Source organism: Bartonella sp. AA168HLJHH, assembly GCF_042197365.1.
In the GTDB taxonomy this organism is placed as follows: Bacteria; Pseudomonadota; Alphaproteobacteria; order Rhizobiales; family Rhizobiaceae; genus Bartonella.
This window is the reverse complement of record NZ_JBHIRS010000006.1, coordinates 57672-115342: the sequence shown is the minus strand read 5'-3', so window position 1 is coordinate 115342 and position 57671 is coordinate 57672. Positions and strand designations below refer to the sequence as shown.

Here is a 57671-nt window from a genome sequence, read left to right as displayed (position 1 = left end):
CGGTCACCAAATTTGGCGAGCGCAAAATCTAGATCTGTTATTGCAATTAATTATCATCTCACCTTGGAAATGGCAAAAGAACTTTCCATGGTAGAGCGTAATGAAAAAGGAAAACAAGCCCGTCAATATTTTATTGAATGCGAGCGGCGTGCAAAGCAAGTTGTTACACCACAAATCGATTACTCAAGTCCACAAGTAATGTTAGGTGTATTAACTCATCTAAAAAATGAAAATGAGCGTAAAGACATCATCATTGAAGATTTAAAACCAAAAGCAATGGCTCTTGAAAGCTTACAACGCTCTGATGGGCTCTTCAGTCTTACTGAAGCCGCTAAAGTGCTCGAAATGCAACCAAAACAATTCATTCTCTTCCTACAGAAAAAAGGATGGGTGTATCGACGCACTTTCGGGGATCGCTTATTGCCTTATCAGGATAAAATCCAAAAAGGACTAATGGATTGTCCCACCATTACACTTCAAACCGCAAGTGGAATAGAAAAAGTCATTCCTTGCGCAAAAATCACAGCAAAAGGAATTGGTGTGTTGTCTCAAGAGATTAAAAAACAGAACATGCATTAAGGGAAATAAACCATGGAAAAAAAATACGAACTTACTGATGAAACAATTGAGTTTGATAGAAAAACTCTTCACCGTATTCGTGCTTTAAGGGATTTTGATGATGTCAAAAAAGGAGATCTTGGTGGCTTTATTGAAAAGGAATATAACTTAGGTCATGATGGCAATTGCTGGGTCTATGATGATGCCAAGGTGCTTGAAAGCGCTACCATTTTTCATAATGCCAAGATATTTGATGGCGCCTGTATTAGTGGAAATGCTTCAGTTTATTCTGATGCACAAGTTTACAGTCGTGCTGTTGTTTTTGGTAATGCCGAAGTTTCTGGTAGTGCACATGTTTTTGGTGATGCTGTTGTTCGCGACAAATCTCATGTTTACGGTGATGCAGAAGTTTACAATAGCGCACTCATTTATGGTGATGCAAAAGTTTTTGAGAATGCACGAATAAAGAATAGTGCCAATGTTTACGACAATGCTCATGTATATGGGAACGCAATAATTTGTGGTCCTGCTCTCATTTATAACAATGCTAAAGTTTATGGTGATGTCATTATATCATGCTCCAATTTCACGTATGAGGATGATATTAATTATGGAAATGTTGAGATTTTTGGAGATGCAAAAGTTTATGATAGTGCTCGCATTTATGACGCAGTCAAGATCTTTAGAAATGCCGAAATTCGTGGATTAGCTAATATTCGCGGAAACACGAGAATTCCTCAAGACATAAAAATTTAACAACCAACCAGCCTTTTAACACATGCGTGATTCATGCCACGGGAAAACTGTACGCAAATAAAGGAAAAAAACATGACAAATTCTACTTTTTTAAAAGAAATGGCAGGAAAATATGGATTTTCTGCTGAAGAATTTCGAGAAACAATCATAAAAACTTGTATTGGATATAAAAATGCTAATGCCATCTCTGATGCAGAATTTGCCGTTTTTCTTTTTGTTGCCAATACTTATGGACTTAACCCTTTAACAAAAGAAATCTATGCTCTCCCTAAAAAAGGCGGCGGCATCATACCCGTTGTTTCTATCGACGGTTGGATAAAGATCATCAAATCAAATCCTGACTTTGATGGCATGACCTTTCAAGATCAACTCGATAAAGACGGGAATCTCATTGCTATCAAATGTGCTATTCGTCTCAAAGACATTAAAGACCCTATCGAAGTCACCGAATATCTCAAAGAATGCGAACAAGACCACAGTGACCCTTGGAAAAAATACCCCGCACGTATGTTGCGCCATAAAGCCACTATACAATGTGCTCGCTATGCTTTCGGGCTTTCCGGTATTTATGAAGAAGATGAAGCAAAACGTATCAATGAAACAAACCATAACGTACAAACGAAGTTAGTTTCTTATGATGTGCTTACGCAAATCAAACAATTAATAAACATCACTCAAACAGAAGAGGAAAAAGTCCTTGAGTATGGACGAGTCCAAAAGCTTGAAGATCTTCCTGATGAAGTAGCACAAAGGATTTTGGATGTTTTGCAAAAGAGACAGCATGAAAAAGAACAATCTTTCCTACAACAAAAGCAAATAGAGGCGCCTATACAAGATGCCGAATATATTCACGTCCAAGATATAGAATATGCACCACAAGAACAAAGAACGGCGGTGTGAGATGGAACAAAGAACAGCAGAATGGTTTCAAGCGCGCTTGGGTAAAGTCACCGCATCAAACATTTACAACATACTCAATAAAACTACAAAAGGATTGCCTACGAGCAAATATGAAGACTACAAAATCAAACTCATAACAGAGCGCTTAACAGGCGAAACAAGCCCTTATTATGAAACTGAAGATATGAGATGGGGTATTGAACATGAAGAAGATGCCTTGAGAGAATATGGCTTCATTTATGATGCCAATATAACAAAGTGCGGCTTTATCCAACACCCCACAATAGAAATGGCGGGGGCTAGCCCCGATGGTCTCATTGGAGAAGACGGTTTAATCGAAGTCAAATGCCCGAGATCAGTAACACATATGCGCTTTTGTATAGGTGACGAAATCAAACCAGAATATCACGCACAAATGCAATTCCAAATGGCTTGTACAGGACGAAAATGGTGTGATTTCGTAAGCTATGACCCACGTTTTACGGGGGAATTCTTTCACTTACGCATGAAAGTCAAGCGTGTTCTCCGTGATGATCAACAAATTGAACAGATCAATCAAGCTGTTGAAACCTTTTTAGCAGAGATAGAACGAGAGATAAAACAACTCTCAACAAAAGCCGCTTAACCTTATGGGGGTGTTTTGTTCCCCGCATATCTACAAGCACCCCCGCCCTTTCATAACAACTTTTAAGTCATGCGTGATTCACGAAATGGGTAAATTGCGTCTCAATGTAGGAGAAAAGATATGGCGCCTCGTAAAGCTATCATAACGCAAGCAGACATTGCACGAGCTTTAAGAGAAGCAAAAAAGCAAAAATGCGAACTCATAGAAATCAAACCTACCGGTGAACTGCTTATCTATCTGAAAGCAGATATTCCAATACCAAATTCAGTTAGCCACCCAGACAAACTTTTAGATTTGTCAAAGAATGAATATTACGAAACCGCACTCTTTAAGATGTAAAATACCATGCCAAAACCACGTCCTCCTCATCTTGTCAAAGAAGTCACACGTCATGGTAAAATTATATGGTATGTACGTATTGGTCATGGACCACGTATTAGAATCCGCGGAACCTATGGAACGCAAGAGTTTGTTGACAACTACAAAAGCGCACTTGCCGAGTTACAAGGGCTTATACTTCCTAAATCAAAAACTGGTAAGCTAGTCGAAGGTTCATTCGCATGGCTCCTTAAACAGTATTTTAATAGCTCCAATTGGCATAACCTCGCTAAAGCCACAAAGAAACAAAGAGAATACACTCTTATGAAAGTGTGCGATACTATAGGTCACATTTCATACCAAGCAATCGAAAAGAAACATATCATAGCCGGTGTTGAACGGCGCAAAGAAACACCAGCAATGGCTAGAGACTTTCTACAATCCCTAAATGGGCTTTTTAAATGGGCAATTGAACACGGACTTTTGGAAAGCAACCCTACTTTAGGTATCACAAGACCTCCTCTTAAAAATAAAGAGGGCTTTCCCGTTTGGACAGAAGAAGATGTTGAAAAATATTACCAACGCTGGTCACATGGTACCCATGAACGTGTTTGGATTGATGTTCTTTTATATACGGGTCTGCGTCGTGGTGATGCGGTCCGCATTGGCTGGAAAGACGTCAAAGATAATATCATTCACATCAAAACAGAAAAGAGCCAATTTAAAACAGATGTCTTTCTACCTATTTTACCGGAATTAGCCAAAACGCTTGAAGTTGGTCCTATTGGAGAAGAAACATTCATTTGTGGTAAACGCGGGAAAAAATACCCAAAAAAAGCTTCGGAATTACATTTTATAATGCTTGTACCCAAGCAGGTATCAAAAAATCAGCGCATGGCTTAAGAAAATTAGCAGCAACACGCGCAGCTAACTCTGGTGCAACAGTATCACAATTGAAAGCACTCTTTGGCTGGACAAATGACAGTATGGCATCTCTTTATACCAAGAGCGCAGATCGCAAAAAACTCTCCCTTGAATCGATACAAAAGCTCCAAAAAAGTTAGGGATAGAGATAAAAAAACATAATAGAATCAATAAGCACCTAATCCCTTACTACAAATATAACTTTTTGATTTAATTATTATTTGTTACCGTTGCTAGAAATAACAATAAATCAAGGGATATAATTTGTTAATAGGCTTGGCGTTATGTCAAAATATCAGCGATGAGATTGCTTTTTGGTTGTTTTAGAAATGAAATAATGAGCTCAAATATTGATGAATGAAACGGGAGGTTTAAATTGAAAATATTAATTCCAGATGACTATCAAAAAGCCACCCTAACATTACAGTCTATTACAAAATTAATGACATCACATGAAGTGCTGGTTATAAATAATTTAGCTAAAGAATGTGATTTAGAAGATAAGCTCAAAGAGATAGATATTCTTATCTTAATCAGAGAGCGGACTATAGTTGATAGAAATCTTCTCCTGAAACTGCCAAATTTAAAATTAATCTGCCAAACAGGCCCTATAGGTTCACATATTGATATAGAAACTTGTAGAGACTTAGGAATTGAAATATTAGACGGTGGTGGAGATCCAACTTCTGCTGCTGAATTTGCGTGGCTCTTAATTATGTCTGCGCGTAGAAAACTCTGTAAATCTGTATCTGATATGAAAAAAGGACGATGGCAAACAACATTTGGCAACCAAATGAAAGGGGCTACTCTTGGAATATTCGGGTTTGGCCGTATTGGTAAAATGGTTGCTCAATATGCTCAAGCTTTTGGCATGTCCATTTTGGTTTATGGGAGCGAGCGTTCAACGCAAGAAGCAAAAAATTTAGGTTATCATTTTACGCATTCAAAAGATGAATTTTTTACACGTCCTGACGTTATATCCGTCCATTTACGTTTAAGCGATAAAACCAGAGAAATCATAAAATTAGATGATCTATTGAGCATGAAACCTCATGCTATTTTTGTCAACACAGCGCGTTCAGCTTTGGTTGAAAAAGGGGCGATAGAAAAAATACTAAGTTTGGAAAATTCAATTTACTTTGCACTGGATGTTTATGACAGCGAGCCAGTATATGAAAGCAAATTATTGCAATCAGATAGAGTTCTTTGCACACCGCATCTGGGCTATGTGACTGAAGAAAGCTTTGAGAATTATTTTGAAAAAGCTTGCCAAAATATAGCTTCTTTTATAAAGAGCACTTAATGCCGGCTGAGCCAATGTTTGTAAAATTATCTTATATCACTAGCATATCAAATTTGTACGACACATAATAGCTTATTTCCTTAAATTAAGCATATTCCTTAGCTTTCATATTCATACCAATCGTATTGACAGATTTTTATGTAATCAGCATAAAATACCTCATTTATTATTGCAATCATTATTAAAAAAGGCTACTTCATTGGAATGCACTTTAATTGGAGGGGGCATAGTGGGCAATAATAAATTTATAGAAAAAAATTATTATAGATGGATTGTATTACTTGTTGCCACGATCGCTCAAGCATCAGCCTGCTTCTTTGTTCAAGGGATTGGTCCTTTAGCTGAATTTTTTAAGAAGGATTTCTCGCTTAGTGACTCTCAGATAGGTTTACTATCTTCAGCAGCACAGTTCCTACCTATTATTGGATTACTTGTAGCTGGTGAATTACTAGACAAGTTTAACGAGCACTATATTATTGGAGTTGGCGCGATCGGCGTTTCTGTCGCTCTTTTGTTGGAAGCAATCGCAGATAACTATATTTCCCTTTTGGTTTGTTTGCTAATTGTAGGGGGATTTATAGTTCTGCTCAACTCGGTAGTGCTAAATCCGTTTCTTCATGGTTTCCACAATCGCAACGCGGATTTGCAATGGGAATAAGGCAGGCGGGGCTACCATTAGGTAGAGGCATTAGCTGGGTATAGTTATTCCTGCGAGTGCCCTTGTCTATGGCATACAAGGTGCGTTTTTGGTCGGTGCCATCGTTTCTTTTTTAGGGGGATGTATATTTATTATTTTTTATCACGCACCAGCAAAAGTTATCACTATCGTTCCAGAAAGCAAGGCAAAAGTTTCGTTCTATGCAAATGTAAGGTCACGTCTTGCGATGTGGCTGCGCCGCATATGAAGAATAATATTTTTTCAAACGTTTCACTTGTGATCGTTTAATATGTTTTAACCATTTTTATAACGATTTATTTTTATAGAATCTATCACCTGTCTCTAGATAAAAGTGCTTATTTATTTTTTGTTTCACAGGCTTCTGGTGCCTTAGGAAGAATTATTTTAGCAGCGTGGAGTGATCATTGTAGAAAAGGACGATTTTTTCCTGTCTTGTTTTGCATGATTGCAATCGTTTTTGGATTTTTAATATTAATTTTGAGCATGAGTGGATCGATAATTTATTTAACTATTTTATCTGCTTGGTTAGTTTTTGGAGGAATGGGATAGTATGGCCCTTGGGTTGCTTATATTGTAGACTCTTCGCCGAAAGAAAGCGTTGGCTTTTCTCTGGATTTAGGAATGTCTATAAATCAAATCGCAATCATTACTGCTCCACCATTATTTGGATTAATCCAAAATTTTACAGAAACTTATTTACTAACATGGCTGATTTTAATTATTGTTTTTTCACTTTTCTTAATAAGAAAGTAGGGAAATATAATTGGGAGGAAATTATAATGATAAATGAAAATACTTTTGAGTTGAGCAATATCGAAAGAGACAAACTTTGGGAGGCTTTAGACCATGTTATTTATGATCCATACGGGTGGTATTGAATATTCGGTTGAGCTAAAAAATAGCATTTTCGCTGCTACCCCATAGAATATTAACAATTCTTATGAACCAAAAGGTGTCTATTACTCCCAGACCATATCTAATCTTTGAAAATCTTCCAATTGATAGACAAATTAATACGTCACCTAATCCTTATAATTTAGATGAGTCTTGTAAAAGTGGCTATATTAGCGAAAATTTAATTATGATGTTTTCTTTATTGATCGGAGAGCCTTATTCAATTAAGTTTGAAGGCGAACATATAGTAAATAACCTAGTTCCTTTAGAGGATAATAAAAAAGATTATACAGGATTAGGATCTGAAGTTGAATTAGATTTTTATACAGAAAATGCTGCACTAAAATTTATAACGAGTTTAAATTTATCTCCTAAAGGGGATAATTTTATCTGGTGTTCGCAATGGTGTTGATGGCCCGTTAACGAGAATATCTGATACACGTCTAGCTTTAAAACTTTTAAGTGAGGAGGATTTGAGGAGCTTAAGGGATAATTTATATATAATTAATGTTCCCTATAGATGGAGAAAAAATGGGGTAACCTCTACAAGTAAAGTGCCCCTAGTTCAAGGGGACGGTGAATTCCCAGATATCAGCGCTGTTTTTTATCCAGGCATGTTAGAGCCACAGTCAAAAAAGCCAAGAAAGCTTCAGATCATTTTTATGAAGCTATTAAGGCTGTATCTTTTGGAATTGATGTACAACCCATAAGATTATTATACATTGATAACAGAATGGCTCTACACTCTAGAGATAAATTTTATGGATCATTTGATCGTTATGAAAATCCAATGCGGTGGATTCAAAGAGTGTTTGTGTCTGCAGATTTATGGAATCATAGATATGTAGAACAAATAAAAGAAAGAGTATTTGATTTTCAATGCTAATGTCCTGATAATGATATAATGGTGAGTATTATTCTGATTTATATATATATTGACTACATATCTCATATGTATAGATTCCTCCCGCATAATCAGGTGAGGCTACTACCTGATTATAGGCTATGGTGGCCAATTGATTTTCTATGACTGCATTTGCTTTTTGTTATATTTGCCCTTCTTTTCAAGTCGCTAGGGGATTCTCCTATCAAGCCCTTGAAAGAGTGATTTGGAGTAATTTCATAATGCGAAACCAAAACATAGTGACAAACTTTTCTATTGTTTTCACAAATATGACGGTTTGCATGGTTGCACCCTTCAAGCAGTGTGGCTTTTTTTCTTGCACGATGAAATCATTCATATATGAGACAACATAATTAATTTATAACAGATAATTCAATGTATTATCTAAAAAATGCAACGAAATAGCTATTAATGTGAACATATGAATTAAAAAAACAAACATCGCGTACAAATAAATTCAAACATAATTGTGCACACGACTTATAACATTTTTTAGATGAACAAATAATAATACACCCCATGTCTTTAAACAAAGAATGAAAATCATAAAATGAGCTCTAAGGATAATAGGAACTCTCCACAAAGAAGTGACAGAGATGAAGACTCCAAAGACTTCATCATCACCATCCTTCAGCATTTTGTTAACATATTCATTTTATACAAGAATCTTTCCCTCGGAAGAAATAGCATTTGCAATAGCTTCTTCGCTTGCCTCATCGGGTAATAACATCTCATTATGAGCACATCCCGATGGGATCATAGGAAAACAGTTTTCTAAATGATAAACACGACAATCAAAAAGAACAGGCTTATCACAGTCAATCATCTGCTGAATTTTATCATCAAGTTCATCGGGTTTTGAACAATGAATTCCCACGGCTCCATAAGCTTGTGCCAATTTCACAAAGTCAGGCATAGATTCCGTATAAGAATGAGAAAGACGATTACCATGCAGCAATTGCTGCCACTGGCGGACCATTCCCATATACTGATTATTTAAAATGAAAATTTTCACCGGTGTGTCATGCTGAATAGCTGTTGCAAGCTCTTGAATATTCATCTGAATGGAGGCATCACCAGAAATACACACAACAAGCGCATCAGGATGCGCTATTTGAACACCTATAGCAGCAGGTAAACCATATCCCATCGTTCCAAGACCACCAGAAGTCATCCAATGTTTTGGTTCATCAAAATGATAATACTGCGCTGCCCACATCTGATGCTGCCCGACATCCGTTGTAATATAAGCATTCGCATCTTTGGTAAAAGCATACAGCCGTTCAAGAGCATATTGCGGCATAATGACATCTTTTTTCTCCGCATATGCCAATGAATTACGAGCTTTCCAACGGTTAATTTGCGTCCACCACGCCTCACGGACTTCACTGTTAAACGCTGGTTGCTGTATCTTTAAGAGTTGCGTCATATCTCCTAAAACACAAGCCACATCACCAATAATTGGAACTTCTGCTTTTACAATTTTATTGATAGAAGAAGGGTCAATATCAATATGAATAATACGCGCATGAGGTGCAAATGCATCAAGGCGCCCGGTGATACGATCATCAAATCGTGCTCCAACAGCTAACATGACATCACAATCATGCATGGCCATATTAGCCTCATAGGTTCCATGCATTCCAAGCATTCCAAGCCAATTTTTACCGGAAGCAGGATAAGCACCAAGTCCCATTAATGTTGAAGTAATCGGAAAATCCCCCAATTGAACCAAATTACGTAAAAGCTGTATAGCTTTCATCCCCGATGAAATAACACCACCTCCAGAATAAATAATAGGGCGTTTTGCCTCAACTAAAAGAGAAACGGCAGATTCAATAGCCTTAGTATTCCCTTTCAACGATGGAAAAGAATGTAAAGACTCCTGAACTTGAGGTGCTCTATAAAATCCTGAAGCAAATTGAACATCCTTAGGAATATCAATCAAAACCGGCCCAGGACGACCTGATTGAGCAAGAAAAAAAGCTTCATGAATAATAGCCGCAAGATCATTGACATTTTTAACCAGCCAATTACGCTTCGTACAAGGCTTTGTAATTCCAACTGTATCAGCCTCTTGAAAAGCATTTGTTCCAATCACCGTTGTTGACACCTGCCCAGAAAAACAAATAAGAGGTATCGAATCCATAAGAGCATCTTGCAAAGGTGTAACAGCATTCGTTGCCCCTGGACCAGAAGTCACAAGCATAACCCCTACCTTCCCTGTGCTGCGTGCATAGCCTTCAGCTGCATGCCCTGCGGCTTGTTCATGGCGCACCAAAATATGCTGGAGTGTATCTTGGTGATAAAGAACATCAAAAATAGGCAAAACAGCCCCACCAGGATAACCAAAAATATGTTCAACGCCTTGATCTATAAGAGCTTGAACCACTATTTCAGCGCCCGACATTATTTTTCCATCTGCACTCTCTTGCTTTCTTGGATCATTTCTCATTTTTCCCACTCACCTACTTTATAGGACAATAAAAAAGCCCCTAACGGAGCCCATAAAAAAAGCCCCCAAAGGAGCCCATTACACAACACATACTGTATGATTACCCCCATTATTCCAACGTATAAAATATATAAAAAATTCCTTGTAGAGAGATTTCTAATTCCATTGATACCATTCGTCAATAAAAAATTATATTTTCTAAAAAATTTCTTTTTCACGAATTATCTTTTATCTTTCGATAAGTTTCTTTGCAAAGCTCTAACTCTTTTATCAAAAAGTAAGCATCCATTCTTCATCAAATTGATTACGAAACCATGTCATTTGTCTTTTTGCATATCTCCTCGTTTGTATTTTTACCGCTTCAAGAGCATTCTCAAAGCTTCTATATCCATCCAAATAAGCCATAAATTCAGGTATACCAATAGCCTTCATTGCTGGTAAAGAAGGGGAAAGTTTAAGTTTTTTCATAGCCACCACTTCTTCTAAAGCTCCTCTTTCAATCATAGAATCCAAGCGTTTATGAATACGTTCATAAAGCAGAGAACGTGGTGGCATGAGAAGAATTTTTTCGGTCAAATTCGGCGCAATGATAGGTGTTGTTTTTTGTTTCTGCCACCAACTGAGCGTCTTACCGGTTGCATCATAAACTTCCAAAGCACGGACAATACGCTGTCTATCGTGCGAAGAAATTTTTTCAGCAACAACAGCATCAATCTGCAACAACTGGCGATAAAGACTTTCAGGTCCCTCTTTATCAAGCAGCAAACGCCACTTCTGCCGCACAACATCTGGAACATGAGGGATTTCCGAAATCCCCTCTAAAAGAGCACGAAAATAAAGTCCTGTCCCACCAACAAAAATAACTGATCTTAAAGAAAAAGTAGTCAATAGCTTCTCGACATCACACAACCATTGCCCTACCGAATAATTCAAAATAGGACTCACATGACCATAAAGATAATGGGGAACAATCGCGGTATCAGCCTCCCCCGGCCGTGCCGTTAAAATATTTAAAACATCATAAACCTGCATTGAATCAGTATTAATAATGAGAGCATTTTTTTCTTGAGCCATTTGCAAGGCAAGTTCTGACTTCCCACTTGCCGTTGGCCCCGCTATTAATGTAACTGTTCTCTGTGCCATGAATAGCAATTTCTCCCAATCAATAATTTATTACAACATGCAGACACCCCCAAAGCCTTCCTGTATTTTCTCTCCATTATCATAGAGTAAATACTTCAAACAAAAAATACGAACACAAATTCCCCTTAAGACAAAGCCCCTTATGAAACTTATAAAAAAGAAAAAATGGACTTAATAACAACACCAAAGGAATTTCCAAGCATTTTTTGCTATCGTAATTCAATAACAAACCACAGCTATAATAATTCTGTCCGTTAAGGCCATTAAAAATATACTCTTTGTCATCATTTATGAAAATAATACTAAGTTTAATCTATACAATCAAATAGCTTTATTTTTTCCTATAAAAATAGCATGCTAAGCCGGTTTATAATAAGAGCCTCATAAAGCATCATATCAATACCATTTACTTGCGCATCACAAGCAGAGATAAAAATTGACTTAAGAAAGGTGTACCAATATCTCTTATGCAGCATTTCAAAGTCTAGGCTGTTACAATATTGAGAACTGAAAAATACTATGATGACACCAATTTATACTTTGATATTCAACATAAAGATATAATGATTTCCAATAGATTTTATATTGCACACCCCATGCTCTCTATCGTGAAATGAGCTTGAGAAATATTGGACATCACATGGCTGACTTGCAAAATATCCCACACACTAAGGCTGATAAAAAACAAAAAATAATTTTTTAAGGATCAATCCATTAGGAGCGTTACGAACCGTAACTCTCCATCTGGACGTGCTACAATAAAGAGAGCATTTTTGCGTCCAGCTTCACGTAATTTATGAATACGTTTTTTAGCCTCATCAATTGTTGTGATAGAACTCTGATTGATATCAACAATCACTTCACCAACGCGAATACGCTTTTTATCCGCTGCACTATTTTGTGCAACAGATGTCACCACTAGTCCTCGAAGTTTATCTGAAATTGAATAACGATGACGCAAATCCTCTGTCAGTTCAGATAACGTCATTCCCATAAATTGCATTGTCACGTTTTTCGACAAATCTTGATTTTTTTTATCATCAACTTCTTCTGTATCTTCATTTGGATCTGTTTCAATCAAACGTCCAAGCTTAACTTTTACTGTTGCTTCTTGCCCATTGCGTAAAATAGTAACGTCCACCACTTTTCCTTCTGAACTTTCTGCAACTAAACGCGGCAAATCACGTGCATGCTTAATTTTGGAATTACCAAAGGAAAGAATAACATCTCCAGTTTGTAACTGGCTATTATCTACATTATTTTCTTCCGTCTGTTCTATTTTACCAGCCACCAATGCTCCCACAGCATTGTCCAATTTTAAACTTTTTGCAATATCCTCTGTTACCGGCTGAATACGAATAGCCAACCAACCACGCCTTATTTCTCCAAAATCACGCAATTGATTAATAACAGAAAGAGCCATATCCGATGGAATAGCAAATCCAATACCGATAGATCCTCCCGAAGGTGAAACAATTGCTGTATTAATGCCAATGACTTCACCATTTCTATCAAATAACGGCCCACCAGAATTTCCCCGATTAATTGCTGCATCTGTTTGAATAAAATTATCATAGGGACCAGCATTAAGATCACGGTTACGTGCAGAAATAATACCAACCGTCACACTTCCACCAAAACCATAAGGATTACCAATAGCCATAACCCAGTCACCAATACGTGCTTTTTCTGAGTCACCAAAACGCACAGCTTTTAATTTTTTACTTCCTGCATCGACTTGAAGCAACGCCAAATCAGTTTTGCTATCCTTTCCAAGAAGCTTTGCCTTTAGTTTTGTACCATCCGTAAAATTAACTTCAATATCATCAGCATCTACAATAACATGATAGTTTGTAACAATAATCCCTTTTTGCGCATCAATCACAAAACCAGACCCTAAAGAACGCACCTTTTGAAATTGACTATCTTTTTGACCATCCTTGGGTGTAAAAAAATCACTGAAATATTCCTCCAGCAATGAACCTTTTGGGATAACGGGTACCGAGGTGTTTGCATCCTGTTCTGTTCCTTCAACAGTCTGCGCCGTAGAAATATTCACAACTGTTTCCAAAAGCTCAGAAGCTAAATCAGGAATAGAAAGCAATGCCTTGCTTGTCTCGGCTCCCCAAGACAAACTCACTGATCCTGATAGAAACAAAGTCACACAAAAAACAACTCTTGTGATAAAAAACTTTAAAAACGTATTTTTACTCACGACACTTCTATCCATGACATGCCTTTAATCAAAGATGCAAAGAGCCCCACTAAATTTATCTACGTAAAACCAGCACGGCTCGATACTCTCTACCACTTTTACCATAAAAGAAAATGGTCACAGATCATTCTTTTCATGCAAAATCTCGTATCTGCAATCCATTATTTTATCTATTCTCTCCCGATTTTGGATCAGTTTTACTGAAGCCAGTATTCATTGTCGGTAAGAATGCTTTATTTGCCTGCGGCGGATTACGAAAATAGAAAAAGAAATCCTCATTTGGAGAAATCACCATCGGTGTTTTCTCTAAATTCTTGTATTGTTCCATCGCCAACCAAAAATCGTAAAAAGACGGATTAGCCTCCCTCGCATTCAATAAAAGACGAATACTTTCAGCTTGACCTTCACCGCGGGTAATTTCAGCATCACGCTTTGCAGCTGCTACAATTTCTTCATATTCACGATTAGCTTCTGCCACAATACGATCTCGCTCCTGCTGACCACGAGCCCGGATATTTTCCGCAGCAGCTTCACGTTCAGCTGCCATTTGCCGATAGACATCTTCTGAAACAGCATCAGTCAAATCGGTTTTACGAATACGCACATCAACAATGGTAATACCCAACGAGCCTGCATCTACAGAAAATTGCTTCTGTACTTCAGCCATCATCGCGCCTCGTTCATCCGATAAGGCTGCTTTAAATTCTCGCTTACCATAAACAGCACGCAAAGCGTCAATAAACCGTGGTGCAAGGTTTTCACGTGCCGCAATTTGTGGACGCCCAGAAGCAATGCGCTGTAAAAACAACTTAGGATCTGTAATACGGTAAATAAAGAACGCATCCACCTCATAATACGCACCACCACGAACCTGTACAGATTGTGTAGGAACATCGTAACGCAATAACCGATTATCAACAATGATCATCTTATCGATAAAGGGCGCCTTGAAATAGATTCCAGGATTAGATTCTACCTGAACAATTTGTCCAAAACGCTTAATTGCTACTTGTTGACGAGGATAGACGATAAATACGGACATCCACAAAATCATCAAAACAAACACTATAGCACTAAAAACAAACAAAAAGCGAGATTGCTGCATAATTAATCTCCTCCAGAAATACGAGAATCTAAGAGTAACGCAGGACGCGCTGCTGTTGCCTTTACTTTTTCCGATGACTTGCTACGCAACAATTCATTCAAAGGTAAATAAGGCACCGCTGGAGAATTTGCCTGATCAAGAACCAGCTTATTTGGTGAAGAAAGAATCCGCCCCATCGTCTCCATATAGAGACGGTAGCGAGCAGCTTCTGGTGAAATCGCAGCCTCTCGAGCTATCGCCTGAAAACGTTCAGCACGCCCTGTTGCCTCTTCAACCATTTGTGCCTTTTCACCTTTTGCGATTTCCCGTGTGCGTGAAGCTTCACCATTTGCTAAACCAATTTTCGTAAAACGCACACGATTCCCCTCTTCAATCATTCTTCCACGTTCCTGCTCCGCCTGCTGAACAGAATTAAACGCAGCAGCAACCTTTGTCGGAGGAGCAGCTTCACTGATAGAAACACGGCTTATTTCGACACCAAGTTGATATTTATCCACAGTCAACTGGATAATCTTTCTAACGTCATTAGCAACTTCTTCTTTCTTGTCACGTAAAACATCATCAACCGGCCGCGAACCAATGACCTCACGCATTGCACTCTCAGCAACTTGGCGGACAGTTCCCTCTTGATCATTCACATTGAATAAAAACTGACTAGGGTATGAAATCCGATAATAAACGGAAAAATTAACATTAACGATATTTTGATCACTCGAAAGCATTAAACCATCACTTTGTTGCGCCTGACCGGGCTTCCCACCAATCGCGATTGTTTTTTCCGTTAAAGGGACTTTCATATAGGTCTCAATTGGCCAAAAATGAAAATGCAACCCATCACCAATAATGCCTTCTTTAGGGATGCCAAAGCGCAACTCTACCGCTTGTTCATTTTGCTGAACAATATAAATTGACTGGTATAGCCAAAAAAACACAATAAGCAGAAGGAATAAAACAGAAAAACTGCTTCTCCCGAATTGTTTAAACTGATCCTGCCCTTTGCGCAAAATTTCATTAAGATTAGGACCATTTTCGCCACCATTACCGCCACCAGAACCAAAGAGATTCTTAGCTGGTGTTTTTTTGTCACCACTGTTTTTATCGCCACTCCACGGGCCACCACCATTTTGATTTGTCCAGGGCATTATCACCTCTTTAACTGATTACCACTACTCGAACACCAACCATTTGCTTGATCTTATAGGGTGTCTCTTACCTCATTACAATACAACTGATAAACCCTTCCACTTCATATTACAAAAAATTATTTCCGCTCATAAACAACAAAACGTGTCGGATGACTATCTTTATCCCCTTTTGGAATATCTTGTGTTTGCACAATAGTCCACTTTTCTTTATCAAAAACAGGAAAAAAACTATCACCTTCTATAGAAGCTAAAACTTCTGTAAGGAATATTTTATCAGCCATATGCAACCCTTGTTGAAAAATTTCACCACCACCAATAATAAAAATTTCCTCTACATCATTTTGAGAAGCAACATTTGTTGCAAGAGAACAAGCTTGCGATAAAGAGTGAGCAACAACAGCCCCTTCAGCACAAAAGGTACAATCACGAGTAATAACGATATTTGTACGCCCTGGTAAAGGTCTCCCAATAGAATCCCAAGTTTTTCGCCCCATAACAATGGGCTTACCCAATGTCAAAGCTTTAAAGCGTTGCAAATCCGTTGATAAATGCCACGGCATTACACCTTCACGACCGATAACACCATTTTCTGCAACAGCAGCAATTAAACAAATGGAAATCGTCATATTGCTACCGGCGCTTTAATATGGGGTTGTGCTTCATAATTAAGCAACTCAAAATCCTCAAATTGAAAAGAAAAAAGATCTGTTACCGCTGGATTTATGCGCATACATGGCAAAGCATTTGGTATACGAGACAATTGATATTTTGCCTGTTCAAAATGATTAGAATAAAGATGAGCATCTCCCAGAGTATGAATAAAATCGCCTACTTTAAGACCGCTTACTTGCGCAATCATCATCGTTAGCAATGCGTAGGATGCAATATTGAATGGAACACCTAAGAAAATATCCGCCGAACGCTGATAAAGTTGACAAGATAATTTCCCCTCCGCAATGTAAAATTGAAAAAGACAATGACACGGAGGCAACGCCATTTCCTCTATTAATGCAGGATTCCAAGCTGATACAATCAAGCGACGAGAATCTGGCGTTTCCTTAATCATCGTTAAAAGATTGTTAATTTGATCAATATGGCGTCCATCAGGAGCGGGCCAAGAACGCCACTGATAACCATAAACAGGACCAAGATTTCCCTTTTCATCAGCCCACTCGTCCCAAATTGACACACCATGCTCTTTCAACCAAGCGATATTTGTATCGCCTTTAAGAAACCACAAAAGTTCATAAATAATTGAACGTAAGTGTAGTTTCTTTGTTGTCAACAACGGAAATCCTGCTTGTAAATCAAAGCGCATCTGATACCCAAAGATAGATCGCGTTCCAACACCCGTTCGATCTGTCCGATCAATACCCTGATTTAAAACATGAGATAAAAGAGCAAGATATGATTTCATGAGGGTATTATGTCCGATTCTTCTTATTATAGAAAATAAAAACTGTAAAATCCGTACAAACATAATTCAAATCTTTTTCCAAAAACATCTTACACAAGAAATTATCATGATCTAACTAAATTTTTGATGCAAAAGATAAAATACTATAGACAGCTTCTAAAAAAATGACATAAATGAACAAAGATGGATGAACATCAAATAAAGGGATCGACTATGGAAAAACAAGAAGCTTTAAAACCACATGATACAAGAAAACGTATCTGGGCTATCGTGTCCAGTGCATCAGGTAATCTAGTAGAATGGTATGACTTTTATGTTTATTCCTTTACATCTATTTATTTTGCATCACAATTCTTTCCCTCAGATGGCAATGACGTTACGCAACTTTTAAAAGCGGCGGGTGTTTTTGCTATTGGTTTTCTTATGCGCCCAATCGGCGGATGGCTTTTTGGCTTCATTGCCGATCGTTACGGACGCAAACGCTCAATGCTTATCTCTGTTTTTATGATGTGTGGTGGTTCGTTCTTAATCGCCCTACTTCCTACCTATGAAACCATTGGAATGGCAGCAGGAATTCTTTTACTTTTACTCAGAATGCTTCAGGGGCTTTCTGTCGGTGGTGAATATGGTACAACAGCAACTTATATGAGCGAAGTCGCCCTCAAAAATCGCCGGGGATTTTTTAGCTCTTTCCAATATACCACACTGATTGGAGGTCAACTTCTAGCCAGTCTCGTTATATTCATTTTAGCGCTTTATCTCACCGAAGATCAGCTAAAAGCGTGGGGCTGGCGTATTCCATTTGCCATTGGTGGATGCGGCGCAATTGTTGCGATTTATCTACGCCGCACACTCCATGAGACAACGACCAAAGAAAGTCGTTCTAGTGCACAAGCTGGTAGTATTAGGGGACTTCTGAGCAACCACCGAAAAGCTTTCTTTCTGGTTATTGGCTTTACAGCTGGAGGATCGCTCACATTCTACACCTATACGACTTACATGCAGAAATATCTGATCACAACCACTGGCTTTGATAAACATACAGCCACAACAATCATGACAGCTGCACTCTTTGTTTTCATGTTACTCCAACCCCTCTTTGGTGCTCTTGCAGATAAAATTGGAACAAGAACTTCACTCCTTATTTGGAGTGTCTTATCTATTATCTTTACCATTCCTGGACTTAATATGATTGGTAGTACTGATAGTACATGGATTGCTTTATCAGTCATTACTGGAATGCTCTGCATTATGAGCTTTTATACATCTATCTCTGGCATTGTAAAATCAGAAATGTTTCCCGCTTCAGTACGAGCAATAGGAGTTGGGCTCTCTTATGCTATTGCCAACGCACTGTTTGGCGGTTCTGCTGAATATGTCGCGCTTGGATTAAAAGATCTTGGATATGAATCTGTCTTCTATTTTTATATAACCGGCATGATGATTATTGCATTCATTGCTGTTCTCTTAATGCCAGATGCTCGCAAAAAAGGGTATTTACAAGGAGACGATATTCATTAACCTTTAATGTTAACAAACAAGGATTTTAATAAAAAAGCCCAGAGTACTGGGCTTTTTTATATCCTTTCCGATAGAAGTTTAAAGCTCACAATTTTTTATCCCTTCAAACACTCTAAAGAAGCAATGTTCCCTCCTGCACACGCCGCTTATAAAAATAAATGGCTTCATATTATTATGTAATAAATACTTCTTTAGCTTAATTTAATTCACTGAAGATAAAAAACGTTTGATTTATTTTAATATTCCCATGCCCACTCAAAATCGAAGAAAAGTGATTATCTTTCAAGAAATTTTATCAATAATAAAGATTACACTCATGATTTTGTTTAATACGTTCTTAATAGTACCCCCTCATGCAAAACAAATCCTTTCATGAAAAATAGAAAATACCATTTTATTATGAATTCGCACACTTTTTTGAGAAACATTTCTCAATGCACCCAACTCCATTTCACAACGGCACCCGTGAATGACATCACGTAAAAGCCCCGTAAAGTATAAACATGGGCATCACTCTCTTTACACTTAATAAAAGTGCAAGCCGCTATCATTATACTATTGAGGAACTCTTAATATTGTACTCCCCCTTAACACTTAAGATCATTCCTAAAAAGTATTTTAACTGATACACCAACCTAGCATGCAATAGTCAGTAACATCATTTTACGAAACAACATCAAGCATATAAACTAAAGAGTATCATATCTTCATAAACACTCTGCATATGCAAATAATTCACAATCAAACAAAAAATAATATTTCCTTAAGGATAGTAAAAAGCGTATAATTTACGCAATGTAACAACACCATGAGCCCAAAACACCACTGATAGCTCTAGAAAAAATCTTTATGTTTCCCTAAAAAATTATCATGATACAATAGCGTTTTTATAATGCACATCGTAAATAGCTTAAAAAAGAAGAAAAGTTATAAATCTAAAAGGGGAATACTTCATGAATAATCAAACAACTTTAGATCCACATGATACAAGGAAACGTATTTTTGCTATCATATCCAGCGCATCAGGAAATCTGGTAGAATGGTACGACTTTTATGCTTACTCCTTTGCATCGGTTTATTTTGCATCACAATTTTTTCCTGAAGATGAAGATATTGTTACACAACTGTTAAAAACGGCAGGAATCTTTTTTATTGGCTTTCTTATGCGTCCAATTGGAGCATGGCTCTTTGGATACATTGCGGATCGTTATGGACGTAAACGCTCAATGCTTATTTCTGTTTTTATGATGTGTGGTGGCTCTTTTCTCATTGCCATACTTCCCACTTATAAAACCTTGGGAATAACAGCAGCATTTCTTCTCCTTTTAATCCGTATGTTTCAAGGGCTTTCCGTTGGCGGTGAATATGGTACAGCAGCAACGTATATGAGTGAAGTTGCGCCCAAAAATCGTCGTGGTCTCTTTGCTTCTTTTCAATATGCAACAACGATCTCAGGTCAACTTCTGGCAAGTTTTATAATATTTATTTTAGCCATTTACCTTAACGAGGATCAGTTAAAAGCATGGGGATGGCGTATTCCCTTTATCATTGGTGGCTTTGGAGCAATCGTTGCAATTTATCTGCGTAGCTTGCTTCATGAAACAACAACCCTCAAAAGCCGCTCTGAACAACACGCTGGTAGTCTTAAAGAACTTTTTCGTAATCATAAAAAAGCTTTCTTTTTGGTTGTTGGCTTTACAGCTGGTGGATCTCTCACATTTTATACATACACCACTTATATGCAAAAATATCTGATCACAACCACTGGTTTTGATAAACAAACCGCAACAACGATAATGACTGCCGCCCTCTTTGTTTTTGTGCTACTCCAACCCCTTTTTGGTTCCCTAGCCGATAAAATTGGAGCAAGAGCTTCACTCATTAGTTGGGGGGCATTATCCATTATCTGCACCATTCCTGTACTTAAAATGATCGGTAATGCCCATAATCCATGGACAGCACTCTTAATTATTATTGGAATACTCTGTGTTATGAGTTTTTATACGTCCATTGCTGGTATCATAAAAGCAGAATTGTTCCCTGCTTCAATCCGAGCAATTGGTGTTGGATTTGCTTTTGCCATTGGCAACGCACTCTTTGGCGGTTCTGCTGAATATGTAGCGCTTGGATTAAAAAATATGGGATACGAATCTGTTTTCTTTTTTTACATCGTTGGTATGATGGTCATTGCACTCATCTCTATTCTTCTTATGCCCGATATAGATAAAGGAGGATATCTCGATAAAGACAATAGACTTCATTAAACTTATTTTCTGGATAAAAAAGCCCAAGAAATTGGGCTTTTTTTGATTCCCTCTCCACCCTAGTAAAGAACGAAAAGCCCGCCCCGCATTCGTCTTACAAACAACTCAGTTTCTCTTAAATTGTCTATAGTTACTGCCCTCTTTATGTAATTTACTTGATAAGATTCTATGGGCAGCCCTACCCTAAATATTTATCACGATATCTAAAAAACACCTCATACGGAAAACCTTATCTGAGGCTTACCTCACCCTCCTAAATAATGATGTGTTATGATACAATAAGATAATTAAGGACACAAAATCCCCTTTTACATTACTTAAGCTTTTTGAAATATTTTCAGTTTTGGGGCTTTCTGCTCATAAAGACCATCTCTTCTATAATCTTCCGGTATGCCAATAATTGCATTCTTCTCATAAAGTTTAAAGGTATCTTGATCTACTTTTCAATGTCCTCTCCCTTTAAATGCAACGTGATAACTTTTTATTCTATAACACAAGTAAAAATCTTAAAACGAATGACAACATAACTCTAATAAATCATCTTAAAGAGTTTCCCTAAGAAATTGTTATAATACCATTGAATTTTTCTGGAAATCATAAACAATTATGTTTAGAAAATATGAACTATAAATCCAAAAGGGGAACAATTCATGAAAAATGAAACAACTTCAGCATCACAGGATGCAAGAAAACGTGTTTTTGCTATTATAGCAAGCGCATCAGGAAATCTCGTAGAATGGTATGATTTTTACGTGTACTCATTTGCATCAATTTATTTTGCATCACAATTCTTTCCCTCCGATGGTGATACGATTACACCACTGTTAAAAACCGCGGGTGTGTTTTTTATTGGCTTTCTTATGCGCCCTATTGGAGCTTGGTTTTTAGGATTTGTCGCCGATCGTTATGGACGTAAACGCTCGATGCTTATATCCATTTTTATGATGTGTGGTGGCTCTTTTTTCATCGCCATACTTCCCACCTATGAAACCTTAGGAATAACATCAGCAATCCTTTTACTTTTAGCTCGGATGATGCAAGGACTTTCAGCGGGTGGTGAATATGGTACAGCAGCCACTTATATGAGCGAAGTTGCTCTCAAAAAACATCGTGGGCTTTTTGCTTCTTTCCAATCAGCCACCCTTATTACAGGTCAACTTCTTGCCAGCTTCATTATATTTATTCTAGCATCTTATCTCTCTGAAGATCAGTTAAAAGCATGGGGATGGCGTATTCCTTTTGTAATTGGTGGATTCGGGGCAGTGATTGCGATTTATCTGCGTCGTTCTCTCCACGAAACAACCACGAAAGAAAGCCGCTCTCACAAACACTCTGGCAGTCTTAAGGAACTTCTCACCAAGCATACAAAAGCCGTTGTCGTAATTGCATGCTTTGCATCAGGAGGATCACTCACGTTTTACACCTTTACGACTTATATGCAAAAATATCTGATCACAACCACCGGCTTTGATAAACATACCGCAACAACGATTATGACAGCTGTACTATTCATTTTCATCCTATTCCAACCCATAGCTGGTATCATAGCCGATAAAATTGGAACAAAAACTTTACTTATTATTTGGAGTATACTCTCTGCCATCTTTACATTTCCTGGACTCTGGATAATCGGTAATACGCATAGTATATGGGTTGCCTTTTCCGTCATTATTGGCTTGCTCTTCATTATGAGCATGTATACATCCATCTCTGGTGTCGTCAAATCAGCAATGTTTCCCTCTTCAATACGCGCATTAGGCGTTAGCATCTCTCATGCCATTGGCAACGCCTTATTTGGTGGTTCTGCTGAATACGTTGCGCTTGGATTAAAAAAGTACGGTCATGAATCACTCTTTTATTTTTATATAACCGTCGTGATGATCATGGCATTCATTGCTCTTCTCTTTGTCCCGAGTATGCGTAAAGGAGGCTACCTCCAAGAGGATGAAAAACATTAACCCTTTTTATCAACGAAAAAGCCCAAGAAATTGGGCTTTTTTTTATCATTATCACAAATTTAATATTGTTTAAATTTTATGAAGTGCATTAAGGTGCTTAGCAACTAGATAATAAAAAGTCACACGACTTTTTCTACGCTCTCCAGACATCATCTCAGCCACTTTTGAAACAGCCATTTTAGCACTCTTCTCATCGGCTTCTAAAACATCTTGAACCCATTTTTCAACACGTTCTAACTCTTTTGGATCCGATGTAGCAACAAGCGCTGCATCCTGCTTTTTCATCACTAAAGCTAAACGACGGCTAAGTCGTTCTACTGCTGCTTCATCGGGATTTAAATCATATAGTTTAATATCTGCTAGATTATTTGTCATTTTGCATCATCTCCTCTCCAAAAATGAGCGGACTATACTTTACAGCCGCATCATATAGCTCCATAAATAATTAGAGGATTAAAAATATTAACAACCCCCCTTTTCCTAAGACTGTTCTTCATCTATATTTAGAGGGCTGGTTTACCAGCTATGGTAATAAATGGACGGTGAAATAAACCTATTGGACCCGGGGGCGGTACCCGGCGCCTCCACCAAAATATAAAAAATCAAAATTATATTTTGGTGGGGGCGAAATAGGATCGACAAGGGTGTAAAGATCGCTCTTTTACTCGGCATTGTACCACCGTTATCGGGCTAAATGAGTAGTTGCAAATGACAACTATGCGGAAGCACGTCTCGCCGCTTAAGGTGGTGTGAATGTTTCAATTTAAGTCTTAAACCGTCGCAGGTTTAAGCGGGGTTCGGAGGCACCTGGCAACAGAAGCCTTCACTTTTTTAAATGTTGTTGATTGATCTTTCAGACATTATCAGACATTATTTACCATAGAGTTTCGTATTTATTCGATTTATTGAGGTGCATCGTAGAAAAAATCTGCTAATTTAAAATATATTCTGTCACACAATATCAATACGCCCCATTCTGCTACGTGAAATAAAAGGAATAAACTTCGATGGTTAAAGATCAAATCCGTTACGATATTCTCGTTCAGGATGCGCTTCGTGGAGTTATCCGTAAAGTTTTATCGGAAGTTGCCAAAGCAGGTCTTCCGGGAAATCATCATTTTTTTATAACTTTTTTGACAAATGCCCTAGGCGTTAAAATTTCTCCTCGGCTAAAAAATCGCTATCCCGAGCAAATGACAATCGTCTTACAGCATCAATTTAGAGATCTCAGTGTTTCAGAAACAGCTTTCGAAGTAACTCTCTCTTTCAGGGAAATAACCGAAAAGCTCGTGATTCCTTTTACTTCCATTCAGGTCTTTTATGATCCTGTAGCAGCATTTGAAGCAGCATTTGATCTGCCCTCAAATCTGACCTCTGGAGAAAGTGAAAATTCAGAAAATACCTCAACTACGCCTATTACCTTATCAAACAAACAAAAAATAGAAAATACGCTTACAAAAGAACAAAATCTCAGTACAAATAAAGAACCTTCAAATAACGATGCAAAACAAAATCAAAGTGCTGATGTTGTCTCTTTAGATTCCTTTCGGAAAAAATAATTTTTCTCATGACTGAATTGATTAATCTTCGCCAATTTCGAAAACAAAAAAAACGTACAGAAAAATCTCTTTGTGCTGAGCAAAATCGTTATCGTTTTGGACGAACAAAAACTGAAAAAAATTTTGAGCAGCAAAAATCTTTAAAAATGCAAAAATTTCTTGATCAAAATCGTTTGCGAAACGACGAATAAAGGTGGAAAAATGCACGAAAATAATTCTATCGATTGGTCAAAAGTCATTCCACGAAAGATATCTGTTCGCGTTGATGGACACGCAACAAGCGTCTCTTTAGAACCACCATTTTTAGATATTCTAAAAGATATAGCCCGCAAAAAAGGACAATCTTTAGCCTTTATTATTACCGATATTGATAGCAAAAGACCACAACAAGTAAATCTTTCGGCTTCGTTACGCGTTTATGCCCTTCAAAGCGTTCTCACCCAAAGCCTTTAATGGTTGTGCTTATTTTTTTACGTTCTCTTTCTGTCTGTTCAACTGAAACTGTTGTAACTTTTTAAGAGAAGTTTTTTTAATCTAGAACTTCAATAAAAAAAAGACTACAAAAGAGATATAATGAGTAATTTTTCTGATCACATCATACCTTTCTTTGAAGAAGATTCCCCTCCAGACCATGATAAGAAGAGCTCTGGTTTTTTCTCCCATACTCTAAAAGAACAAAAATCATATAACACAGACTATTTAGAACAACTCAATCCAGAACAGCAACAAGCTGTTATGAATACTGAAGGACCTCTTTTAGTTCTTGCAGGTGCTGGTACAGGAAAAACACGCGTTTTAACAACCCGTATTTCTCACATTTTACGCTCTGGACTCGCCTCACCTCAACAAATACTTGCTGTCACTTTCACCAACAAAGCAGCCCGTGAAATGAAAACACGTATTGGTGAACTTATTGGAGAAGTTGTTGAAGGTATGCCTTGGCTTGGAACCTTTCATTCCACTGGAGCTAAAATTTTACGCCGTCACGCAGAGCTTGTTGATTTAAAAAGAAACTTTACAATTCTCGATAGCGATGATGTTCTTCGACTTTTAAAACAACTTATTCAAGCTGAAGGATTAGACGATAAGCGTTGGCCCGCACGAAACCTTGCCATGATGATTGATTCTTGGAAAAATCAAGGACTTTCACCAACACATATCTCAAAAAGTGATGCTCATTCCTTTGGTAACGGCATGGGACGTGAACTTTATCACAGTTATCAAAATCGATTAAAAGATCTTAATGCTTGTGATTTTGGTGACCTTCTACTTCATTCTATCTCTATCTTCCAACATAATCCAGATATTCTTCGCGAATATCATTCTCAATTTCGTTATATTCTTGTCGATGAATATCAAGATACAAATACAGCACAATATCTTTGGCTTCGGCTTTTGGCCCAACATCCTCAAGGTCAACATGTTAATCTTTGTTGTGTTGGCGATGATGATCAATCCATTTATGGATGGCGTGGTGCAAAAGTCGAAAACATATTACGTTTTGAAAAAGATTTTCCTTCTGCTAAAATTATTCGTCTAGAACGCAATTATCGCTCAACATCTCATATTCTTAAAACCGCCTCCCATCTCATTGCTCATAATGAAGAAAGACTGGGAAAAGTCCTTTTTTCTGCTCAAGTAAAGAGTGAGGAAGAAAAGGTAAAAATTCATTCAGCATGGGATTCGGCAGAAGAAGCACGAGCAATCGGAGAAGAAATCGAACGTGCACAACAAACCGGTCATGCATTAAATCATATGGCTATATTGGTACGCGCATCATTTCAAATGCGTGAATTTGAAGATCGCTTTGTAACGCTTGGCCTTAATTATCGCGTCATTGGTGGTCCTCGTTTTTATGAGCGAATGGAAATACGTGATGCCATGGCTTATTTACGCGTTGTTGTCCAACCCACTGATGATTTAGCTTTTGAGCGTGTTATTAATACACCCAAACGCGGCATAGGAGATGCAACCCTGCGCATTCTTTATGAGAGTGCACGTGCACGTGCTGTTCCTCTCTTTTCTGCTGCCGCTGACATCATTGAAACAGATGAATTAAAGCCTAAGGCACGCAGTGCGTTACGAAGCCTCATTGAAAACTTCCGCCGCTGGCAAAATATGCTTCAAGACACTCCTCATAGAGAACTTGCCGAGATCGTCCTTGATGATTCTGGTTATACAACCATGTGGTTAGAAGATCGCTCACCAGAGGCTCCTACAAGACTAGAAAATCTTAAAGAAATGATTCGTTCCATGGAACAATTTGAAAATCTTCAAAGTTTTTTGGAACATGTTGCACTCGTTATGGAAACGGAAAATAATGAAAATATGGATGCAGTCAACATCATGACACTTCATTCAGCCAAAGGACTTGAATTTGAAACAGTTTTTCTTCCAGGTTGGGAAGAAGGACTCTTTCCCCACCAGCGCTCATTAGATGAAGGTGGACGTTCAGGATTAGAAGAAGAACGGCGTCTTGCTTACGTAGGTCTAACAAGAGCAAAAAAACATTTGCATATATGGTTTGTATCGAATCGAAGAATTCATGGACTTTGGCAACCTGCTCTTCCCTCCCGTTTTCTAGATGAATTACCAGCAGAACATATAGAAGTTGTAGAAATGGAAACATCCTATGGTGGTTATGGAAAATCTTCTTTTCAATATCACGATTCTTTTTATAATGACTATGCAACACCAAGACAAAAGCGTGCACAAAAAAACAAGAATATTGAAGGAAAAATTATCACGCAATCAATCTCTCATGTACCATCAGATTTTTCTGTCAATGATCGGATTTTTCACATAAAATTTGGTTATGGTCATATTACAGCAATAGACGATCATAAATTGACAATAATGTTCGAAAAAGCCGGAGAAAAGCGTGTACTAGACAATTTTGTAAACAAAGCTTAATTACAAGCAAACCATGATCCGTTTTTCCAAGAGATCATTTTGTTTTATTCTGACTATCATTTCCATTTACGAACAAAGGCTTCAATGGGCAGATTTTGCATATCAGGCAATGCGTCGTGAATTTTATCAAGTGGCCAATCCCACCAAGCCATATCTAAAAGGTATTCTATCACATGATTGGGAAAACGCATCCGCAATCGCTTAGCAGGCACCCCAACGACAATCGTATAAGGCATAACATCTTTCGTTATAACAGCGTTCGCGCCAATGATAGCGCCATGACCAATTGTCACTCCAGGCATAATAACCGCACCATGTCCAATCCACACATCATGCCCAATAATAACACGTTTTGCACAACGCCTTTCACGAAAACCACTATCTAATGCCATATAACGAAAATATTCGTTTGGACGATAGGTTATTTTATGCGTTGAAACGCGCTCCATAGGATGCTCCAACGCATTCATCCGTACATGAGATGCAATAGAACAAAAACGCCCAATATCGCTATAAATAGCCTCACTATTACGCTCTAAATAAGAAAAATCTCCAACGGTTACATCCCGTAAAATCACCCGCTCATTAATTTCCACATAGCGCCCTAATTTACAACCATGCAGCCGCGCTGTCGTATGGATACGAGGTTCACTTTCATGAAATCGAAGATCTTTCTCAATATTCATACATCTTTCACCAATGTTTTATCAATAGATATGGAAAGACATACCAATCAAGCCAATAAAATCAACCATGAAACAAACATTGCAAAACAAACCTGCCGATGTTACAATTTCTCGATCTATCTAAGAGAGTCAAACTATGAAAAATGTAATACGCATCTTGGGGCTGACAATCATATTTCTTGCAGGTGTTTTTATTTATGATACGCTGACAAATAAGCCTTTAGGTGATAACTTTACTCTCACTGATTCTAATGGAAAAAATATTACTGAGGCTGATGTTCGAAGCAAGCCTTCAATAATTTTTTTCGGCTTCACTATGTGTCCTGAAAGCTGCCCTACCACACTGATGAATCTTGATCGATGGCTTACAGCCCTTGGGCCTGAAGCTGATAAATTAGGTATATGGTTTGTGACTGTTGATCCTGAACGTGACACACCAAAAGTACTCCATGATTATCTCAGTAATTTTAACAATAAAATTGTTGGCATTAGTGGAGATCCTGATAAGGTTCATAAAATGGTCAATTCTTTCAACATCGTTGCTGAAAAAGTTCCTGAAACAGATGGAAACTATACATATAACCATACAGCAGCAATTTTTTTACTTAAAAAAGGTGGAAAATTAGCTGGCGTTATCCGTTATGACACGAAAGAAAGCGATAGCGAATTAAAAGATGAAATCGCCATTGAACGGTTAAAAAAACTCGTCTTAAACTAAAAAAACCGATCAAAAGAAAGAACAGCATGTCGCAACAAATTCGCCTCTATTATACTGCTTCTAAAAATGAAGCAGAACGGTTCTATACCCTTATAGAAACAGCCTTTGACGAAGAAGGTTATCCTCTTGCTCTTACAGAGATAGATGAACAAAATGCTGTATATGAGCTTTCTCTATATGTCGATCAAGACAATCAAGAGAACGCATTAAAACATTTTGCAAGCGTTCTCTCTATAGATTTTGATAAAATTAATATGGAAGTTTTACCCAACATTGATTGGGTACAAAAAAGCCTAGAAGGACTAAAACCTGTGCAAGCTGGTCCTTTTTTCCTTCATGGAAGTCACAACCGAAACGCCATTCCAGCAAATGTTCTCCCTATTGAAATTGAAGCTAATCAAGCTTTTGGCACCGGACATCATGGAACAACAGCCGGTTGTTTAGAAATGATTGCCAAAGTCATGAAACACGAAAATCCAAAAAATGCCCTTGATCTTGGTACTGGGAGCGGTGTACTAGCCATTGGTATAGCAATGCTCAAACCAATTACTGTGCTTGCATCCGATATTGACCCAATTGCTGTTCAAGTTGCACAACACAATATCGAATTCAATGGTGTCAAGGAATATATTACAGCTATTACAGCAACAGATTTTGCCCATGATGCAATTGCATCACGAACCCCTTTTGATCTCATCGTTGCCAATATCCTTGCTAATCCGCTTATTGAACTTGCGCAAGAAGTGGTAAAGGCACTTCAAAAAGGGGGATCACTTATACTCTCTGGAATTCTTGAAGAACAACATGCCCATGTTTTGGAGACTTATATAAAACAAGGAATGAAGCATATCGAAACATACCACCGGCAAGGATGGGTTACGATACATCTGAAATAAAATAAAAGAAAAGGACGTCGTTATGTATCAATCTTTTGAGGCGACAACAAATCCTGCTTATGCAGCAGAACGCATTTCTTGCCTTCGTAAAGAACTCGATCACCTTGGACTCGATGGTTTTCTTGTTCCGCGGTGTGATGAGCATCAAGGAGAGTACGTCCCTCCTCATGCTCAACGCCTTAGCTGGTTAACCGGCTTTACTGGATCAGCTGGGATTGCACTGATTTTAAAAAACAAAGCCATCATATTTACAGATGGGCGATATAAGCTCCAAATTCGCCAACAAACTGATCCTGATATTTTTAATTATGAAGATCTCATAACTTGTCCTCCCTCACAATGGCTTGAAAAAAATGGTCAAAAACTTTCTATTGGCTTTGATCCATGGCTCCACACGATTGCTGCCACCAATGCATTGAGAAATGCATTAGAAATGAAAGCAGGTGGAAAACTTGTAGAAGTTCAACATAATCCCATTGATTTGCTCTGGCATAATCAACCAAAATTACCACAATCTGCCTTATCAATTCACCCTCTCAAATATGCTGGGTGCGATACAGATGAAAAACTCGCTTTGATTTACAAAGATATACAGCAAACTCATGCAAATGCTTTTATTTTTACAGACCCCTCTTCCATTGCATGGACATTCAATATACGGGGCAATGATGTTTCCAACACGCCTTTTTCCCTTTGTTTTGCTCTCATTCCACTTAACGAAACACCAGCTTTATTCATTGACAGCAAAAAACTTGGTGTAGAACAGAAACAATATCTAGAACGTTATGCAAAATTATATGAACCAGAACAGCTTATTCCCAAGATCAAAGAGTATGTTCAAAAAGGGACAGTGTTTGCCTTAGATCCACAGCTAACATGCGAAAAATTACGAACTGTTATTGAAGAAAAAAATAGCTTTTTTATCACACTTACCGATCCTGCTGCTCTACCACGTGCCATTAAAAATGACACAGAACTCAATGGCGCACGCAAAGCGCATCTACGCGATGGTGTTGCCCTAACCCGTTTTTTTTCTTGGTTAGATAAACAAATACCAGGGTCAATAAGTGAAATTTCTGCTGCTCAAAAATTAGAAGAATTTCGCATAAATACAGCAAAAGAAATGGGAGAAAAACTTAAAGATCTTTCTTTTGATACAATTTCAGCAGCAGGAGAAAATGGTGCCATTATTCATTATCGTGTAACAACGCAAACAAATAAACAACTCAAAGCCGGTGAACTTTACCTCGTTGATTCAGGTGGACAATATCGTGATGGCACGACTGATGTCACACGCACCGTAGCAATTGGGAATATTGGAGAAGAAGAAAAACGCTGTTTTACGCTTGTCCTCAAAGGCATGATTGCTCTTTCAACTATCAGATTTCCAAAAGGCACACGAGGGCAAGACCTTGATGCTCTTGCACGCATTGCATTGTGGAAAGCTGGTTTTGATTATGCCCATGGCACCGGTCATGGTGTTGGATCTTATCTTTCTGTCCATGAAGGACCGCAAAATATTTCTCGCAAAGGGTGCCAAGAACTCATCTCCGGTATGATTCTTTCAAACGAGCCAGGCTATTACCGCGAAGGCGCTTTTGGTATCCGTCTTGAAAATTTGATGATTGTGAAACCAGCACAAAAAATTGATGGCGGAGATATAGAAATGCTCTCATTCGAAACACTCACACATTGCCCCATTGATCGACGGTTAATCCTTCCAGAGCTTTTGACACAAGAAGAACGACAATGGCTCAATGATTACCATGCGCGCGTTTATCAGATGAATGCACCTTACTTAAATGAAGAAGATAAAAAATGGGCAAAAGAAGCAACAATGCCCCTTTAAATGAAGCAACCTATAACTTTTACTCTTTCTACAAAACACAGGATTTTCTCTTTTTAAGGGAAAAATATTTATCTGCGTCAGGAAATATGAAAAATATTTCTACAAGATACTTCAAGTTTTTTGCTGGTATGGTAAACGCTAACCTAGGTGAAGCAAGATGAGATACACCTATACGTGGTAATACTTATCTTGGCGATCTCCATCTAGACATTATTATATCCCTATTTCCTTTATATGGAAACTTTCGTTATATTTTGTAATTTTCCGCGTTATATTTCTATTACGTCATTATAATTGGTTTATTACGGCATTTTGGATTAAATTATACATATTTATTTACAATTTTTACCTTGCTTCACAATGATAATTTATAAATTTTACTAATAATAACCTTGTATATTCTTCATCATAATAGTTTAAGTTTAATATTTAAGCTCAACGTTAATTATTTTAAATAACGTAATAAATATTAAAATATATGGCGCTCTGTTTTTGCAAAAAACAGCCACTATTATCCCTCTTTTTGATTTCATCCCCCAAAAAATGTAAGAGAGATAATCATACAAACAGCATACGATCTTCTAGAAAACATCCTCTAAACATTATGTTTCTCAATCAGCTGTAGCCAAGCCTCTTCATCGATAACCTCAACACCTAATTCCTCAGCTTTAGCCAATTTGGAGCCCGCTCCAGGTCCTGCAACAAGAAGATCTGTTTTTTTAGAAAGTGAACCAGATGTTTTAGCCCCCAATCGCTCTGCCAATGCTTTTGCTTCATCACGTGACATATGCGCCAAAGTTCCTGTAAAAACAATGATCTTCTCCGCTATTGGTGAAGAATCTGCTATGATAGGCTCCTCATCAAGAGGAGTTACTTCTTCAAGCAAAACAGATAAAATCTCACGGTTATGCTCTTCTTGATAAAAATCAACAATTGCGCTCCCTACCTGTGGTCCAATTCCTTCGATATTGGTAAGCTCTATCCAAGCCTCATTTCCTTCTTCATTTTCCTTATCACATGGCATAAATGCTTCCATAGCCGCAGTCTCAAAAGCTGTATAATTTTTATAAGCACGTGCAAGGCGGCGTGCATTCACTTCGCCAACATGACGAATCCCCAATGCAAACAAAAAACGGCTCAAAGGAATTTCTCGGCGCGCATTAATGGCATCATACAATTTCCGCACTGAAACAGTACCAAAACCTTCCATATTTTCCAAACGTATCAAAGATTTTTCTTGGCGCCGTTGTAACGTAAAAATATCGGCTGGTGTATGAATACAAAGCGCTTCATCTTGAACATGGAAAAAAAACTCTACCTGTTTTTTACCCAAGCCTTCAATATCAAAAGCATTGCGTGAAACAAAATGACGAATACGTTCAATTGCTTGTGCAGGACAAATAAGCCCCCCTGTACAGCGACGCACGGCTTCTCCCACTTCACGAACAGCATGACTCCCACAAGCTGGGCACAAATGAGGAAAAATAAAAACAGCAGCATCTTTCGGGCGTTTTTCAATGATAACATCAATAACTTGAGGGATCACATCACCAGCACGTTGTACAATCACGCTATCACCTACACGGATATCACGTCCTTCACGAATGGGCTCTCCTTTATGACCAATTCCCTTAATATAATCCTCATTATGCAAACTAGCATTGGTCACCACCACTCCACCAACAGTAATAGGCGTAAGACGTGCAACAGGTGTCAAAGCTCCCGTGCGACCAACTTGAATGTCAATATCTTCCAAAAGCGCTATCGCTTTTTCTGCTGGAAATTTATGGGCGATAGCCCAACGCGGCGAACGAGAAACAAACCCCAAACGCTTTTGGAGCATCAAATCATTAACCTTATAAACAATACCATCAATATCATAGCTTAAAGAATGACGGCATTCTTCGATATCGTGATAATACGAAATAATTTCTTTTACTGTCTTAAAGACTTTTGTTAATGGATTGATAAAAAAGCCATATTCTTTTAGCTTTTTCATCATCTCCATTTGACTTTCTGCCAATATTTCACTCACCTCACCACAAGCATAAGCAAAAAATTGAAGTTTTCTGCTAGCGGTTATCCGTGAATCAAGCTGACGGAGTGAACCAGCCGCCGCATTTCGAGGATTGGCAAAGGTTAACTTGCCCTTCTCTTGTTGGCTGATATTCAGCGCTTGGAAATCTTCCCGCCCCATATAAACTTCACCACGCACCTCAATGATATCAGGAAAATCACCTTGCAAAACTTGTGGGATATCAGCAATTGTTCGGGCATTTGCCGTCACATTTTCACCGACAGTTCCATCCCCACGCGTTGCCGCACGCACAAGCCGCCCCTTTTCGTAGCGTAAAGACAAAGATAAACCATCAATTTTTGGCTCCGCTGTTATTTCCAACACTTGTGTTTCTGGAAGCCGTAAAAAACGACGAATACGCTCAACAAATTCAGTAACATCTTCAGAGCTAAACGCATTATCAAGTGAAAGCATAGGCTGTGCATGAACAGATTTTTCAAATTTTTCAGAAATTGGTGCTCCAATTTTATGTGAAGGAGAATCAATACGTATAAGCTCTGGAAAAAGAGCTTCAATTTCTGCATTACGACGACGTAAAGCATCATATTCTGCATCAGAAATTTCAGGCTGATCATCACGATTATAAAGCACATCATGACGTGCAATCTCTTTTGCCAACCACTCTAATTCACGTTCTGCTTCAACAGCTGTGAGATTTTTATATGCATCTTTGTTCATAAAATCTATTCCACATTACAAGCGCTGCCACAAGGGCCTCCCACGCCTCCTCATCAAGTGAATCTCAATAAATATAAGCTTTCTAGTATTTTTATCGCTGACTAATTACCTTTATGCTAGAAGCTTTTGAGCCGCTGCACGCGCTTCTTCAGTAATCTGTTCTCCAGCCAACATACGGGCAATTTCTTCTGCACGCTCATGTTCTTTCATTTTATGAATCGCAGTAACAAAGCGTCCTTTATCATGACTCTCAATTTTTGAAATAAGAAAATGACCATGCGCTTTCGATGCAACCTGTGGAGCATGCGTAATAGCAAAAACTTGGACATGTTCTGATAAGCGTTGCAACCGATGCCCAATAGCCGCTGCAACAGCCCCCCCAACGCCTGTATCAATTTCATCAAAAATCAGCGTCGGTGCTGATCCTCGATCAGATAAAACAACTTTTAATGCCAGCAAAAAACGAGATAATTCACCGCCAGAAGCCACACTAAGCATCGGCCCAGCACGTGTTCCAGGATTTGTTCGCACCCAATATTCAATACGATCACATCCCTCTGCACTCCGCTTTTCCATATCACTTTGCATTTCAACAATAAATTCAGCCCTCTCTAATTTCAATGCCGGCAACTCAGCCATAACACTTTCAGATAAATGTTTTGCTGTCTCCCGACGCTTTATTGTTAAGGCTTGCGCCAATGTATCATAATTTTTCTTTGCCTGCTCTGCCTCATCTTCAAAACATGTCAATATAGTCTGAGCCTCTTCAAAATCAGCGAGTTCTGCGTCCATTTTATCGCGTAACTGAATCAATTCATCCGCAGAAACTTGATATTTACGAGCAAAACCCCGAAGAGAAAAAAGACGCTCTTCTATCCGTTCCAATTCATCAGGTTCAAAATCTAATGCTCGTATTGCCGTCTCAATACCTTCTTGTGCTGTTGCAAGTGCATGCAATGCCTCATCAATAGATTTCACCACTGGTGCAATAAGTTCTTGCGCCTCAGGAATTTTCCGCTCCAAACGCCTCACCAAATTAGAAAGCACTGGGATTGGTGATTTTTGACCCGTTAAAAGATCATCCGCTTCTTTAATATCTGTCGCTATTTTTTCTAATTTAAGCATATCAGCACGACGAAGAGAAAGAGCTTCCTCTTCACCAACTTTAAAATCAAGCTTTTCAAGCTCTTCTACACACGCACGAAGATAATCAACCTCCCGTACAGCACTCTCTACTTTAAGACGCTGCCGTTGCAAACGCTCCTCAAATTCACGCCATGTGTGATAACACTGACGCAAATTTTCCACTTCATTTTCAAGACCACCAAAGGCATCTAATAATTGGCGATGTGTAGCAACATCAACAAGCGCACGATCATCATGTTGTCCATGGATTTCAACCAGCAAACGGCCAACACTCCGCATCAATGCAACACTAGACGCCTGATCATTGATAAAAACACGGCTACGTCCATCACTTGATTGCACACGTCGTAAAATAATATCACCCTCATCATCAAGACCATTCTCACGAATAAGTTGACGTGCAGGATGTGAAACAGACACATCAAAAACAGCTGTGACCTGCCCGCGGTCAGCCCCATGACGCACAAGCGAAGCATCACCCCGCCCCCCTAGAGCAAGTGATAAAGCATCAAGGAGAATAGACTTCCCCGCACCCGTTTCTCCAGTTAAAACCGTCAACCCCGCTGTAAAATGAATATCGAGCGTTTCGATCAAAACAATATTATGAATCGAAAGCTGTACCAACATAGAGAATCAACGTACCCTCTTCTTGTCACCACCTAAAGCATTTGAGATCCAAGAAGATTTATGCTCACGTGGTGATATTTTATTCTTCTGCAAGAGATTATAAGAAAATTTATACCACTCACTTTTGGGATAATTACGTCCTAAAATAGCTGCTGCCGTCTGTGCTTCCGACGTTAAGCCGAGAGCAAGATTAACCTCAGTCAAGCGGAAAAGTGCTTCTTCAATTTGATTTGTATCAGAATACTCTTCAACCACGGTACGAAACCGTCTACTTGCCGCAAGATAGCGCCGCCCCTCTTCATAATAACGGCCAATCTGCATTTCTTTACCAGCCAGTTGTTCGCGACCAAAACGGATTTTATCCTTAGCATCCTTGACATACTCAGAATTAGGATAACGCTCTATAAGAAGCTGCATAGCAGCAATAGCACGTTTCGTGTCACGTTGATCACGCGTAACATCAGGAATCCGACGGAAAGAAGAAAGACCAATAATATAGTATGCATAAGCCGAATCAGTCGACCCTGGATAAAGAGTAATATAGCGTTGAGCCATACTAATTGAATCATCATACTTTCCGAGTCGATAATTAGTAAAAGCACCCATGACCAAAGATTTACGTCCCCAGTCTGTATAAGCGTACTGTTTTTCAATCTTCAAAAACTTCTTCGATGCATCCCCAAGCCGCCCACTTTCAAGGCTAGCAAGCGCCTGATTATATAAAACATCTGGTGGCTCTATTTTCAAAACATAAGCAGATGGATCAAGGGTATTTTTCTCTTTAAAGAGGCATCCCGCTAACATACAGGTGCTTCCCAAAAGCACCACCCCCAATATCTTGCGTACAATGTTAGATTTTCTATATGTCATATTTCCAATGCACACATGAGATTTTTTCATAGTTTTTCCGGCCTCCACAGAATATCACCTTGTAGCAAAAACAATTTATCAAAGGTTTTATACCATATCACTTTAAAATCCACATAACCAATTTAGCAGTTTAGGTCAATCATCCCCTTAAAAATCAAATAAACGATAAAAAAATCTTGCCAATTTTTTTACTTTTTCTCTAAAAAGCTTTTTTCATAATATGATTCGTCTGCCAAAACAGCCTTCACCAATTGCGCATTAATTCTATGCCCACTACAATAAGAACGAAATAATCCAATAAAAGGTGCCCCAAGCAAAGCAGCATCACCAATCGCATCAAGCATCTTGTGCCGAACACATTCATTCTCCCAATAAGGACCATCGGGATTTAAAATTTTATCATTAAGGTCGATAACAAGAGAATTTTCCAAAGAAGCGCCTCTCGCCTTTCCAGAAAGCCTTAATTCTTCCACGTCTTTGATAAAACCAAAAGTGCGCGCACGTGACAAATCATCCCTAAACCCTCGAGTGGTAAGATCAAAACTGAAATGTTGCTTACCAATAGCAGAAGAAGGAAAAGAGATCGTTATATCAAAACGACGTCCATCGAATGGCAAAAGCTCTGCAACACCATGAGCTCCTTCAACCCGCACCGGCTTTTTTATAATGAAATAAGAACGCAACGCATTTTGCTTTACAATACCAACATCTTCAAAAGCTTGGCAATATAGCCACGCTGAACCATCCAAAATAGGAATCTCATTATGTGATACTTCAATAACAAGATTATCCAAATTATAAGCAGCAATTGCCGCCATCAAATGTTCAATTGTTTCAACCCTTACATCTCCATCTCCAAGTACTGTTGATAATTCAGTTTTTCCTGTTTGCGATGCATGGGCTTGAAATACTTTCTCTGTTCCGTCTAATCCACAACGCTTAAAAACAATACCACACCCAACATCCGCTGGACAAACCTTTACCACTGATAAACAGCCACTATGAACGCCAATCCCCTTAAATGTTACTGCTTTTTTAAGAGTAGACTGATATTTTGGTACTAAATTCATCATATCATTTTATTAAATTGCTTGTACATCTTTTAACAAAATTTATAAAACTATAAAAAATATTCATAGTAAATAATAAAAAAAAACCGCTTATTGTAAGCGGTCTTTTTAAAACAAAGTATTTTATCCAAAAAACAGTAATATATTTTACTGTATAATTTTTGACTGAGCATTAAAGAAATAATAAAATTTCTTACTTTACCTCATTTTTCATCAATTAATTTGCCTGACGACGTAAAAATGCTGGTATTTCCAACTGATCTTCTTCACTTATAAAAGTACGCTGATCTTGTGGTACCTGAGGATGCAGCTCACCAGAACGACGTGGAACATAAACAGAAGCATCTTGAGAAAGCGTCTGAGAATTTTTATTGTAAACATGAGAATCTTTCTGCTGAGACGATCTAACAGCAGGCTCCAGCCTCGCTTCTGGCTCAGCTTCTTCACGATGTGTCAAGCTCTGTTTCAAACGCTGCCAAAGATTACGAGGACCTTGATCAGTCACAAATGTTCTTTGACTTTGTCCATGAGCAACAGGTGGAAAATCCTTTAACTCAGGCATACGCATTGGAGCGCGCGCTTGCATTTGTTGCATTTGTTTTGGTTGCACTGGCTTTTCTTTTTGCTTCACAAGCCCTGTCATCTCATCAAGAACATGCGCTGTTGCCTCCATACTCACAGGAGCCGTCATCGCCTGTTGAGAACCACGGCTTACTTGCATACGAGGCACATTGGATCTCTGTTCCTGAACAGCATTTGAACCATACGCAACAGCATTCGTGGCACTTCGTGTCGTCATTGCTTCTGCAGGTTGTGCAAAAATTTGACTTTTGGGACGGAACTGTTCTCCGGTTGATTTACCCTTCTCTATTTCAAGTGATTCGATCACTTCTACCATTGACTCAGAACGCAGAGGCGATGATTGAACATGAAAAGAACTGTGTGACGTTCCAGGATCGCTCTTGCGTATTGAAGAAGCAGGCCTTTGAATCTGAGGATGAGAGGACTGAACCACATCACTAACTTCACGATCAATACCGGTGGCAACCACAGAAACACGAATAACACCTTCCAATGACTCATCATCAATAGCGCCAAAGATCACATTCGCATCAGCATCTACTTCTTCACGAATACGATTAGCAGCTTCATCAACCTCAAAGAGAGTCATATCACGACCACCCGTAATAGAAATCAATAAACCACGCGCCCCACGCATAGAGGTATCATCCAACAATGGATTTGCAATAGCAGCTTCAGCCGCAGCCAAAGCACGCCCATCACCAGATGCCTCACCCGTTCCCATCATGGCTCGACCCATTTCGTGCATAACAGAACGAACATCAGCAAAATCAAGGTTAATCAAACCCTCTTTAATCATCAAATCCGTAATGGAAGCAACACCAGAATAAAGCACTTGGTCAGCCATAGCAAAAGCATCAGCAAACGTTGTCTTATCATTTGCAATACGGAAAAGATTTTGATTGGGAATAACAATCAATGTATCGACAGACTTTTGTAATTCTTCAATACCTGCCTCTGCCGTTTTCATACGACGTGCGCCTTCAAACTGAAACGGCTTTGTCACAACACCAACAGTCAAAATACCTTTTTCACGCGCTGCGCGAGCAACAACGGGAGCAGCCCCTGTTCCAGTTCCTCCCCCCATACCAGCAGTAATGAAAACCATATGAGAGTCTGCAAGATGATCAATAATTTCATCAATACATTCCTCCGCCGCCGCTTGTCCAACTTCAGGCAAAGCCCCAGCACCCAAACCTTCTGTCACAGCTGCCCCAAGTTGGATAACACGTTCAGCCTTTGACATAGCCAAAGCCTGTGCATCCGTATTTGCAACAACAAAGTCAACTCCCTGAAGACCAGCATTTATCATATTATTCACGGCATTCCCGCCACCACCTCCAACACCAAAAACGGTAATGCGTGGCTTCAATTCCGCGATATCTGGCCGATGCAGATTAATCGTCATTTTCTTTTCCTTCTCATAAGACACCGCAAGCCAAAGCGATGAAATTTATCCAACTAGACTTAACTAAAAACTCTCACGCAACCACTGACCAACACGCTGAAAATATCCACGCGTGCCCATCGATAAATGATTTCCTGCCGCCTGCATTGTTTTTTCTTCAAAACCCACCAATTGCGGATAAATTAACAACCCAACAGCAGATGTAAACGCCGCCCCTTTTGCAAGAGAAGGAAGCCTCGAAATACCTAAAGGCCGCCCGATACGAACATTTCTTCCTAATATAGTACGTGCCATTTCTGGCAATCCTGTTAACTGGCTTGCTCCCCCAGTCAAAATAACACGTTTACCAATGATGTGACCAAAACCAGAACGATTTAAACAATCACGGACCATTTCTAAAATTTCTTCAACACGCGCACGAATGATACGCCCAAGAACCGCGCGAGGATATTGAGTTTCACGCTGTTCACTCCCAATTTCTGCTACATTAATCATTTGCCGCTCATCAGCACTTGTTAAAAGTGCTGAACCATAAACAACTTTTAAACGTTCCGCCTCTGTTAAAGACATAGAAAATCCGCGCGCAACATCAAGAGTGACATGATGCCCCCCAACAGCAAGAGCATCTGCATGAATAAATTTCCCCTCAAAAAACACTGAAAATGTTGTTGTTCCACCACCAAAATCAATACATGCAGCCCCTAAACGCGCCTCATCATTCATCAAGACAGCAAGACCACTTGCAAAGGGAGTAGCAACCATTGCTTCAACACTCAAATGTGCACGATTAATACAAGTTTCCAAATTACGCAAAGAGGCTGTTTCTGCTGTTACCACATGCACATCGACACCAAATGTTTCCCCTGCCATGCCAATAGGATCAAAAATTCCTTTATCTCCATCCAATACATACGAAACTGGAACTGAGTGCATAACATGACGTTCAGCATCAAAGGCTTTACGCGAAACATCTGAAAAGGCCATACGCATATCACGCTTGGTGACTTCACGACCATTCAAATGAACCTTTCCATTAATCAAAGCACTTTGTAATCGACTTGAGGAAAAATTCACAATCACTGAATCCACCACCAAACCCGCCATTTTTTCTGCCGCATCAACAGCCAATCTTATTGATTGTTCTGCTGCAAACATATCCATGACAACACCGGATTTAATACCACGTGAACGCTGCACTCCAAAGCCTAGAATTTCCGTAGAATGTGTACGACCATGTAAATAGTGCGCATGCTTCAAAGGACGCAAACAAGCAATAAGACAAACAATCTTACTTGAACCGACATCAAGTACCGTTAAAAAACGTGTTTTACGCCCCTTCAAATGATGTGATCTGAGTAGCATCATAGGCTTCCTGCCTTTCGCGCTTTTAAAATACGTTCTTCTTCTGCTACAGTAGCATGATAACGCTCCAACGTTTCATCTGATAAAGAAACAGTAATTCGATCAGCAAGACGTAAATCAACACTGAGAATATCGCGAGATAAAAGATCTTGCATTATACCGGAAGAAAAAAGAGAAGAAAGCCTTTCAAGAGCACCATTTTCAGGCAACATAACGCGCATTCCATTATTCAAAACAAGATCCCAACGTCTATCACCTACCCGCACAAAAGCACGAATACGATCATATACTTTCGGATAGACTGACAGCGCTTGAATAAACACTTTAGCAGCATTTTGTGCACCCTGCCCAACCACAAGAGGTAAATCCCGAACAATTTCTCCTTTAAAAGGCACAATGACACGACCTGTATTATCAACAATATCCATTATGCCATCATGTTGCCAAATGGCATAGGGTTCACGCTCCACGATGGAAATGCGCATTCTATTGGGATAAATTTTCTGAACATTAGCCGATTGCACCCAAGCCTGTTTTTCCAACAGAGAACGCGCTCTTTCAACATCAAAAGTGAATATAGAAGGCGCAACATCAAGTTTTAAAATTTTAAAAATATCCTGCTTTGCCAAGCGCTTATTACCGCTTATATCGACATGAGTGACCACAAAACTACTATCCAATATGATCGTATTTACGATCACAGCCATCTGACCACTTGATGAAAGTCCATAAAAAGCCGTAACAAAGAAAAACCACACAACAGCAAAAGAGCCGAAATGGCGTGGAATATGAATATTGACAAAAACAAACTCAAACATAAACCGAAGAAAACGACGATAAAGACGTGGCAAAGCCGGCACTGAAAGCACCTTCATCGGAACATTTGTTTTATTAACATTCAACGCATACATGATGCGTCCTCCACCATCCATTGAACAATATCGCCGTAAGTACGGCCGCTCGCTTTTGCAATATCAGGAAGAAGAGACGTCGAGGTCATACCTGGTTGCGTATTAATTTCAAGCCAAACCAATTCTCCCGTTTTTTCATCAAAACGAAAATCAGAACGGCTAACACCTCGACACCCTATCGCCTGATGGGCTGCTAAAGACATTCTTTGCACACTTTGGTAAATATTTAGTGAAAGTTGTGCAGGACAAATGTGAAGAGAACCACCCGTTTTATATTTTGAGTCATAATCGTAGAATGGAAAGTGTTTATCGGGAAGAATTTCACACACATCCAGCACTTCATTCCCCAAAACAGCACAAGTCAATTCACGACCAGGAATATATTTTTCAATCATCACCTCATCGGCATACCCCCACTCAGCTCCCCCAATATTATGCGGCGGTGCAGCTTCATTTCCTTGAACAATGACAACACCAAAACTTGATCCTTCACACACAGGTTTAATTACATAAGGAGGCTCCATGGGATGCGTTCGGCCCAAAGCAAAGCGGCTCATGATACGAGAAGGAGCAACACAAACCCCAACATTTGCAACGATAATTTTTGCACGTCCCTTATCCATTGCCAAAGCAGATGCCATCACGCCAGAATGAGTATAAGGAATTTTTAAATATTCAAGAATCCCCTGAATCCGACCATCTTCACCAAATGGACCATGCAATGCATTGAAGGCAATATCGGGCTGCAACTGTTCAAGAACAGAAGCAATATGAGCATCAACATCCACGCGGCTCACGCGATACCCCTGCACCTCTAAAACATCAGCACACGCCGCCCCTGAAGATAAACTTATAGACCGTTCAGAAGAAAAACCTCCCATTAACACAGCTATATGTTTATCTTTCATAATAAATCACCCTCTTTCGCATACTATATGTAGCCTATATAGAATACATCAGCACTACATACAGGAAAAACAAAGTTTATCCTTGCGAATCAATAACCTAGCATTTTGCATAATGAATCAGACTCAAAAGCCTGATGCAAGAGATTCTTTGTTAATTTATTGATTCTTAATAGAAATTTTTTATTATCTCTTTGAAATGACTCAATTTTTTATTTTCACTTTTTAGTGAACAATAAATCAATGAAATGGATCAAAAGGAGAAACACTTCGACCACGCTCAAATTGACCAATACGCTCTATTTCCCATTGTAAAAGGTGGGCTGAATTTGCAAAAACACGCGCACGCACTGTTTCTCCCAATGCTTCAAGATCATATCCTGTTGCTTGCCCTGTATTAATCATAAAATTACAGTGCATTTCACTCATTTGAGCGCCACCAATCTGTAAACCACGACACCCTGCTTCATCAATCACGCGCCACGCGGATGTATTCTCAGGATTTTTGAAAGTTGATCCCCCTGTTTTTTCGCGAATAGGTTGCACTGTTTCTCTGTGGAGGGCAACTTCATCCATAGCAGCACGAATATCATCTTTATTGCCGAGTTTTCCTTCTAATAAAGCAGCCGTAAAAATAAAATCTTTAGGAATATCACAATGGCGATAGGAATAATGCATATCTTTCACACTCAAGATATGACGTTGCCCTTTACGATCCAGCGCATAGACCTCGACAACACGCGCTGCGGTTTCAACACCATTCGCACCCGCATTCATTTTGAGAGCTCCCCCAAGACCTCCAGGAATACCATGATAAAAATGAAAACCTGCAATCTCAGCTTCTAAAGCGGCAGCAGCTAAATGTTTATCCGCCGTACCAGCACCAACTAAAAAGCCTTTTGGAGAAACTTGTTTCACTTGCCCAAATTTTTTTGGCGAAAGACGAATCACAACACCAGGAACCCCCCCATCACGCACCAGAAGATTAGAACCAATACCGACAATTGTTACAGGAACAAATTCAGGCAAATTTTGAAGAAAGAGAGCCAAATCTTCTTCATCAACAGGCTGATAAAAAAGCTCTGCCAACCCGCCCGTGCGAAACCACGTTACCTTACGCATCTCAACATTAGGTGTAAGCTTTCCTCTCACGCCACCCAACAGTGGTTGCAATTGCGCCAATAGCGCCTCACCATCAATGTGCTGAAAATTTATCATGACCATCCAATACCGCTAACTGATGAGGCAACGCACAAGCCCATTGTGTGATATTGCCAGCACCAAGAAAAACAACATAATCCTCTGCCTGAGCAAATTTTGAGACAAGAGACACAACATCTTCCAAACCATGTATCAAGCGCACATCACGATGACCCGCCATTTTAATATGCTCTACCAATTCTTGAGAACCAAATCCTACAATAGGCTCTTCACCAGCCGCATAAACGGGCGTAATCAACACTGTATCTGCATCATTAAAACAAGCAGCAAAATCATCAAATAAATGATACAAACGCGAATACCGATGGGGTTGTGCAATCGCAATAACACGCCCTTTTGCACTCTCACGTGCAGCACGCAAAACTGCCTTTATTTCAACAGGATGATGTCCATAATCATCAAATATTTCAATGCCACGCCAACTTCCTGTTCGCGTAAAACGCCGTTTTACTCCGCCAAATTCTGCTAAGCCCCTTTTTATAGCTTCATTTGAAATACCAAGTTCATGTGCAATAGCAATCGCCGCCGTTGCATTGGCAACATTATGCTGCCCTGCCATGGGCAAAAGCAAATTTTTCAACTCAATCTTTCTTCCTGTTTTGCGTGAGCGAACAAGAACATCAAAATGCGTTTTTTGACCATCCATCGAAAGATTAAGAAAACGAACATCCGCTTGTGGATTTGCACCATAAGTGATCACCCAACGATCATCAATACGGCCCGCCAATGACTGAACCTCTGGATGATCAAGACACAAAACAGCAAAACCATAAAAAGGAACATTTTCTATGAATTGCCGAAAAGCCTCACGCACAGCATCAAAACTTCCATAATGATCCAAATGCTCAGCGTCAATATTAGTAATAACAGCAATATCAGCAGGCAGCTTTAAAAATGTACCATCACTTTCATCAGCTTCAACAATCATCCAATCGCCATCTCCTGTACGAGAATTCGTACCATAAGCATTAATAATACCGCCATTAATCACCACTGGATCAAAATGACCAGCATCAAGAAGGGCTGCGACCATTGATGTGGTTGTTGTTTTACCATGTGTACCACCCACCGCAATTGCACGCCGAAACCGCATCAGCTCCGCCAGCATTTCTGCACGTCTGACAAGCGGCAAATGTCTTTCCTTTGCAGCAATATACTCAGGATTTGTTTTTTTAACGGCAGTAGAAAAAACAACAACCTCTGCATTCCCTAAGTTTTCAGCACAATGACCTATATGAACGTTAATTCCTTTTTTCCGCAAACGTTCAACATTTGCACTTTCAACTTGATCTGACCCTTGAACTTTATAGCCAAGATTATAAAAAACCTCCGCAATTCCACTCATACCGATCCCCCCGATTCCGATAAAATGGATAACGCCTATATCAAGTGGCATTTTCATTAAAAAGCTCCTCTTTTATATTTGACAACAATCGCCCTGCAATTAAGGATTCAGCCATATCAGCAAGGCGACGGGTTGCATGAGGTTGTCCAACTTTTTTTGCAGCAAGCGCTTGTTTTTCCAATAAATGGGGCGCACAACAAGCGTGCATTAAAAGAGAAGAAAGCTTTTGTGCATTTAAATCTTTTTCTGATATAATTTGCGCTCCCCCCACACGAGCAAGCAAAGCTGCATTGGCAGCCTGATCATGATCTAAAGCATGGGGATAGGGAACAAGCAGAGCAGGTCTACCAATCACCGCTATCTCACAAACGGACGAAGCCCCAGCGCGCGACAAAATAAAATGAGCATGTGCCATACGTTCAGCCATATCATCAAAGAAAGGAGCAACTTCTGCTTGTACCCCCATATCACGATAGATTTTGATCAACCTTCCTGCTTCACCGCGGACTTGCTGTACAATTCGTAAACGTTTACGGTTCTTATCATCAAATAAAGCAATAGCTTCTGGAACAATATGTGAAAAAGCAGAAGCCCCTTGGCTACCTCCAAAAATCAAAAAATTAAATGGCTTTTCTCCCTCTGAAGAATGATAAGGAATTTTGGCCGCCTTCAACACAGCCTCACGGACAGGATTCCCCGTCAAAAGTATTTTATGAGCATAAGCGCCATTTGGTGACAACAAACCACCAGCGATTGCACGCACAAAAATTGCCAACATCCGATTGGCACGCCCCATAACAGCATTTTGTTCATGAATAAATGTCACACGCCTCGTTAAAGCCGCAATAAAAAGAGGAGGAAAGCTCGGATACCCCCCAAATCCTCCAACAAGAACAGGACGTAATTTATAAAACAACGCCAACGATTGCCCCATACCCCTTAGCAAAGACCAAAACGTCTTTATCAGAGCAAAAGGATGGCGTCGTGTAAATGTTGCCGATGAAACGATATGAATATGCTCTTCATCAAAACACCGAACAAAAGAGCGTGCTCTTTCATCTGTTATTAAATGAACATCATATCCACGCTGCCTTAATTCAACAGAAAGGGCTTCAGCAGGAAAAAGATGTCCACCTGTACCACCAGCCACCAAAATAATAACTTTTTTATCATTCATAAGGGGTATCCAAGACAGAAGAGGAAGAAAAAGCTGAAAGGCGCGCTTCTGGCCAACGACGTGTTAAACTAAGCAAAATGCCCATTGAAAACGCAATCGCCACCATCGAAGAACCACCATAAGAAATAAAAGGCAATGTCATACCTTTTGGAGGAATTAAGTGAAGATTAACGGCCATATTAATAGCTGATTGAAAGCCAATCATCATTGCTATGCCAGTAATACCAAGACGTATAAAGGAATCACGTGTATTCATGGCTATATACAATGAACGCATAACGATAAAGCCAAACAGCATCATAATTAATAAACAAAGAATAATACCATATTCTTCAGCAGCAACGGAAAATACAAAATCTGTATGGCTATCAGGAATGATACGTTTTACTGTGCCCTCCCCAGGACCTTGCCCAAACCAACCACCATTCAAAATAGCCTCACGTCCCACATCCACTTGAAAAGTATCTCCTTCACCTGTCAAAAAACCATTGATCCGCTCGCGCACATGATGCAGAAAAAAATAAGCTAAAATAATTCCTACAACGCCTAAAATGAGAAAGAGAAAAATAATAGTAAGAGGGACACCAGCAATAAAAAACAGCCCCCCCCATGTTGCACTTATTAAAACTGTTTGTCCAATATCAGGCTGCAAAACCAGAAGCACACAACAAATGGCATAAAGTAGAATCGCTAACGTATAACCCAGAATGCCCCTCTTGCGTATCTGTTCCGAAAAAAGCCAAGCGGACATAACCACAAAAGCTGGCTTCATAAACTCTGACGCCTGTACAGAAAAACCAAATAGTAGAATCCACCTCCGTGCTCCCTTTAATTCTGGACCCCAAAATAAGGTTGCAACCATAAGAGCAAGCGTTACAATGAGCAAAAGAGCACATAAACGACGAATATTAGAAAGCGAAAAAAAGGAAATGGTAACCATCGTAAAAAATGCTGAAATGCTAAAAATGATATGCCACCGAACAAAATAAAAACTATCAGCAATTCCGATTTTTTTTGCAATAATAGGGCTGGCAGCAAAAGACAGCATAATGCCAATTCCCATTAAAATTAAACAAGCTGCAAAGATAGAGCGATCAATCGTCCACCACCAATTAGCAATTGGATCTCTATCTGCACGCGTCACCATGGTATCCACCTTATCCATTTTATAAATTATCTCAAAGTGATATGGTTCCCCAGCCTGTTTAACAAACACTTTAAAAACTAAATTACACAAAAAAAGATTCTGGAGTCTTAACGCAAAAATATTTTTTTATAACTGATGCTTTTTTATTGTAACTGCATCACAAAAGAGACAAATGCTTCGCCTCGCATTTCATAATTTTTAAATTGGTCATAACTTGCACAAGCAGGTGACAAAAGAACCGTCACCTCTTTTGCCTGAAAATCCATTGCGTCAACAGCTGCTTCACACACCGCATTTTTCAAAGTTAAGCTCATAGAAAAGGGAAAAGCAGATCCAATAGTGCGAGCAAATTCTTCCGCCGCGCTCCCAATTAAATAGGCTTTACGAATTTTAGGAAAAAATTCTCTAAGAGACTCTATTCCTCCCTTTTTTGCCTGTCCCCCAACAATCCAAAAAATATCATTAAAGGTGGAAAGCGCAGGAGCTGTTGCATCTGCATTAGTAGCCTTGCTGTCATTGATAAACAAAACCGCCCCCATTTTACGCACCTGCTGCATACGATGATCCAACCCTTTATAACTTGCCAAATGCTTGTTCACAGAAGGATCAGTTATTTTTAAAGCCTGCAATGTTGCTAATGCCATAAGGGCATTTTGCGCATTATGACTCCCACGTAACACCGCCATAGGAGCAAGATCTGCAAGCATATGACGCTGTCCTTGACGAACAGAAAAGAGCTTGGTCCCATCTGCATAAAAACCATTTTCAACAAAATGATCCTTGGAAACTGCCTCAATTTGCTTCCCATCATGAAGTAACTGTTGATATAAAACCCGACAAGCTGCATCATCAACTGAAATGAAAGCCTGAGAAGCCTGAGCAATCAGATGCCTTTTGGTTTGCACATAACAGGCAAAACTCCCATGTCGATCAATATGATCAGGTGTTAAATTCAATAAAAGTCCAATGGTCGGCTGAAGAGAGGGAGTAAGATCAATTTGAAATGATGAACATTCAATCACATAGATACGTTTTTTAACAAACGGTTTAAGGGTCAATATTGCCTTTCCGATATTTCCCCCCACCTGCACATCATAGCCCATTTTTTCCAACAAATGCGCAAGTAAAGCCGTTGTGGTTGACTTGCCATTCGTCCCCGTAATCGCAATGAAAGGAACATCTTGGTCACACAAACCATAAAGCTGTAAAAAATCATGGCGCGCACGAACAAATAATTCAATATCACCGATAATTTCTATATTTTTTTTTCGTGCTTTTTCAACAACCCAATGGGGTTGAGGATAATTTACAGGAACTCCAGGAGCTACAATCAATGCAACAAATTCTGACCAATCTTCATAACGGAGATCTCGTGTTGGAATATTGTGCTGAAAAGCCATTTGCACGCTTGAAGGACTATCATCCCACGCCACCACTTCTGCGCCACCGCACATCAATGCTTGTGCCGCCGCCAATCCCGACGTCCCTAATCCAAAGAGAGCAACTTTTTGACCTTTATAACACGCAACAGAAATCAAAATCTCACCGCAATTTAAGTGTTGAAAGACCTATGAGAGCGAGAACAATCGAAATAATCCAAAAGCGTATCACGACTTGGCTTTCAGTCCAGCCTTTTTTCTCAAAATGATGATGTATTGGTGCCATAAGAAACACGCGTTTTCTTGTTAATTTGAAATAACCAACCTGAATAACGACCGAAAAAGCTTCCACAACAAAAAGCCCACCAATAAGAACCAAAACAATTTCGTGTTTCGTAGCAACCGCAACAGTCCCTAAGAGTCCTCCAAGAGCCAATGAACCAGTATCTCCCATAAAAATAGCTGCAGGTGGTGCATTAAACCATAAAAAACCAAGCCCTGCCCCAACAACAGCTCCCAATAAAACAGCCAATTCACCTGTTCCCGATACATAATGGATTTGGAGATAATCAGCAAAATTCATATTACCAGAAAGATAAGCAATCAGAGCAAAAGATAGAGCTGCAACCATCACAGGAACAATAGCAAGCCCATCGAGTCCATCCGTTAAATTAACCGCATTACCCGTCGCAACAATGACGAAAGCAGAAAAAGGAATAAAAAACCAGCCCAAATTGATAAGATAATCTTTTAAAAAAGGCAAAGCTAATCCAGATGAGCCAACTTTCAAGATGGCAAAAGCCGCAATTGCCGCAACAAAAAACTCCAAGCTTAATCGTGCTTTCCCAGAAAATCCTTTGTCTGTTTGTTTTGTGACCTTAAGATAATCGTCATAAAATCCAATTCCCCCAAAAGAAAGCATAACCAATAGCGATACCCAAAAGTAAATATTCGATAAATTACCCCATAAAAATGCCGATACCACAATGCCGATTAAAATCATCAATCCACCCATTGTAGGTGTTCCAGCCTTTTTAAAATGTGTTTGAGGACCATCAGCACGTATCGGTTGCCCCTTACCCTGCCGCAATTTAAGAGAAGCAATGATGCTAGGTCCAAACAAAAAGACGATAAGCCCCGAAGTAAGCATAGCCGCTATCGTGCGAAAAGTAATATAACGAAATACATTCACACCTGGAAGCCAATCACTAAACGAAGAAAAAAATAGCATCATGGAATAAAAAAACCTCTTAAAACTATGAAGAAACCGCTTTATAGCGATCAAACAATGCAGTCACAATATTTGATGAACAAAGGCTATTGGATGATTTAACCATAAGCAGATCCCCAGAAGAAATTTCTGCTAAAAGAAGCGATAAAATTTTCTCAATATTTTCAGCATAATGAACCTTAACACCAGCAGACAAATCACTGACTAAATATTTCATCGCCTCACCAAATAGAAAAACCGGATTAGCACCAGAAAGACGTATTGGTTTTATTAAATCACGATGAAGCTTTTCACTATACTCCCCTAACTCTAGCATATCTCCTAAAATAGCAATTCGCCGCCCCCCTTTCCCTACAGGTCCTGTAGCAAGAAGCTCAAGTGCAGCACGCATAGAAGCAGGATTTGCATTATAGCTTTCATCAATGAGATAAAATTCACTCCCATTTGATAAAGACAGTCGATAACGAACACCTCGCCCCTTTTGAGAAGAAAAATGGCGAAAAGAAAGAAAAACAGGCTCTAGCTCAACCCCCATAGCATCACAAGCAGCAATAACCCCTAAACTATTTTGCACAATATGGCGCCCAGGAGCACCAATTTGGACCTCCCTATCCCGCCCCCCCATACGCACAATCATAGAAGAACTATCGGTTAGAAGACGTATATCATGCGCTTGATAATCAGCATCTTTAGTCTCACCAAAGCTTAAGATCTTTTTTACACCGCATTTCTTTGCTTTTTGAACGAGATAAGAAAAAAAATCACTATCCGCATTTAAAATGGCAATGCCTTCCTCATCCAATCCTTCAAAAATTTCAGCTTTTGCCTTTGCTATTTCTTCAAGATCCTTGAAAAAACCCATATGTCCTGCACAAATATGCGTAATAAGAGCAACATGCGGACAAACCAGTTTGACCAGAGGGCGAATTTCATCTCTGTGATTCATGCCAATTTCAAAGATACCATAATCACTCTCCACAGGCATCCGCGCTAAAGTGAGTGGAACCCCCCAGCAATTGTTTAAAGAAGCGAGATTCGCATGAACATTCCCAGCCGTTGCAAGTGCTTGTTTCAAAGCTTCTTTTGTCGTTGTTTTTCCCACTGATCCTGTTACCGCGATAATCTTAGCTCTTGAACGTTTGCGTGCAGCTTGTGCAAGTTGTTCTAAGGCGTGCGAAACATCAGGAACGACAATGAGTGGAGCCGATATCTTTTTCATATCCCTCAAACGGTGTTCCGCAACGATAAGAACGCCTGCACCTCGTTCATAAGCTTGCGCAGCAAAATCATGACCATCAAGATGATGCCCCTTAATGCAGAAAAAAACATCCCCTTCCGCAAGAGTACGGCTATCAATGGAAACCCCAGAAAAAGTTTCTGGCATGCTTCCCATTACAACACCATTAATTGCAGCAACAAGTGCTTGCTTATCCCATAAAGCTGTCATTTCTTTCGGTCCTCTAAAGCTTCTATCGCTTTCAGACGATCTGAAAAAGGATAAGTTGTCTGCCCTATAATTTGGCCATCCTCATGACCTTTTCCAGCAATGATTAATGTGTCACCAACTTTCAAAAGCTCCACCGCGTAAGAAATAGCCTCACCACGATCTGCTATCTCTATTGCTGTTGGCACCGCCTGTAAAATATCCTTGCGTATTTTTTCTGGCATTTCTGTGCGAGGATTATCATCCGTTACAATAACAATGTCCGCTTTATCCGCCGCAATTTTTCCCATCAAAGGTCTTTTTCCTTGATCACGATCTCCTCCACAACCAAAAACAACGATCAAGCGCCCTTGCGTAAAGGGACGAACAGAAAGCAAAACCTGCTCCAAAGCTTCTGGTTTATGGGCATAATCAATATAAACAAGCGCATTATTTTCTGTCTTTCCCACAAACTCTAATCGCCCAGGTGCCCCCTGCAAAGTTTCAAGCGCAGAAAAAACCTTACGAGGTGAAACGCCCGTTGCAATTGCTAACCCCGCTGCCATAAGCGCATTGGCTACCTGAAAATCTCCAGCTAAAGGCAAAACAAATGTATAAATATTGTTTTCCACACGACACTCAATACACTGTTTTGAGCGTTGATGTTCGACACGATTAATCGTGATAAATTGCCCCTTACGACCAATTGTCAAGACACGGCGGCGCGCTTGTGTAACAACATCAATAACCTTTTGTGAATAAACATCATCAGCAAAAATCAAAGCAGGAGCAGATACAGGCAAAAGTGTATCAAACAACCTCATTTTAGCCCGCAAATAATCCTCTACCCCCGTGTGATAATCCATGTGATCTCGCCCTAAATTAGTAAAGGCACCAGCCGTTAAACGGACTCCATCAAGTCGTCCTTGGTCAAGCCCATGCGAAGAAGCTTCAAGAGCTGCATGAGTCACACCTTCATAAGAAATTTCATAAAGAAGACGGTGCAAGACGACCGGATCAGGTGTTGTGAGAGAACCATAAACATTCCGTTTAGGAGAAACAACACCAACAGTTCCTATACTAGCAGCACAAAATCCAGCATAAGTCCAAATTTGCCGAAGAAAAGAGACAACAGATGTTTTACCACTTGTACCAGTCACAGCAACAACTGTTTCCGGCTGAGATCCGTAAAAACGTGCAGCTGCCAACGCTAAACTATGACGAACATTAGAAACACGTAAAATGGGAACAGATAAATCCTCAAGAACAGCATGACAGTCTGTAACGATTGCTCGTGCGCCACGCTTTATTGCATCATCTATATAGTGTCTTCCATCACTTTTTTTCCCTTGAACAGCGACAAAAACATAGCCCGGCAAAACTTGCCGAGAATCCACACTTATTCCTGTTATTTCTATTGAAGAAAGACTTTCATCTTCAACACATTCTGTAAAAACTGTTCCCAACAACATGATAACGCACCTTTATATTCATTTTACCGTTGTTTAACGAAACTTGAATTGCTCTTTTTACTTAAAAGAGGCTCATATTCTTTTTTAAAATCGGGTTTTACACCAAGAAAACTAGCAGTGCGACGAACAATATTAGCAAGCATTGGTCCAGCATTCATCGCCGCTGTTGATGAACGCTGTCCCTCTGCAGGCTTTGGTTCATCGATAATTGTTAAAACAACATAAGCAGGATCATCAATAGGAAAAGCAGCAAGAAAACTATTGAAATTTTTTGTTTTAGAATATTTTCCATTTTCAACTTTCTCAGCTGTTCCTGTCTTACCACCTACACGATAACCTTCTACTTTTGCATTACGTCCAGACCCAATCTCACTATTTAATTGATAAAGGTAACGCATATTTTGACTTGTTTTAGCATGCAAAACCCGTTTTGCATGGTGCAAAGTTTGTTCTTTTGTCCGTTTTAAAAATGTCGGAGCAATTAACCAACCACCATTCATTAAAGCAGCAGCCCCAACAGCTGTTTGCAAGGGAGTTGTTGCCATACCATGCCCAAAAGCAATCGTCATAGATTGGATATCCTTCCAATGATGTGGCACAATAGGATGAGCAACTTCAGGCAACTCTGTTGCGAGTCGATCCAGTAGCCCAAGTTTTTGCAAAAAATCACGATGTTTATCAATCCCTATCGCCAATGCTTCTTTAGCAGAACCAATATTGGAAGAATAAACAAAAACCTCCCATAACGTTAAGGGACGATTTTTTCCGTGAAAATCATGAATAATATATCCACTACTTGCTTTTATGGGCTTTGAAGCATCAATAATACTGTTTAAATGAAAAATATTGGAATCAAGTGCCATGGCGGTCGTAAAACTTTTAATAATCGATCCCATTTCAAATGTTCCGGCCGTCATCCGATTGAGACGATCACTTTTTAAAGCTTCAATAGGATTTCCAGGATCAAAATCTGGTAGAGATGCCAACGCCAAAACTTCCCCCGTATGTATATTTAAAATAACAGCTCCTGCAGCAATTGCCTTATAACGCTTCATAGCCTGAATAAGTTCATCATGGACAATTGCCTGAAGTCGCACATCAATCGAAAGCTGAACTTGTTTTAATGATTCTTCCATGGCAAGACCAGCAGCACGCAGAGCACTCAAACCCGCATCATCAATATATTTTTCCATACCTGCAATGCCTTGATTATCAACATTCACCATGCCGAGAATATGGGAAGTTACAGGTCCATCGGGATAAAAACGACGAATTTCAGTCCGAAAACCAATTCCTGGAATACCAAGGGCCATAATTTGTGTCTTCTGCATTGGTGTTAACCCACGCTGTATCCAAGAAAAACCAGTTTTTCTTTTTAAGCGCTTATAGGTTTCCTGCCAATTAAGATCAGGCAAAACTGTTGAGAGCAATTCAATGGTTTCATCCACATCAATAATACGTCGTGGCTCAGCAAAAAGTGAATAAGTTTTAATATCTGTTGCCAATAAACGACCATTACGATCAACAATATCAGGCCGCGCCGTCAGTTGAAGAACTCCTGGCCCCTTTGCTTCTTCAATCTGTCCACCTTCCAACCCATAAGAAATAAGGCAAGCCCCCATGATGCCATATAAAACTAAAAAGCAGAACAACGAAAAAAGCAAACGTGGACGACTAGAATAGGGACGACGAACAGAAACATTATGATTATTCAACGAATTCTTAAAGTGCTTTTTCTTCTGTAAGAATAAAAAAGTCGACTTCATCACTGCACGCCTTTTTGGACAACACCATTCATCTGAGAATCCCGACGATTTGCCAAAATATCTTGATTATCTTCCAAGATATTTTGTTTAATCAATTCTTCAATTGGATCATGTACCCGTACCGGAATGTCTTTAAATTCTACGATTTGACGCGGCTGTATAACTTCTAATCCAAGTTCTTTTTGATAACGTTTCGCAAGTTTTTGCATGCGCGAAGGCTTGATCATCACAGCCCACTCAGCATGAAGCAAACTCACCGTATTTTTTGCTGCAGCAATTTCATGCTCAAGATGAAGAACTTCATTCATTCGTTTTTGAACATCATATTTTACCTTATAAGTAAGACCTGCCATACAAATCATAATCATCACTAAAATCATATCAAATGTACGAAAAACTGTCATTTCTTGCCGCCTTCAAAACTGGCAATCTCTGCTAAACTAAATAATTTCATATCTTCTGTAAGAGCCTCTGCTTCAGTCCGTACACCAATACGCAACCGCGCAGAACGTGAACGAGGATTTTTCTGTAACTCCTCTTTAGTTGCCGTGACCCCACCTCTAAACAAAGGAAAAAATGTTGCTGGAGCAGCCTTTATTTCTGGCAGATAGCGTGATCTCATACGTTCTCCAGAACGAGTCGAAAAAAATCTTTTGACCATACGATCTTCAAGAGAATGAAAACTGACAACCCCCAAACGGCCTCCAGCTTTTAAAACGCGTTCAGCAGCAAATAAACCACGCGCCAATTCACCAATTTCATCATTAACATAGATACGAAGAGCCTGAAATACACGTGTTGCAGGATGAATACGATCTCCCGGTTTACGTCCTATCAACGTTTCGATAGCATACGCCAAATCACCCGTACGCAAAAAAGGCTGAACAACACGACGTTTTTCAATCATCCGTGCAATTCGTCCCGCATAACGCTCTTCTCCTAATACCTTAAAAATACGTGCCAAATCTCTTGCTTTTAAATGATTGACAACATCGCTAGCTGTAAAACCAGTCTGAGCCATTCGCATGTCCAATGGCCCATCTTTTTGAAAAGAAAAACCTCTTTCTGCTTCATCAAGCTGCATTGAAGAGACACCAATATCCAAAATAACTGCATCCACCTTCTCTTCAACGACACGATCAAGCTGTGAAAACGCCATATGGACCAAACGAAGGCGTGGAAAAAATTCTTCAACAAGCAATTGTCCTGCACTGATAGCATGAGGATCACGATCAAGAGCAATCACCTGTGCCCCTGCCTTTAACAAAGCGCGCGTGTAACCACCAGCACCAAAGGTGCCATCAATCACTTTTGCTCCAACCAATGGCATAAGCCCAGCCAAAACTGGCTGTAACAACACTGGAATATGGCGTTCAGCTCTTTGATCCTGCTTTATCAAAATAATCCGTCTTGAAGTTATGCTGTCTTAAATCAACAGCTCTCTCATGGCAACTGATCTTAGAATAACCTGGCCTTCAACTTTCACATTAATCACAATGAACGAAAAAACTAAAGTTATCCTAAAACAGATCCTAACGCATTATACTTAAAGAAATGTTATAATTTTTTAAAACACTCTTTGCTCAAGTGTCCATTTCAAACACATAGACTCCATAAAAGACCATATATAATTGATCTTATAAAATATCGCGTATCATCATGAAATATCAGTCGGCCTATAAGCCGGGTTCTGTAGAGTAAAGCTTACACTTTACATGGCAACCATTCATCTGGGACGGATGTTACCATCCGCCTCGTGCAACCTACCCGAATGACTCGCCCGGAAATCGGCTGCAAATTAAATTTTGCACGTCATTTCTATTTGGTCTTGCTCCCGGTGGGGTTTACCTTGCCACATTCATTACTGAATGCGCGGTGGGCTCTTACTCCACCCTTTCACCCTTACCTATAAAAATAGGCGGTTTACTTTCTGTGGCACTTTCCCTAGGGTCACCCCCGCCGGGTGTTACCCGGCACCGTCTTTCCATGGAGCCCGGACTTTCCTCACCTGCCGCCTTTCAGCATTGGACAAGCGCGGCTGCCCAGCCGACTGACATACTGATTTATAAAACATTTTTTGCTCCGTGAAAATAGCATCTTAAAATATTTTATGACAAACCTCTCTCAACAGATGTTTTTATTTTAATGAAGCCAGATAAGTCTTTACTT

At 39.4% G+C, this 57671-nt stretch carries 49 protein-coding genes, 2 other RNA genes and 1 pseudogene (2 of these 52 cut by a window edge); 22 read left to right on the top strand and 30 right to left on the bottom strand.

Annotation, left to right across the window (positions count from 1 at the left end; all coding sequences use genetic code 11):
• The 10 genes and pseudogenes from ACFINM_RS05520 to ACFINM_RS05475 all read left to right on the top strand — a co-directional run.
• A protein-coding gene (locus ACFINM_RS05520; protein WP_375613785.1) for an antA/AntB antirepressor family protein crosses the window boundary here: on the top strand, window positions 1-579 show its 3' portion. The gene continues 180 nt to the left of window position 1, outside the view; only the last 579 of its 759 coding nucleotides appear in the window; the start codon falls outside the window, past its left edge; its stop codon occupies window positions 577-579.
• A 12-nt stretch (window positions 580-591) separates the two neighbouring features.
• Complete coding sequence (locus tag ACFINM_RS05515) at window positions 592-1314, top strand: hypothetical protein (protein ID WP_375640853.1); 723 nt, start codon at window positions 592-594, stop codon at window positions 1312-1314.
• 72 nt (window positions 1315-1386) lie between these two features.
• Window positions 1387-2214: a phage recombination protein Bet gene (bet, locus tag ACFINM_RS05510; protein ID WP_375640852.1), complete on the top strand. Its 828-nt coding sequence runs from the start codon at window positions 1387-1389 to the stop codon at window positions 2212-2214.
• A 1-nt stretch (window position 2215) separates the two neighbouring features.
• Entirely contained in the window at window positions 2216-2839 is a 624-nt protein-coding gene (locus ACFINM_RS05505) for a lambda exonuclease family protein (RefSeq protein WP_375640851.1), read from the top strand.
• Window positions 2840-2959: 120 nt separating this feature from the next.
• On the top strand, window positions 2960-3178 hold the full coding sequence (locus tag ACFINM_RS05500; protein WP_375640850.1) for a hypothetical protein: 219 nt from the start codon (window positions 2960-2962) through the stop codon (window positions 3176-3178).
• 6 nt (window positions 3179-3184) lie between these two features.
• Window positions 3185-4221, top strand: a pseudogene (locus tag ACFINM_RS05495) (tyrosine-type recombinase/integrase).
• Window positions 4222-4457: 236 nt separating this feature from the next.
• On the top strand, window positions 4458-5384 hold the full coding sequence (locus ACFINM_RS05490) for a D-2-hydroxyacid dehydrogenase family protein (RefSeq protein ID WP_375629925.1): 927 nt from the start codon (window positions 4458-4460) through the stop codon (window positions 5382-5384).
• Window positions 5385-5613: 229 nt separating this feature from the next.
• Entirely contained in the window at window positions 5614-6042 is a 429-nt protein-coding gene (locus ACFINM_RS05485) for an MFS transporter (protein WP_375621342.1), read from the top strand.
• An 88-nt stretch (window positions 6043-6130) separates the two neighbouring features.
• Window positions 6131-6289, top strand: a complete 159-nt coding sequence (locus ACFINM_RS05480) for a hypothetical protein (RefSeq protein WP_375640849.1) — start codon at window positions 6131-6133, stop codon at window positions 6287-6289.
• A 726-nt stretch (window positions 6290-7015) separates the two neighbouring features.
• Entirely contained in the window at window positions 7016-7369 is a 354-nt protein-coding gene (locus ACFINM_RS05475) for a hypothetical protein (RefSeq protein WP_375640848.1), read from the top strand.
• Window positions 7370-8516: 1147 nt separating this feature from the next.
• Here the strand turns inward: ACFINM_RS05475 and ACFINM_RS05470 are convergent.
• From ACFINM_RS05470 to ACFINM_RS05440, 7 genes are all read right to left on the bottom strand, one after another.
• Entirely contained in the window at window positions 8517-10316 is a 1800-nt protein-coding gene (locus tag ACFINM_RS05470) for an acetolactate synthase 3 large subunit (RefSeq protein WP_375613385.1), read from the bottom strand.
• Window positions 10317-10586: 270 nt separating this feature from the next.
• Window positions 10587-11459 (bottom strand): tRNA (adenosine(37)-N6)-dimethylallyltransferase MiaA, encoded by an 873-nt coding sequence (gene miaA / locus ACFINM_RS05465; protein ID WP_375640847.1) that lies wholly within the window; start codon window positions 11457-11459, stop codon window positions 10587-10589.
• A 706-nt stretch (window positions 11460-12165) separates the two neighbouring features.
• Window positions 12166-13689, bottom strand: a complete 1524-nt coding sequence (locus tag ACFINM_RS05460) for a Do family serine endopeptidase (protein WP_375621346.1) — start codon at window positions 13687-13689, stop codon at window positions 12166-12168.
• A gap of 151 nt (window positions 13690-13840) precedes the next feature.
• Window positions 13841-14779, bottom strand: coding sequence for a protease modulator HflC (hflC, locus tag ACFINM_RS05455; RefSeq protein WP_375621347.1), 939 nt, complete (start codon window positions 14777-14779; stop codon window positions 13841-13843).
• A 2-nt stretch (window positions 14780-14781) separates the two neighbouring features.
• Window positions 14782-15921, bottom strand: a complete 1140-nt coding sequence (gene hflK / locus ACFINM_RS05450) for an FtsH protease activity modulator HflK (protein WP_375612019.1) — start codon at window positions 15919-15921, stop codon at window positions 14782-14784.
• A gap of 119 nt (window positions 15922-16040) precedes the next feature.
• Window positions 16041-16550 (bottom strand): dihydrofolate reductase, encoded by a 510-nt coding sequence (locus ACFINM_RS05445; protein WP_375621349.1) that lies wholly within the window; start codon window positions 16548-16550, stop codon window positions 16041-16043.
• The gene (locus tag ACFINM_RS05440; protein WP_273722957.1) at window positions 16547-17341 is read right to left on the bottom strand and encodes a thymidylate synthase; all 795 of its coding nucleotides are present in this window, start codon (window positions 17339-17341) and stop codon (window positions 16547-16549) included. Before ACFINM_RS05440 ends, ACFINM_RS05445 begins: the two co-directional genes overlap by 4 nt.
• Before the next feature lie 213 nt (window positions 17342-17554).
• Between ACFINM_RS05440 and ACFINM_RS05435 the strand changes: the two genes are divergently transcribed.
• The 3 genes from ACFINM_RS05435 to ACFINM_RS05425 all read left to right on the top strand — a co-directional run bounded on the left by ACFINM_RS05435 (window position 17555) and on the right by ACFINM_RS05425 (window position 23084).
• A complete protein-coding gene (locus ACFINM_RS05435) occupies window positions 17555-18862 on the top strand; it encodes an MFS family transporter (protein WP_375621350.1) in 1308 nt (435 codons plus the stop codon).
• Window positions 18863-19815: 953 nt separating this feature from the next.
• Window positions 19816-21126: an MFS family transporter gene (locus tag ACFINM_RS05430; protein ID WP_375640846.1), complete on the top strand. Its 1311-nt coding sequence runs from the start codon at window positions 19816-19818 to the stop codon at window positions 21124-21126.
• Window positions 21127-21776: 650 nt separating this feature from the next.
• Entirely contained in the window at window positions 21777-23084 is a 1308-nt protein-coding gene (locus tag ACFINM_RS05425) for an MFS transporter (RefSeq protein WP_375621352.1), read from the top strand.
• A 69-nt stretch (window positions 23085-23153) separates the two neighbouring features.
• On the opposite strand, the gene ACFINM_RS05420 is transcribed toward ACFINM_RS05425, so the two are convergent.
• On the bottom strand, window positions 23154-23459 hold the full coding sequence (locus ACFINM_RS05420) for a DUF2853 family protein (protein ID WP_375640845.1): 306 nt from the start codon (window positions 23457-23459) through the stop codon (window positions 23154-23156).
• Window positions 23460-23555: 96 nt separating this feature from the next.
• On the opposite strand from ACFINM_RS05420, the gene ssrA reads away from it, so the two are divergent.
• The 5 genes from ssrA (at window position 23556) to ACFINM_RS05395 (ending at window position 27556) form a co-directional block, all read left to right on the top strand.
• Window positions 23556-23912: a transfer-messenger RNA gene (gene ssrA / locus ACFINM_RS05415) on the top strand.
• Between the two features lie 179 nt (window positions 23913-24091).
• Window positions 24092-24643: an SspB family protein gene (locus ACFINM_RS05410; protein ID WP_375629941.1), complete on the top strand. Its 552-nt coding sequence runs from the start codon at window positions 24092-24094 to the stop codon at window positions 24641-24643.
• Between the two features lie 8 nt (window positions 24644-24651).
• On the top strand, window positions 24652-24834 hold the full coding sequence (locus ACFINM_RS05405) for a DUF4169 family protein (protein ID WP_375612011.1): 183 nt from the start codon (window positions 24652-24654) through the stop codon (window positions 24832-24834).
• A 10-nt stretch (window positions 24835-24844) separates the two neighbouring features.
• Window positions 24845-25096 carry a ribbon-helix-helix domain-containing protein gene (locus ACFINM_RS05400; protein WP_375612010.1) on the top strand — a complete coding sequence of 84 codons (252 nt, stop codon included), beginning with the start codon at window positions 24845-24847 and terminating at the stop codon, window positions 25094-25096.
• A 120-nt stretch (window positions 25097-25216) separates the two neighbouring features.
• The gene (locus ACFINM_RS05395; RefSeq protein ID WP_375640844.1) at window positions 25217-27556 is read left to right on the top strand and encodes an ATP-dependent helicase; all 2340 of its coding nucleotides are present in this window, start codon (window positions 25217-25219) and stop codon (window positions 27554-27556) included.
• Window positions 27557-27612: 56 nt separating this feature from the next.
• Here ACFINM_RS05395 and ACFINM_RS05390 read toward each other — a convergent pair whose 3' ends face one another.
• Window positions 27613-28242, bottom strand: coding sequence for a DapH/DapD/GlmU-related protein (locus ACFINM_RS05390; RefSeq protein ID WP_375640843.1), 630 nt, complete (start codon window positions 28240-28242; stop codon window positions 27613-27615).
• Window positions 28243-28378: 136 nt separating this feature from the next.
• On the opposite strand from ACFINM_RS05390, the gene ACFINM_RS05385 reads away from it, so the two are divergent.
• The 4 genes from ACFINM_RS05385 to ACFINM_RS05370 are packed head-to-tail and all read left to right on the top strand — an operon-like array spanning window position 28379 to window position 31866.
• The gene (locus ACFINM_RS05385; protein ID WP_375621357.1) at window positions 28379-28960 is read left to right on the top strand and encodes an SCO family protein; all 582 of its coding nucleotides are present in this window, start codon (window positions 28379-28381) and stop codon (window positions 28958-28960) included.
• A gap of 26 nt (window positions 28961-28986) precedes the next feature.
• Complete coding sequence (locus ACFINM_RS05380) at window positions 28987-29856, top strand: 50S ribosomal protein L11 methyltransferase (protein WP_375621358.1); 870 nt, start codon at window positions 28987-28989, stop codon at window positions 29854-29856.
• Between the two features lie 22 nt (window positions 29857-29878).
• Window positions 29879-31705 carry an aminopeptidase P family protein gene (locus ACFINM_RS05375; RefSeq protein WP_375621359.1) on the top strand — a complete coding sequence of 609 codons (1827 nt, stop codon included), beginning with the start codon at window positions 29879-29881 and terminating at the stop codon, window positions 31703-31705.
• Window positions 31675-31866, top strand: a complete 192-nt coding sequence (locus ACFINM_RS05370; RefSeq protein ID WP_375640860.1) for a hypothetical protein — start codon at window positions 31675-31677, stop codon at window positions 31864-31866. Before ACFINM_RS05375 ends, ACFINM_RS05370 begins: the two co-directional genes overlap by 31 nt.
• Window positions 31867-32300: 434 nt before the next feature.
• Here ACFINM_RS05370 and ligA read toward each other — a convergent pair whose 3' ends face one another.
• The 21 genes from ligA to ACFINM_RS05265 form a co-directional block, all read right to left on the bottom strand.
• Window positions 32301-34460, bottom strand: a complete 2160-nt coding sequence (gene ligA / locus ACFINM_RS05365; RefSeq protein ID WP_375621360.1) for an NAD-dependent DNA ligase LigA — start codon at window positions 34458-34460, stop codon at window positions 32301-32303.
• Window positions 34461-34571: 111 nt separating this feature from the next.
• Window positions 34572-36233, bottom strand: coding sequence for a DNA repair protein RecN (gene recN / locus ACFINM_RS05360; protein WP_375621361.1), 1662 nt, complete (start codon window positions 36231-36233; stop codon window positions 34572-34574).
• Window positions 36234-36239: 6 nt separating this feature from the next.
• Window positions 36240-37133, bottom strand: a complete 894-nt coding sequence (locus ACFINM_RS05355) for an outer membrane protein assembly factor BamD (RefSeq protein WP_375621362.1) — start codon at window positions 37131-37133, stop codon at window positions 36240-36242.
• Window positions 37134-37291: 158 nt separating this feature from the next.
• A complete protein-coding gene (gene lpxC / locus ACFINM_RS05350; RefSeq protein ID WP_375621363.1) occupies window positions 37292-38176 on the bottom strand; it encodes a UDP-3-O-acyl-N-acetylglucosamine deacetylase in 885 nt (294 codons plus the stop codon).
• A 214-nt stretch (window positions 38177-38390) separates the two neighbouring features.
• Window positions 38391-40163 carry a cell division protein FtsZ gene (gene ftsZ, locus ACFINM_RS05345; protein WP_375621364.1) on the bottom strand — a complete coding sequence of 591 codons (1773 nt, stop codon included), beginning with the start codon at window positions 40161-40163 and terminating at the stop codon, window positions 38391-38393.
• Window positions 40164-40226: 63 nt separating this feature from the next.
• Entirely contained in the window at window positions 40227-41528 is a 1302-nt protein-coding gene (gene ftsA / locus ACFINM_RS05340) for a cell division protein FtsA (RefSeq protein WP_375613372.1), read from the bottom strand.
• Window positions 41525-42436, bottom strand: coding sequence for a cell division protein FtsQ/DivIB (locus tag ACFINM_RS05335; RefSeq protein WP_375640842.1), 912 nt, complete (start codon window positions 42434-42436; stop codon window positions 41525-41527). Before ACFINM_RS05335 ends, ftsA begins: the two co-directional genes overlap by 4 nt.
• Window positions 42424-43344, bottom strand: coding sequence for a D-alanine--D-alanine ligase (locus ACFINM_RS05330; RefSeq protein WP_375611998.1), 921 nt, complete (start codon window positions 43342-43344; stop codon window positions 42424-42426). Before ACFINM_RS05330 ends, ACFINM_RS05335 begins: the two co-directional genes overlap by 13 nt.
• 237 nt (window positions 43345-43581) lie before the next feature.
• The gene (murB, locus tag ACFINM_RS05325) at window positions 43582-44559 is read right to left on the bottom strand and encodes a UDP-N-acetylmuramate dehydrogenase (RefSeq protein WP_375640841.1); all 978 of its coding nucleotides are present in this window, start codon (window positions 44557-44559) and stop codon (window positions 43582-43584) included.
• Window positions 44537-45964, bottom strand: a complete 1428-nt coding sequence (gene murC / locus ACFINM_RS05320; RefSeq protein ID WP_375621368.1) for a UDP-N-acetylmuramate--L-alanine ligase — start codon at window positions 45962-45964, stop codon at window positions 44537-44539. Before murC ends, murB begins: the two co-directional genes overlap by 23 nt.
• Window positions 45948-47084, bottom strand: a complete 1137-nt coding sequence (gene murG, locus ACFINM_RS05315) for an undecaprenyldiphospho-muramoylpentapeptide beta-N-acetylglucosaminyltransferase (protein ID WP_375640840.1) — start codon at window positions 47082-47084, stop codon at window positions 45948-45950. Before murG ends, murC begins: the two co-directional genes overlap by 17 nt.
• Entirely contained in the window at window positions 47077-48231 is a 1155-nt protein-coding gene (locus tag ACFINM_RS05310; RefSeq protein WP_375621370.1) for an FtsW/RodA/SpoVE family cell cycle protein, read from the bottom strand. The genes murG and ACFINM_RS05310 overlap by 8 nt, the downstream gene beginning before the upstream one ends.
• 143 nt (window positions 48232-48374) lie before the next feature.
• Complete coding sequence (murD, locus tag ACFINM_RS05305; RefSeq protein ID WP_375640839.1) at window positions 48375-49769, bottom strand: UDP-N-acetylmuramoyl-L-alanine--D-glutamate ligase; 1395 nt, start codon at window positions 49767-49769, stop codon at window positions 48375-48377.
• Window positions 49770-49773: 4 nt separating this feature from the next.
• Window positions 49774-50844 carry a phospho-N-acetylmuramoyl-pentapeptide-transferase gene (gene mraY / locus ACFINM_RS05300; RefSeq protein WP_375640838.1) on the bottom strand — a complete coding sequence of 357 codons (1071 nt, stop codon included), beginning with the start codon at window positions 50842-50844 and terminating at the stop codon, window positions 49774-49776.
• Window positions 50845-50866: 22 nt separating this feature from the next.
• The gene (gene murF / locus ACFINM_RS05295; RefSeq protein ID WP_375640837.1) at window positions 50867-52288 is read right to left on the bottom strand and encodes a UDP-N-acetylmuramoyl-tripeptide--D-alanyl-D-alanine ligase; all 1422 of its coding nucleotides are present in this window, start codon (window positions 52286-52288) and stop codon (window positions 50867-50869) included.
• A complete protein-coding gene (locus tag ACFINM_RS05290) occupies window positions 52285-53736 on the bottom strand; it encodes a UDP-N-acetylmuramoyl-L-alanyl-D-glutamate--2,6-diaminopimelate ligase (RefSeq protein WP_375640836.1) in 1452 nt (483 codons plus the stop codon). Before ACFINM_RS05290 ends, murF begins: the two co-directional genes overlap by 4 nt.
• Window positions 53737-53759: 23 nt before the next feature.
• A complete protein-coding gene (locus tag ACFINM_RS05285) occupies window positions 53760-55502 on the bottom strand; it encodes a peptidoglycan D,D-transpeptidase FtsI family protein (protein WP_375640835.1) in 1743 nt (580 codons plus the stop codon).
• Complete coding sequence (locus ACFINM_RS05280) at window positions 55502-55906, bottom strand: hypothetical protein (RefSeq protein WP_375606961.1); 405 nt, start codon at window positions 55904-55906, stop codon at window positions 55502-55504. Before ACFINM_RS05280 ends, ACFINM_RS05285 begins: the two co-directional genes overlap by 1 nt.
• Window positions 55903-56901: a 16S rRNA (cytosine(1402)-N(4))-methyltransferase RsmH gene (rsmH, locus tag ACFINM_RS05275; RefSeq protein ID WP_375640834.1), complete on the bottom strand. Its 999-nt coding sequence runs from the start codon at window positions 56899-56901 to the stop codon at window positions 55903-55905. Before rsmH ends, ACFINM_RS05280 begins: the two co-directional genes overlap by 4 nt.
• A 264-nt stretch (window positions 56902-57165) precedes the next feature.
• An RNA gene (rnpB, locus tag ACFINM_RS05270) (RNase P RNA component class A) lies at window positions 57166-57556 on the bottom strand.
• Window positions 57557-57639: 83 nt separating this feature from the next.
• Window positions 57640-57671, bottom strand: the end of a protein-coding gene (locus tag ACFINM_RS05265) for a lytic transglycosylase domain-containing protein (protein ID WP_375613362.1). The gene runs 478 nt beyond the window's last position; the window shows 32 of its 510 coding nt (coding positions 479-510); the start codon falls outside the window, past its right edge; the stop codon is at window positions 57640-57642.

What these genes read in the sequence shown, in the direction of transcription:
- ACFINM_RS05515 (WP_375640853.1), top strand. Translation starts at nt 592, where the DNA reads ATGGAAAAAAAATACGAACTTACTGATGAAACAATTGAGTTTGATAGA.
- bet (WP_375640852.1), top strand. Translation starts at nt 1,387, where the DNA reads ATGACAAATTCTACTTTTTTAAAAGAAATGGCAGGAAAATATGGATTT.
- ACFINM_RS05505 (WP_375640851.1), top strand. Translation starts at nt 2,216, where the DNA reads ATGGAACAAAGAACAGCAGAATGGTTTCAAGCGCGCTTGGGTAAAGTC.
- ACFINM_RS05500 (WP_375640850.1), top strand. Translation starts at nt 2,960, where the DNA reads ATGGCGCCTCGTAAAGCTATCATAACGCAAGCAGACATTGCACGAGCT.
- ACFINM_RS05470 (WP_375613385.1), bottom strand. Translation starts at nt 10,316, where the DNA reads ATGAGAAATGATCCAAGAAAGCAAGAGAGTGCAGATGGAAAAATAATG.
- miaA (WP_375640847.1), bottom strand. Translation starts at nt 11,459, where the DNA reads ATGGCACAGAGAACAGTTACATTAATAGCGGGGCCAACGGCAAGTGGG.
- ACFINM_RS05460 (WP_375621346.1), bottom strand. Translation starts at nt 13,689, where the DNA reads ATGGATAGAAGTGTCGTGAGTAAAAATACGTTTTTAAAGTTTTTTATC.
- hflC (WP_375621347.1), bottom strand. Translation starts at nt 14,779, where the DNA reads ATGCAGCAATCTCGCTTTTTGTTTGTTTTTAGTGCTATAGTGTTTGTT.
- hflK (WP_375612019.1), bottom strand. Translation starts at nt 15,921, where the DNA reads ATGCCCTGGACAAATCAAAATGGTGGTGGCCCGTGGAGTGGCGATAAA.
- ACFINM_RS05445 (WP_375621349.1), bottom strand. Translation starts at nt 16,550, where the DNA reads ATGACGATTTCCATTTGTTTAATTGCTGCTGTTGCAGAAAATGGTGTT.
- ACFINM_RS05440 (WP_273722957.1), bottom strand. Translation starts at nt 17,341, where the DNA reads ATGAAATCATATCTTGCTCTTTTATCTCATGTTTTAAATCAGGGTATT.
- ACFINM_RS05435 (WP_375621350.1), top strand. Translation starts at nt 17,555, where the DNA reads ATGGAAAAACAAGAAGCTTTAAAACCACATGATACAAGAAAACGTATC.
- ACFINM_RS05430 (WP_375640846.1), top strand. Translation starts at nt 19,816, where the DNA reads ATGAATAATCAAACAACTTTAGATCCACATGATACAAGGAAACGTATT.
- ACFINM_RS05425 (WP_375621352.1), top strand. Translation starts at nt 21,777, where the DNA reads ATGAAAAATGAAACAACTTCAGCATCACAGGATGCAAGAAAACGTGTT.
- ACFINM_RS05420 (WP_375640845.1), bottom strand. Translation starts at nt 23,459, where the DNA reads ATGACAAATAATCTAGCAGATATTAAACTATATGATTTAAATCCCGAT.
- ACFINM_RS05410 (WP_375629941.1), top strand. Translation starts at nt 24,092, where the DNA reads ATGGTTAAAGATCAAATCCGTTACGATATTCTCGTTCAGGATGCGCTT.
- ACFINM_RS05405 (WP_375612011.1), top strand. Translation starts at nt 24,652, where the DNA reads ATGACTGAATTGATTAATCTTCGCCAATTTCGAAAACAAAAAAAACGT.
- ACFINM_RS05400 (WP_375612010.1), top strand. Translation starts at nt 24,845, where the DNA reads ATGCACGAAAATAATTCTATCGATTGGTCAAAAGTCATTCCACGAAAG.
- ACFINM_RS05395 (WP_375640844.1), top strand. Translation starts at nt 25,217, where the DNA reads ATGAGTAATTTTTCTGATCACATCATACCTTTCTTTGAAGAAGATTCC.
- ACFINM_RS05390 (WP_375640843.1), bottom strand. Translation starts at nt 28,242, where the DNA reads ATGAATATTGAGAAAGATCTTCGATTTCATGAAAGTGAACCTCGTATC.
- ACFINM_RS05385 (WP_375621357.1), top strand. Translation starts at nt 28,379, where the DNA reads ATGAAAAATGTAATACGCATCTTGGGGCTGACAATCATATTTCTTGCA.
- ACFINM_RS05380 (WP_375621358.1), top strand. Translation starts at nt 28,987, where the DNA reads ATGTCGCAACAAATTCGCCTCTATTATACTGCTTCTAAAAATGAAGCA.
- ACFINM_RS05375 (WP_375621359.1), top strand. Translation starts at nt 29,879, where the DNA reads ATGTATCAATCTTTTGAGGCGACAACAAATCCTGCTTATGCAGCAGAA.
- ACFINM_RS05370 (WP_375640860.1), top strand. Translation starts at nt 31,675, where the DNA reads ATGGGCAAAAGAAGCAACAATGCCCCTTTAAATGAAGCAACCTATAAC.
- ligA (WP_375621360.1), bottom strand. Translation starts at nt 34,460, where the DNA reads ATGAACAAAGATGCATATAAAAATCTCACAGCTGTTGAAGCAGAACGT.
- recN (WP_375621361.1), bottom strand. Translation starts at nt 36,233, where the DNA reads ATGTTGGTACAGCTTTCGATTCATAATATTGTTTTGATCGAAACGCTC.
- ACFINM_RS05355 (WP_375621362.1), bottom strand. Translation starts at nt 37,133, where the DNA reads ATGAAAAAATCTCATGTGTGCATTGGAAATATGACATATAGAAAATCT.
- lpxC (WP_375621363.1), bottom strand. Translation starts at nt 38,176, where the DNA reads ATGATGAATTTAGTACCAAAATATCAGTCTACTCTTAAAAAAGCAGTA.
- ftsZ (WP_375621364.1), bottom strand. Translation starts at nt 40,163, where the DNA reads ATGACGATTAATCTGCATCGGCCAGATATCGCGGAATTGAAGCCACGC.
- ftsA (WP_375613372.1), bottom strand. Translation starts at nt 41,528, where the DNA reads ATGATGCTACTCAGATCACATCATTTGAAGGGGCGTAAAACACGTTTT.
- ACFINM_RS05335 (WP_375640842.1), bottom strand. Translation starts at nt 42,436, where the DNA reads ATGTATGCGTTGAATGTTAATAAAACAAATGTTCCGATGAAGGTGCTT.
- ACFINM_RS05330 (WP_375611998.1), bottom strand. Translation starts at nt 43,344, where the DNA reads ATGAAAGATAAACATATAGCTGTGTTAATGGGAGGTTTTTCTTCTGAA.
- murB (WP_375640841.1), bottom strand. Translation starts at nt 44,559, where the DNA reads ATGATAAATTTTCAGCACATTGATGGTGAGGCGCTATTGGCGCAATTG.
- murC (WP_375621368.1), bottom strand. Translation starts at nt 45,964, where the DNA reads ATGAAAATGCCACTTGATATAGGCGTTATCCATTTTATCGGAATCGGG.
- murG (WP_375640840.1), bottom strand. Translation starts at nt 47,084, where the DNA reads ATGAATGATAAAAAAGTTATTATTTTGGTGGCTGGTGGTACAGGTGGA.
- ACFINM_RS05310 (WP_375621370.1), bottom strand. Translation starts at nt 48,231, where the DNA reads ATGGTGACGCGTGCAGATAGAGATCCAATTGCTAATTGGTGGTGGACG.
- mraY (WP_375640838.1), bottom strand. Translation starts at nt 50,844, where the DNA reads ATGATGCTATTTTTTTCTTCGTTTAGTGATTGGCTTCCAGGTGTGAAT.
- murF (WP_375640837.1), bottom strand. Translation starts at nt 52,288, where the DNA reads ATGACAGCTTTATGGGATAAGCAAGCACTTGTTGCTGCAATTAATGGT.
- ACFINM_RS05290 (WP_375640836.1), bottom strand. Translation starts at nt 53,736, where the DNA reads ATGTTGTTGGGAACAGTTTTTACAGAATGTGTTGAAGATGAAAGTCTT.
- ACFINM_RS05285 (WP_375640835.1), bottom strand. Translation starts at nt 55,502, where the DNA reads ATGAAGTCGACTTTTTTATTCTTACAGAAGAAAAAGCACTTTAAGAAT.
- ACFINM_RS05280 (WP_375606961.1), bottom strand. Translation starts at nt 55,906, where the DNA reads ATGACAGTTTTTCGTACATTTGATATGATTTTAGTGATGATTATGATT.